At 53.5% G+C, this 49,623-nt stretch carries 42 protein-coding genes, 1 other RNA gene and 2 pseudogenes; 4 read left to right on the forward strand and 41 right to left on the reverse strand.

Annotation, left to right across the window (positions count from 1 at the left end):
• Positions 1-202 (reverse strand): hypothetical protein (locus HPY81_07215; GenBank protein ID NPV27222.1); only part of this gene is annotated, 202 nt, incomplete at its 3' end.
• Entirely contained in the window at positions 171-533 is a 363-nt protein-coding gene (locus HPY81_07220; GenBank protein ID NPV27223.1) for a hypothetical protein, read from the reverse strand. The genes HPY81_07220 and HPY81_07215, both read right to left, overlap by 32 nt.
• 147 nt (positions 534-680) lie before the next feature.
• Here HPY81_07220 and HPY81_07225 point away from each other — a divergent pair, with 147 nt between their 5' ends.
• From HPY81_07225 to HPY81_07235, 3 genes are all read left to right on the forward strand, one after another.
• Complete coding sequence (locus HPY81_07225) at positions 681-938, forward strand: type II toxin-antitoxin system HicA family toxin (GenBank protein ID NPV27224.1); 258 nt, start codon at positions 681-683, stop codon at positions 936-938.
• Positions 935-1,306 carry a type II toxin-antitoxin system HicB family antitoxin gene (locus HPY81_07230; protein NPV27225.1) on the forward strand — a complete coding sequence of 124 codons (372 nt, stop codon included), beginning with the start codon at positions 935-937 and terminating at the stop codon, positions 1,304-1,306. The genes HPY81_07225 and HPY81_07230 overlap by 4 nt, the downstream gene beginning before the upstream one ends.
• Before the next feature lie 224 nt (positions 1,307-1,530).
• Positions 1,531-1,800: a hypothetical protein gene (locus tag HPY81_07235; protein NPV27226.1), complete on the forward strand. Its 270-nt coding sequence runs from the start codon at positions 1,531-1,533 to the stop codon at positions 1,798-1,800.
• Between the two features lie 68 nt (positions 1,801-1,868).
• Here the strand turns inward: HPY81_07235 and HPY81_07240 are convergent, their stop codons facing one another.
• The 4 genes from HPY81_07240 to HPY81_07255 form a co-directional block, all read right to left on the reverse strand.
• On the reverse strand, positions 1,869-3,230 hold the full coding sequence (locus tag HPY81_07240; protein ID NPV27227.1) for an SH3 domain-containing protein: 1,362 nt from the start codon (positions 3,228-3,230) through the stop codon (positions 1,869-1,871).
• Positions 3,231-3,342: 112 nt separating this feature from the next.
• Positions 3,343-4,599 carry an AAA family ATPase gene (locus HPY81_07245; GenBank protein ID NPV27228.1) on the reverse strand — a complete coding sequence of 419 codons (1,257 nt, stop codon included), beginning with the start codon at positions 4,597-4,599 and terminating at the stop codon, positions 3,343-3,345.
• Positions 4,592-4,885: a hypothetical protein gene (locus HPY81_07250; GenBank protein NPV27229.1), complete on the reverse strand. Its 294-nt coding sequence runs from the start codon at positions 4,883-4,885 to the stop codon at positions 4,592-4,594. Before HPY81_07250 ends, HPY81_07245 begins: the two co-directional genes overlap by 8 nt.
• Positions 4,886-4,903: 18 nt before the next feature.
• Positions 4,904-5,992 (reverse strand): GGDEF domain-containing protein, encoded by a 1,089-nt coding sequence (locus HPY81_07255; GenBank protein ID NPV27230.1) that lies wholly within the window; start codon positions 5,990-5,992, stop codon positions 4,904-4,906.
• Between the two features lie 196 nt (positions 5,993-6,188).
• Here HPY81_07255 and HPY81_07260 point away from each other — a divergent pair.
• A pseudogene (locus HPY81_07260) lies at positions 6,189-6,464 on the forward strand (ISLre2 family transposase).
• Positions 6,465-6,671: 207 nt separating this feature from the next.
• Here HPY81_07260 and ssrA read toward each other — a convergent pair.
• From ssrA to HPY81_07435, 35 genes and pseudogenes are all read right to left on the reverse strand, one after another.
• Positions 6,672-7,022: a transfer-messenger RNA gene (gene ssrA, locus HPY81_07265) on the reverse strand.
• A 19-nt stretch (positions 7,023-7,041) separates the two neighbouring features.
• On the reverse strand, positions 7,042-7,521 hold the full coding sequence (smpB, locus tag HPY81_07270) for an SsrA-binding protein SmpB (protein ID NPV27231.1): 480 nt from the start codon (positions 7,519-7,521) through the stop codon (positions 7,042-7,044).
• Between the two features lie 160 nt (positions 7,522-7,681).
• Positions 7,682-10,021, reverse strand: a complete 2,340-nt coding sequence (gene rnr / locus HPY81_07275; protein NPV27232.1) for a ribonuclease R — start codon at positions 10,019-10,021, stop codon at positions 7,682-7,684.
• Positions 10,022-10,278: 257 nt separating this feature from the next.
• Positions 10,279-10,500, reverse strand: coding sequence for a preprotein translocase subunit SecG (gene secG, locus HPY81_07280; GenBank protein ID NPV27233.1), 222 nt, complete (start codon positions 10,498-10,500; stop codon positions 10,279-10,281).
• A gap of 118 nt (positions 10,501-10,618) precedes the next feature.
• Positions 10,619-11,170, reverse strand: coding sequence for an HDIG domain-containing protein (locus tag HPY81_07285; GenBank protein NPV27234.1), 552 nt, complete (start codon positions 11,168-11,170; stop codon positions 10,619-10,621).
• Positions 11,171-11,282: 112 nt separating this feature from the next.
• Positions 11,283-13,237, reverse strand: a pseudogene (locus HPY81_07290) (sodium-translocating pyrophosphatase).
• A 79-nt stretch (positions 13,238-13,316) separates the two neighbouring features.
• Positions 13,317-14,600 carry a phosphopyruvate hydratase gene (eno, locus tag HPY81_07295; protein ID NPV27235.1) on the reverse strand — a complete coding sequence of 428 codons (1,284 nt, stop codon included), beginning with the start codon at positions 14,598-14,600 and terminating at the stop codon, positions 13,317-13,319.
• A 60-nt stretch (positions 14,601-14,660) separates the two neighbouring features.
• Positions 14,661-16,205: a 2,3-bisphosphoglycerate-independent phosphoglycerate mutase gene (locus HPY81_07300; GenBank protein NPV27236.1), complete on the reverse strand. Its 1,545-nt coding sequence runs from the start codon at positions 16,203-16,205 to the stop codon at positions 14,661-14,663.
• A 42-nt stretch (positions 16,206-16,247) separates the two neighbouring features.
• Positions 16,248-17,006, reverse strand: coding sequence for a triose-phosphate isomerase (locus HPY81_07305; protein ID NPV27237.1), 759 nt, complete (start codon positions 17,004-17,006; stop codon positions 16,248-16,250).
• A gap of 90 nt (positions 17,007-17,096) precedes the next feature.
• Positions 17,097-18,281 (reverse strand): phosphoglycerate kinase, encoded by a 1,185-nt coding sequence (locus tag HPY81_07310; GenBank protein ID NPV27238.1) that lies wholly within the window; start codon positions 18,279-18,281, stop codon positions 17,097-17,099.
• Positions 18,282-18,305: 24 nt separating this feature from the next.
• Positions 18,306-19,313 carry an ArsJ-associated glyceraldehyde-3-phosphate dehydrogenase gene (locus HPY81_07315; protein ID NPV27239.1) on the reverse strand — a complete coding sequence of 336 codons (1,008 nt, stop codon included), beginning with the start codon at positions 19,311-19,313 and terminating at the stop codon, positions 18,306-18,308.
• Positions 19,314-19,636: 323 nt separating this feature from the next.
• The gene (gene rpoN / locus HPY81_07320; GenBank protein NPV27240.1) at positions 19,637-21,052 is read right to left on the reverse strand and encodes an RNA polymerase factor sigma-54; all 1,416 of its coding nucleotides are present in this window, start codon (positions 21,050-21,052) and stop codon (positions 19,637-19,639) included.
• A 168-nt stretch (positions 21,053-21,220) separates the two neighbouring features.
• Positions 21,221-22,168, reverse strand: coding sequence for a DNA-binding protein WhiA (whiA, locus tag HPY81_07325; GenBank protein NPV27241.1), 948 nt, complete (start codon positions 22,166-22,168; stop codon positions 21,221-21,223).
• 20 nt (positions 22,169-22,188) lie between these two features.
• The gene (locus HPY81_07330; protein ID NPV27242.1) at positions 22,189-23,544 is read right to left on the reverse strand and encodes a YvcK family protein; all 1,356 of its coding nucleotides are present in this window, start codon (positions 23,542-23,544) and stop codon (positions 22,189-22,191) included.
• Positions 23,541-24,434 carry an RNase adapter RapZ gene (gene rapZ / locus HPY81_07335; protein NPV27243.1) on the reverse strand — a complete coding sequence of 298 codons (894 nt, stop codon included), beginning with the start codon at positions 24,432-24,434 and terminating at the stop codon, positions 23,541-23,543. The genes HPY81_07330 and rapZ overlap by 4 nt, the downstream gene beginning before the upstream one ends.
• A gap of 90 nt (positions 24,435-24,524) precedes the next feature.
• Entirely contained in the window at positions 24,525-25,268 is a 744-nt protein-coding gene (locus HPY81_07340; GenBank protein NPV27244.1) for a PHP domain-containing protein, read from the reverse strand.
• Positions 25,269-25,274: 6 nt separating this feature from the next.
• The gene (locus HPY81_07345; GenBank protein ID NPV27245.1) at positions 25,275-26,288 is read right to left on the reverse strand and encodes a bifunctional phosphoglucose/phosphomannose isomerase; all 1,014 of its coding nucleotides are present in this window, start codon (positions 26,286-26,288) and stop codon (positions 25,275-25,277) included.
• Between the two features lie 108 nt (positions 26,289-26,396).
• Positions 26,397-27,362, reverse strand: a complete 966-nt coding sequence (locus HPY81_07350) for an ROK family glucokinase (GenBank protein NPV27246.1) — start codon at positions 27,360-27,362, stop codon at positions 26,397-26,399.
• An 11-nt stretch (positions 27,363-27,373) separates the two neighbouring features.
• The gene (locus tag HPY81_07355) at positions 27,374-28,477 is read right to left on the reverse strand and encodes a DUF362 domain-containing protein (protein ID NPV27247.1); all 1,104 of its coding nucleotides are present in this window, start codon (positions 28,475-28,477) and stop codon (positions 27,374-27,376) included.
• Positions 28,477-29,289 carry an HAD family phosphatase gene (locus HPY81_07360; GenBank protein NPV27248.1) on the reverse strand — a complete coding sequence of 271 codons (813 nt, stop codon included), beginning with the start codon at positions 29,287-29,289 and terminating at the stop codon, positions 28,477-28,479. The genes HPY81_07355 and HPY81_07360 overlap by 1 nt, the downstream gene beginning before the upstream one ends.
• A gap of 344 nt (positions 29,290-29,633) precedes the next feature.
• On the reverse strand, positions 29,634-29,975 hold the full coding sequence (locus HPY81_07365) for a phage holin family protein (GenBank protein NPV27249.1): 342 nt from the start codon (positions 29,973-29,975) through the stop codon (positions 29,634-29,636).
• A 61-nt stretch (positions 29,976-30,036) separates the two neighbouring features.
• Complete coding sequence (uvrC, locus tag HPY81_07370) at positions 30,037-31,929, reverse strand: excinuclease ABC subunit UvrC (protein NPV27250.1); 1,893 nt, start codon at positions 31,927-31,929, stop codon at positions 30,037-30,039.
• Entirely contained in the window at positions 31,859-34,858 is a 3,000-nt protein-coding gene (gene uvrA, locus HPY81_07375) for an excinuclease ABC subunit UvrA (GenBank protein NPV27251.1), read from the reverse strand. Before uvrA ends, uvrC begins: the two co-directional genes overlap by 71 nt.
• On the reverse strand, positions 34,848-36,902 hold the full coding sequence (gene uvrB, locus HPY81_07380) for an excinuclease ABC subunit UvrB (GenBank protein ID NPV27252.1): 2,055 nt from the start codon (positions 36,900-36,902) through the stop codon (positions 34,848-34,850). The genes uvrA and uvrB overlap by 11 nt, the downstream gene beginning before the upstream one ends.
• A 90-nt stretch (positions 36,903-36,992) precedes the next feature.
• A complete protein-coding gene (gene ytaF, locus HPY81_07385) occupies positions 36,993-37,613 on the reverse strand; it encodes a sporulation membrane protein YtaF (GenBank protein NPV27253.1) in 621 nt (206 codons plus the stop codon).
• A gap of 155 nt (positions 37,614-37,768) precedes the next feature.
• Positions 37,769-39,184 carry a sigma 54-interacting transcriptional regulator gene (locus HPY81_07390; protein NPV27254.1) on the reverse strand — a complete coding sequence of 472 codons (1,416 nt, stop codon included), beginning with the start codon at positions 39,182-39,184 and terminating at the stop codon, positions 37,769-37,771.
• Positions 39,185-39,337: 153 nt separating this feature from the next.
• Positions 39,338-40,960, reverse strand: coding sequence for an FAD-dependent oxidoreductase (locus HPY81_07395; protein NPV27255.1), 1,623 nt, complete (start codon positions 40,958-40,960; stop codon positions 39,338-39,340).
• Positions 40,961-40,976: 16 nt separating this feature from the next.
• On the reverse strand, positions 40,977-41,501 hold the full coding sequence (locus HPY81_07400; protein NPV27256.1) for a 2-oxoacid:ferredoxin oxidoreductase subunit gamma: 525 nt from the start codon (positions 41,499-41,501) through the stop codon (positions 40,977-40,979).
• An 18-nt stretch (positions 41,502-41,519) separates the two neighbouring features.
• Positions 41,520-42,287, reverse strand: coding sequence for a 2-oxoacid:ferredoxin oxidoreductase subunit beta (locus HPY81_07405; GenBank protein ID NPV27257.1), 768 nt, complete (start codon positions 42,285-42,287; stop codon positions 41,520-41,522).
• A 67-nt stretch (positions 42,288-42,354) separates the two neighbouring features.
• On the reverse strand, positions 42,355-43,503 hold the full coding sequence (locus HPY81_07410; protein ID NPV27258.1) for a 2-oxoacid:acceptor oxidoreductase subunit alpha: 1,149 nt from the start codon (positions 43,501-43,503) through the stop codon (positions 42,355-42,357).
• Positions 43,504-43,588: 85 nt separating this feature from the next.
• The gene (locus tag HPY81_07415) at positions 43,589-44,851 is read right to left on the reverse strand and encodes a (Fe-S)-binding protein (protein ID NPV27259.1); all 1,263 of its coding nucleotides are present in this window, start codon (positions 44,849-44,851) and stop codon (positions 43,589-43,591) included.
• Positions 44,845-46,191: an FAD-binding protein gene (locus HPY81_07420; protein ID NPV27260.1), complete on the reverse strand. Its 1,347-nt coding sequence runs from the start codon at positions 46,189-46,191 to the stop codon at positions 44,845-44,847. Before HPY81_07420 ends, HPY81_07415 begins: the two co-directional genes overlap by 7 nt.
• 107 nt (positions 46,192-46,298) lie before the next feature.
• Positions 46,299-47,555, reverse strand: coding sequence for a DUF2088 domain-containing protein (locus HPY81_07425; GenBank protein NPV27261.1), 1,257 nt, complete (start codon positions 47,553-47,555; stop codon positions 46,299-46,301).
• Positions 47,556-47,588: 33 nt separating this feature from the next.
• Positions 47,589-48,890: an SLC13/DASS family transporter gene (locus HPY81_07430; GenBank protein ID NPV27262.1), complete on the reverse strand. Its 1,302-nt coding sequence runs from the start codon at positions 48,888-48,890 to the stop codon at positions 47,589-47,591.
• 575 nt (positions 48,891-49,465) lie between these two features.
• Positions 49,466-49,623 (reverse strand): dihydropyrimidine dehydrogenase (locus HPY81_07435; GenBank protein NPV27263.1); only part of this gene is annotated, 158 nt, incomplete at its 5' end.

The following is a 49,623-nucleotide window of genomic DNA, read 5'->3' on the forward strand; positions in this document are numbered from 1 at the left end:
CGTCATCCCCCGGAGTGTCCTGGGGTATGTCCACCTGCGCCACCCTGTTTTTGTACGCGCACAGCCCGACCTGGATTTCCCGTTCCGGGTCAGAGTTTGATTCCCACACGACCAGAAACAGTTCCGGATCATGCTTGAGGCTGAAGTACCGCCGAAGGGTTATTGCTCCGTCAGACAGCAGGTACTGCTTCTTCTCCGACACGGTTGGTTCTCCTTTCTTTCCTGTTTCTCATGCGGCACCTGTCCAAACAATCCGGACAGATTTTACGGGCATAATCGACCCCCAGCGCCCTGCCGCATTTGACGCATTTCTTCGCTGCGACCAGTTTTTCCTTCCGCTTGATGTACTGAAAGCGGCTGTCCAGATCGGGTATCCAGTATTCACCTGTTTTCTGGCTTATATTGGCCCAGAGCAGCGCCCTGCTCAGCGCTTCGTTCAGGCTGATACCGTAAATTCTGTTCGCGCTTACCGCGGCGTTCAGCACGAACACCAGGGCTTCCTGCGGGCGGTTAAATGGTTTTTCTGCATTCATTCGCCACCACCTCCATTATACCGCCGCCAGGAATTTCTGGCGGCTGAATTAACCAACAGACAACCGAATAGGCACAGCAGAATTATCTGTTGTTCTTGACCTATGGTTCCATATTTGATACCATATAACCAGGACGGTGGTCAACCCATGACAAAGTTTGATAAACTATACGCCAAAATTGTCCGCAACCCCAAAAAAGTTAACTTTGACGAACTGGACAAACTTCTCAGACGCTACGGCTTTGAATGCAGGCAACCCAGCAAAGGCTCCAGCCATTACAACTACTACCATCCAGATCTGCCTGAACTTATTACCATTCCTTACGACCGGCCAATTAAAGCCGTATATGTCAAAGAAGCGATAAAAGCCTTGAAGAAACTCCAGGAAGGAAGTGAATCAGAATGAAAGATTTGAATTACTACTTAAACCTGAACTATGAAATAAAACTCAGACAGCTTACCGAAGAAGAAGGCGGCGGTTGGTTTGCTGAAATTCCGCTTCTCCCCGGATGTATGTCCGATGGTGAAACAGCCGAGGAAGCAATTAAGAACCTAATCGACGCGAAAAATTGTTGGATCGAGACCGCCCTTGAACTGGGACGGCCTATACCAGAACCGTTTGCAGACGATGATTATTCCGGTCAATTGCGAGTCAGAATGCCCAAATCCCTCCACCGCGTTCTGGCCGAAAAAGCTCGAGAAGAAAAGGTAAGTTTGAATCAGTTTATTGTCTATCAGTTAGCCAAGGGAGTGGGACACTCTACAAAACCATAGTTTTAGGTATTGGGAGCGGTCAATCTGGTCGGTCAGGTATCCAGTACGTACCTGTTTTCTGACCACCTGTACTTCATATGTTTACCGTAAAGTGGCCCTGGCGCAGCCGTGGATAATCCCTGCTGGATATGCCGCAGGTTCTCCTACACTGGTGAGAAAAAAGGTCTGGTTGGGAGGCACATATCCCTATCTTCCTGCAAAAGAAACAGGATTTGCGTCCGACAATGGAGTTGATGCAAGACCCGTACACCCATATCTGTGCTGTTGACCTCGGGCTTAAGCACCATGCTGTGATGACCGTCCAGGATGCCGAAGGCAGGGTCCAGGCCACAGAGTTTATCTCGGGGGCCAAGGACAACCACTTTAGGAAGCGGTACCTGGAGAAGATTGTCCGGCTGCAAAAGAAAACCCGGATCATCCCTGAAGGGGAACGGTTTGCTGTGAACATTTGGGACAAGACTAAAAACCTGGATAAGAAAAACAGAGAAAATTAACCCACCTTAAACTGTTAGGTTTCCAGCCAAACAGTTTAAGGTGGGTTTTTATGCCGACTCCATACGAACTACTTTGAGCTTCTGGATTCTGAAAAATACTCGATCAACCCCGTCATGATCCCTTCCGCGACTTTTTCCCGAAAATCATCTTTTTTCAACAAGGCTTCATCAGACTTATTGGACAAAAATGCTGCTTCAATTAAGATTGCCGGCACCTGGCTTTCCCTGAGGACTACAAATCCTTTCCCCGGGTCAGTTTTGCTTCCTTGATCATTTAATTGAAGTGTCTGCACCAGGGCCTGTTGAACGCATTCAGCCAGTTGAGCACTTGCTTTGCTTAGTGATGCCGGTAATGAATCGGTGGTATTGACATGGTAGTAAGTAGTTGTGCCGTTAGCTTGCGGGTTGGTGCTGGCATTCGCGTGAATACTCACGAAAACGTCAGCTCCCAGCTTATTAGCCACAGCCGGCCGTTCTTCTAACGGGATATAGACATCCTCGGTTCTGGTCATAACCACTTTTGCTCCCAATCTGTTCAATAGCTGGGAAAGCCGTAAGGCGACATCAAGATTAAAATCTTTTTCTTTCAGCCCAGTAACACCAATTGCGCCGGGGTCAGTGCCTCCGTGGCCGGGGTCAATGACAATTAATTTCCCTTTAATGGCAGATGTTGAGGTTCCATTATCACTGCCCGAACTGCCCCGCGACGGTTGAACTGGTTTTTGGATAGAAACCAGGGAGGCGGCGATATAGCCTTTTTTCCCTGAATAAATTATCTGGTACCAGTCGCCTTCCTGACCACAAATGGTTAAGGTGGTACCCTGTTTCACGGTGGTTATGATGTCAGCTGTGAGATCTGGCCCGCTACGGATGTTCACCACTGAGCCTGTAACCACGGCCAGGAGTTGTGGATTGGAAACATCGGATGACTCGTCCGGCAAAGTAGAAAGATAAACGGTACTGGTGCTGGCTTCCCAGTCGACTTGAACACCAAACACCTCAGCAATCCAGCGTAATGGCAGCATTGTTCGATCATTGGTAATCTCAGGCGATACATCCATGGTAACAACAGAAAAACTCCCTGACTGGGTGGCTTGACTTTTCTTCAGGAGCATCTCTTTTTTCCCTATGAAGAGAGTTGCTTCTAACTCAGACGTAACCAGTTTAACAGCCCGCTCCTTATTGTCCCAGATAATCCCAGATTCAGGGATGCCCAGGGCTGTGGCCACATACCTGACTGGTAGGAAAGTGCGTCCATTTTTAATATAGGGAGCCACATCCATGTTGAAACGCTGCCCATTTACTGTATACTGCCGGGAACCGATAGTGAAGTTCACTTGATTGGCGGCTAATGCTGTGATCGGCTTCGTTACGATCAGAAAACAGGTCAAAAGGATGAATAACATTAATTGAACAGTTAGTTTTGGCATATAACGGCTTCGTGTCTTGGCCATAATATTCTCCTTCGGCTAAATGTAATGTTTTGACATTCTGATCATAACAAAAATGTTTGGCAAAAATTTGGTAAAGTAAACTTGAGAATCATACTTTTCCTTCCTCTCCGCGCAGCACTTCTTCCACATGCCGTCGTGTCACCGGCTGATTTTCCCTGTACGCAAGCCTGGCGGCTTCGGTAACGGCAGCGGCAATTTCAGCCGGCGACCTGCCTTCGGTTATCTTTGCAAGGCAGTCAACATCTTCCTGGGCCATTTGGACCGGGCGTCGGGATAAATACATCCTGAACAGTTTCTGTCTGGCCGGATAATCAGGCAGGTCGACGTAGATGTGCCGGTCAAACCTTCCCGGGCGCAGCAGGGCCTGGTCCAGAATATCCCGGCGGTTGGTCGCGGCGATGAAGACGACTCTGTTCAACGGTTGGAAGCCGTCCAGTTCAGTCAGCAGAACGTTTAGCGCCAGCTGGGAAGGTGTGTTGCTGTCTCCCCCGGTCCTCATCTTACCCACCGCGTCGATCTCGTCCCAGAAGACTATGCAGGGAGCGATTTGTTTCGCCAGGTTGAATACCGTCCGGACGTTATGCTCTGTCTGCCCGACCAAACTGCCGCAGACCGCTGAAGCGTTGACCACGATGAACGGCAAACCGAAGTACGCGGCGGTCGCCCTGGCAAACGACGTCTTCCCGGTCCCCGGCGGGCCGTAGAGAAGAATCCCTTTCGGCGGGGTCAGTCCGTAGGCTTTCATCTTCTGGCCTTCTTCGGTGTTTAAAATCAAATGCACCGCTTCCACCATCAGCGTTTTGGCTTCGTCTAAACCAACCACCTGGTTTAAAGCGTTCGGATCGCGGGGCGGGCGGTACACTTCGCAAAAAGTCGGTTTCTGCAAAGCCGGTTTTTGCTGGTTTTGGTTCTGATGGGCCATTAATATGCGCTGCCCGATCTCCTGGCGCTTCTTCTGCCACCAGAAGATGTCGGCGCAGATACCGGCCCCTGTTAAAAAGCCGATCAGCATCATGCCCGTGTCCGGGTCGCGCACGATATGCAAACCATCAGTAAAGAGATAGGCGATGGTGATGGACAACGGTATCAGCCAGTGGCGGCAAATGGACGCGATGATATAATCAACCGCAAATGCCTGCGGGCCGAGTTCCGCGCGGCCGGTGATGTAACCCCAGTATTTAAATGTGTACCCGCCGATTATGCTTATCCACAGCAGCGTCCAGCCCAGAGTGCTTGCTTTAGTTATACCGAGCAAAAACACGCCCAACCCGACCGGCCAGCCAGTGGTGAACATCCATATCAGCATACTCATGACAGGGTTGCCGGTTTTTTGCTGCTCATACATCATGAATCAACTCCTTCAGTTTTTCTGCAGGCAGGACAATCAGCCAGGGTTTGCGGTCTGCCCTTAATGCCAGAAAGTCCCGGCCTTCCAGCCACTTGTATAACTCTTTGAAACTATCTTTGCGTCGTTTCACTTCCCTCAGCCCCAGGCCGGGCACGGTTAAGTCGCCTTTTAGTTCGCCAGCGGAACCGCTTAACGGTATTCGCTGACCGCCGAGTATTTTCGCGATTTCCCGCTCGGCGCAGGTGCCTTTTGTTTTTGGGCTTCTGCCGTCTTTTTTCTGCACCGCAAACACCTTCCTCTCTCAACAATCGTTACAGATCAGCGCATCCTGGCTGACCACCGCGACCCGGGCCTCCGCCGCCGGCTGCCCGCCGTGCTTTACGCGGTACATCTCCCGGTCGGCTGCCGCTGCCGCTTCCAGCGGGCCCGGCCCTTCTCCCAAACCAATGCTCACCGAAACATTGTACTGCCTGGCGACCATATTGTTTTCCCAGGTGCTTTTGACCCTCCCGGCCGTGCGCTCGGCTTCTTCCAATGTCGAAAACAGCACGACAAACTCGTCCCCGCCCCAGCGGACCACCGGGTCGTCTGCCCTGACGCACTTTTTCAACGTACGGGCAAATTCAGCCAGCACCCGGTCGCCGACGGCGTGGCCGTAGGTGTCGTTCACTTTTTTGAAGCCGTCCAGGTCGCAGAACATGGCCGCCTGGCAGTCCGGGTACTGCGCGGCCGCTTCGCGTTTGAGCAAACCAGTCAGCGCGTCCTGTTCTCCTAACAGCATCCATTTAACTTCTACGGGATCTTCCCTGCTTCTGCGGAACAGGTTTTTCAGATGAAAGGTTGATTTCTTTGTTTTTGCCCGGTTTTTCTTTTCGGGTTTTGCCGGCCTGTTGAAAATTTTGCCTTTCAGCCTGCCCAGCATGCTCTGCCTTTCATCCTGCGGACGCGCGTCCGCTTTCTGAAATGTGACCTGCGGCTCAACGTCCAGGTCGCCGAACCGCCTCGGGTTGTCGATGACTTCTTTCAGTTCATACAGGTCAACGCTGCTGCCGCCTAGGATGTCGTACACACCGAACGCCACGCACTTCGCGGCCAACTCTTCGTCGCCGCCTGTCAGCAGGATGACCCGGACGTTTTTCTTCCGCACCGTATATATCACCTGTACTAAGTCCCGGTCTTCTCCCTGGAGCCGTGGGGAAATTATCGCGATGTCGCCGTCTTTGCCGATTTCGGGTTCCATAAATGCCTGGCGGTAGTAGATTATTTTTGCCCCGTACATGCGTTCCAATTCTTCGTCCAGTTCTTTGATGCCTGTCGCTGCGTAGATCAAAAAATCACCCCTGAAAAAACAAAAGCGCCAGGTAAATCCCGGCGCCGGAGTTTTGAACATTTTTTTGCAGTTGGGAAGTTATTTCTTCTCCTGGTTGTATTATATGCAAAACAGAAAATTTTGCAAGCAGTTTTTATGCGTGACCGTGTAAAATTTCAGTAGGTACTGGGAAGGAATCAGCCTCCTGAAAAAAGAAATGAGACCTCGCACACAAGAAAACACCCCCAACAAAATGTAAGGAGCGTGAGGTCTCATCATGTTAAATATTCGCCACATAGTAGGGGCAGTCCTTCTTTTTGTTAGCGGTTTGGTTAAAATAATTAGTGAGTGCAAAAAATTTTATGAGCTTGAAAAAGGCACCCACGAACTGTGCCAGCAAGTCTGCAAACAGATATTCACCTGGGCGCTGGAACAAATCGATAATCAGCTGAAAGATGAACGTGACCGGAACACCTGGGAGGTAGTTGGATTTCGAACTAAAACAGCCATCAGCACCTTTGGTGAGTTTAATTTCAGAAGGCGCCTGTACAGGAAAAAAGCCAGGCAACTCTTATCCTGCCTGGCCGTGATTTTCGCACTGAAAAATTCGCACCGGCACTGAAAAATTCGCACCGACTTCGCACTGGGCTTACAAGGAACTCCAGTTACTTCAAGGGATTTAGGGAGCCTGTTCTGCTTCTACCTGATTTTCTCAAAGTCTCCAAACCCCTTGATTCTCAAGGCTTCACGGTTATTTCAATGGTGGAGGCGAGGGGAGTCGAACCCCTGTCCGAAAGAATGGCCACAAGAGCTTCTCCGAGTGCAGTCAGGTGTTTTGGCTTTCGCCCCAGACGGCGCCCACCGACAGGCTTCGCTGGCGCTATCTCGATGCGTTTCCCGTCAGAACCTCCGAGAATTGGCCCTGCGGTATCCTGCTAGTCGACGCCCTATCCCAAGCCGCAGGAGGAACTCAGGTAGAACGTGGCTGCATTAAGCAGCCAGAGCTAAATCTTGTTTGGCAGTTATAACTTTTTCCACCGTATTACGGGCAGATGGAACCCCGACTCGCTACTCTTGCCACCACTTCCCCCGTCGAAACCAGTACGCCCCCATGATTAAATTCATTTTAATTAGGCCCTTTCGCGATCTCGTATTGCGCGCTGGATCTCCCGGCGGGCATCACGTTCAGCAATATCCTCACGTTTATCGTGCAGTTTTTTCCCGCGGGCCAGGGCTAATTCCAGCTTCGCCCGTCCCCGCTTGAAATATAGTTTCAGGGGGACCAAAGTTAACCCCTGCTGCTGAGTCTTTCCGAAAAGCCGGTTGATCTCCGACTTGTTTAGCAGGAGCTTGCGCGTTCGCAGCGGGTCATGGTTAAACCGATTTCCCTGTTCATAGGGACTGATATGCAGATTATACAGAAACGCTTCCCCATCTTCCACTTTCGCGTAACTGTCTTTGAGATTCGCTTTTCCAGCCCGGAGAGATTTGACCTCCGTCCCGGTCAAGACCAGGCCAGCTTCATAAGTTTCCTCGATAAAATAGTCGTGTCTAGCCCGGCGGTTCTCGGCCACGACCTTCACCCCGTCTTTTTTGGGAACTGCCTGCATAGAACTCACCTCGAAAAATAAACCCTCTTGTCTGCGGCCCTTGAACACTTATGCCCAAACAACCAGGGTTTATTCACATAAGACGTTGTCGGGAAAGCTTTTCCGTGTACTCAGAGTTTGCTATTTTATTATAGCATAATTATCAGTCACGTCAAGCCAGTCAGCTGCGGCGGCGTGTTCCCTTACGACCACGGCGCATCTTTCCTGCTGTAGAGCTCTCGGGGCTTGATTGCTCATGGAGGGGCACACTCTCCTTCTTACCTCTTCCGCGCCCCTTATTTACTCCCATGGCCTGACTCGTTTTTTTCTGTCCCGTTTTTTTCGTCTTCTTTCGTTCTGGGCCCAGTTCAACCACCGTCTCACGCGGCCAAACCCTCTCGGTACCCTCTTCAGTCACCAACTCAAAATCAATCTGTCTTTGTTCAACATCAACGCGGACCAGTTTCACCTTGACCAGGTCCCCGATCTTATATGTCTTTTTGGTGTGTTCGCCGAGCAAAGCCGGCGGTTTCTCAATAAACTGGTAATAATCATCGGCCATGGTGGAAACGTGGACCAGCCCCTCGACCAGATTTTCCAATTCCACAAACATGCCGAAGGGCACGACACTGGAGACGATCCCTTCCATAACCTCTCCCACAAAGCCCTGCATGTACTCGACCTTCTTAAGTTCGATCGTTTCCCGCTCCACCTCTTCCGCCACTAATTCTCGAGCCGAAGTCTGTTCCGCATAAGCCGGCATCAATTTGGCCAGGGCCGCCTTCTTCCTGGCGCTTATCTTTCCAGTCGGCAATACTTCCTTTAAGACTCGGTGGACGATCAGGTCAGGATAGCGCCGGATCGGAGAGGTGAAGTGGGTGTAATCACCAACCGCCAGGCCGAAGTGACCTAACGGTTCAGCAGCATAACGGGCGTGCTTCATCGAGCGCAGGGTCAGGGTCTGCACTACCCGCTGTTCCGGGCGTCCCTCCACTTTCTGGATGATCTCCTGGATCGTCCGGGGATGCACTTCATTGTTAATGATCTTGATATGATATCCAAAGGCGTGCAGGGTCTCGTTTAATTCAACGATCTTATCCAACGCCGGTGGCTCGTGGACGCGGTAAAGCGCCGGTACCCCGAGCCGATGGAGGTGCTGGGCTACCACTTCATTGGCCATCAACATGAATTCTTCAATGATCTGGTCCGCAATTGACCGCGGATACCGAACTATCTCCAGGGTTTTTCCATATTCATCCAGGATCGCTTTGCTCTCGGGAAAATCAAAATCAATCGAGCCTCGGGCTACTCGCCTCCGTTGCAGGAGACGGCATAATTCCTCCATATGCCGGAAGTCATCTACCAGATAATCGTAACGCTGGAGAAGTTCCGGGTCCTGATCAACCAGGATCCGCTTAACATTGGTGTAGGTCATCCGCTCATTGATGTGGATGACGGAAGGGACGATCTCATATTTAACTACTTGTGGGGTGTGGTCGATCTCCATGAACACTGACATGGCCAGTCGGTCGACCTGTGGGTTGAGGCTGCAGATTCCATTGGATAATTTAGGCGGCAGCATCGGCACCACCCGGTCGACCAGATAGACGCTCGTTCCTCGCCGTAGGGCCTCCTTATCCAGGGCGCTTCCTGGCTTGACATAGTAGCTGACGTCAGCGATGTGCACGCCCAGATGATAATTGCCGTTAGGCAACATCTCCAGCGAGACAGCATCATCCAGGTCCTTGGCGTCTTCTCCATCAATGGTCACCATCTTCAACCCCCGCAGGTCGCGCCGCCCGATCATTTCTTCGGCTCGAACGTGGTCAGGAATCCTGGCCGCTTCCCGCTCAACTTCCGGCGGGAAAGCCTCCGGCAAATCATACTTGCGGATAATCGACAGGATGTCGACCCCCGGCGCGCCCTTCGGTCCGAGGACCTCGCATATTTTCCCTTCCGGCAGGCGGCGCTTCCCCGGCCACTGGGTGATTTCTACTACTACCTTGTCACCGCTTTTCGCCTGCTGTTTATTACCTGGCTGAATAAAAATGTCATGAGCGATCCGGGGATCATCGGGCACCACAAAGCCGACGTATTTACCTGCGTCAAACGTGCCAACAATTTTGGTGTTGGCCCGTTCCAGGATACGAATTACTTCTCCTTCCGGCCGCCGGACCTCGCGAAGGCCAGTATATAAACGCACCACCACCCGGTCGTTATGCATCGCCCCGTTCAAATCTTCTCCTTTAATGTAGACATCGCTTAGACCCGGTTGGTCTGGCAGCAGGAAAGCAAATCCCTTCGCGTGGCCCTGCAGCCGACCGACCACCAGGTTCATTCGTTCTGGGAGGCCGTACTTGCCGGTTCTGGTTAGCACCACGTCCCCCGCCACTTCCATCTCAGCCAAGAGCTTTAGAAACTTCTTAGTGTCTCTTATAGGCAGCACTTCGAGCAATTCTTCTATTGTCATCGGTTTGTACGTACTTTTCCGCATATAGGCCAGGATCTCTTCTCTGGTCACATCTCCGTACCTCTCTCCCGGCTAATTCCCTCAGCTAGAGGGAATTAGTTTTTATTTTTATATCAATAATCTTCCCTTAATACCTACTGTGTAAGCATCACACAGCAGGTTAAAATTGGCTATTTAAAAGGTGCTGGACAAGGCTCCAGCACCTTTCATCGCGATCACGTTTCTTTCGGTTAACCAGACACCCAGAACACTAAACAAACACATCCCTGAACGACCGTCCACCGTTCGCTTCAGCAAGAATTAATCAACTAGAGCAACGAAACAGCCAGTGTTAGAACCAAGAAAACCACCGCCAGCACAGTGGATATCTTGTTGAGCAGGTCATCGATCCCTTTCTTCTTGCCAAAAATCGTTTCGGCCCCACCAGCAATCGTGCCGGAAAGCCCAGCACTCTTACCAGATTGAAGCAGCACCGTAGCGATCAATCCCAATGAGGACACAACCTGCAAAACCAAGAACAAGGTTTTCATCAAATAAATCCTCCCACCGAATGTGTCATTATTTTTGACTTTATTTAAATATTAATATTTTAGCACAAATCAAATATAGACACAACTGACAAAAAATGTTGTGTCAGGCCGGTGTATCTCACAGGCCCAGTTCGGTGGCGATACCCTGCATCGCCTCTAGAGCTAAACCCAAAAACTCCTCTAGAGAAAGGCCGAGCTCGCTGCATGATTTGATCTGTTCGCGGTTAGCCCCTCGAGCGAAAGACTTCTCTGCCATCCGGTTGAGCAAGAACGGCACATCAATCGCCGCCAGTTTCTTCTCCGGACGGATTAACGCCCCGGCCACAATCAGACCCGTTACAGGGTCAGTCGCGTATAGAGCCTTGTCAATTAAACTTTTCCGCACCAGCCCATGCCGATCGTTATGGGTTTTGACAGCATAAGTCAGGACCTCGGGAAAGCCGTGCTCAGCTAGAATCGCTGCGCCTTGCAAACTATGTCGCTCGGGGTCGTCCTTAGTCCGGTCATAATCAATATCGTGGAGGAGCCCCGCCAGTCCCCACAGTTCCTCATCTTCCCCAAAATGACGGGCCAAACGACGCATTACCGCCTCACATGCATACATGTGCTTTAATAAATTCTGGTTGTGCACATGCTCCATTAAGAGCTGTAGTGCTTCTTCCCGCATCATCATCAGCTAATAACCTCCCGTTATTGTAATATCAAAGAGCCAGCGTAAATCGCTGGCTACTTTAAGCTTAAACTAATATACATTTTACCACAATTCGTCATAATTTAACATTTCAAAATAAAGGAGCGGCGACCAAGGAAACAATACTCATCAGTTTGATCAAGATATTAAGAGAAGGGCCCGAGGTATCCTTAAATGGGTCACCAACGGTATCCCCAACCACCGCCGCCGCATGGGCTGGGGTGCCCTTGCCCCCATAGTTACCGTTTTCGATAAACTTCTTGGCGTTATCCCAGGCACCGCCAGAATTAGCCATCTGGATCGCTACCAAAACGCCTGTCACCAGAGTCCCCACGATCAACCCGCCCAGAGCTTCCTTACCAATCATAAAGCCAACCACCAGCGGGACCACAACAGCCATGACCCCGGGGACAAGCATTTCCCGCAGAGCGGCCGCCGTACTGATATCAACACAGCGGGCATAATCAGGCCTGGCTTCACCTTCCACCAGGCCGGGGATGGTCTTAAACTGCCGCCGTACTTCTCCGATCATCTTGAAGGCCGCTCTACCGACGGCACTCATGGTCATGGCAGAAAAAAATAGGGAAGCATACCGCCAATCAGCAATCCGATGATGACCCGATAATCCATCACGTTAATGGCACTCAGCCCGGCTACCGCAGTGTAGGCCGAGAACAAAGCCAAAGCGGTCAGAGCAGCCGAACCGATAGCAAACCCCTTACCAATGGCTGCTGTAGTGTTCCCCACCGAATCCAGCCGATCGGTAATTTCCCGCACATGCGGATCAAGCTCAGCCATTTCCGCGATCCCACCGGCGTTATCCGCAATTGGTCCGTAGGCATCAACCGCCACCACCATACCCGTGGTTGACAGCATTCCGACCGCCGCCAGGGCAATACCGTACAAACCCGCGAACTGATAGGCCACAAAAATTGCTGCTGCGATAACTAAGATCGGCAGAGCAGTACTCATCATCCCTACAGCGATACCGGTAATGATCGTCGTTGCCGGGCCGGTTTGTGAGGCCATGGCGATTTCTTTCACCGGCCCGTAGTCGCCAGAAGTATAGTACTCGGTCAATAGCCCAACCGCAGTCCCGGCCAGCAGGCCAGCGGTTGTAGCCCAGAAAACACCCAGGTCGCCAAGTAGCTGGGTGGACGCAAAATAAGTAAAAATGATTACCAGAATCGAACTGCCAAAAGTCCCATTGCGCAGGGCTTTTTGTGGGCTGGCTTTTTCGTCACCACGCACCAGGAAAGTAGCCAAGATCGAGGCTACAATTCCAGCCGAAGCTAAAACCAGGGGCAGAATAACCGCCTTTAATCCATAAACAGTAGTCACCCCAATTGCCATCGCGGCAATGATTGAGCCGACATACGATTCAAACAGGTCAGCACCCATGCCAGCCACATCACCCACGTTATCACCAACGTTGTCCGCAATAACCGCGGGATTACGCGGGTCGTCCTCCGGAATGCCGGCTTCAACCTTACCGACCAGATCCGCCCCCACGTCAGCCGCCTTGGTATAAATTCCGCCTCCGGTTCGCGCGAAGAGAGCAATTGAACTACCGCCCATCGCAAAGGCATTCACAATCATGGTATCCTGAAAGATTAACCAGAGTACGCCAATACCCAAGAGACCGAGGCCAACAACGGACATCCCCATCACCGTGCCACCGGAAAAAGCAATACTCAGAGCACGATTCTGTGAATGCTGGGCCGCGTTAGCGGTTCGTACATTGGCCCGGGTAGCGACGCTCATCCCAATAAACCCCGCCAACATTGAGCAGATAGCCCCCGCCAGAAAACAGATCGCGGTTTGGATATTGAGAAACAACGCCAGAGCTACAAAAACGATAAAGACAAAAATACTTAAGGTACGATATTGCCGTTTGAGGAAGGCCATTGCTCCCTCATAAATAGCGTCGGCGATCTCCCGCATCCGCGCATTGCCCGGGTCCTGTATAACAATACGTCGCGTCAAATAGGCAGCGAATATTAAGGCCAGCAACCCCACTACCGGCGCCCATATGCTGAGATCCATCTGTCTTATCCACTCCCTTACATTTCTGTCAATCGACCCGCCATGAATTCATGGCGGGTCTGAAGTTAAAACTTTAATCCTACCTGTGTCCATGGATAACCTTCCGCCCTCTAAACCGGGCGATCATATCGAGTTCTTCCTCGATTCGCAGCAACTGATTGTACTTGGCCACCCGGTCTGTTCGCGACGGTGCGCCGGTTTTAATCTGCCCGGCATTGGTAGCCACCGCGATGTCTGCAATGGTAGAGTCTTCCGTTTCCCCGGAGCGGTGGGAAATAATGGTGGTATAGCCGGCGCGTTTGGCCATCTCAATGCAGTCCAGGGTTTCGGTCAGGGTGCCAATCTGGTTGACTTTAATCAGGATACTGTTGGCAACACCCAGTTCGATTCCCTTACCCAGCCGTTCCATATTGGTCACGAAAATATCATCACCGACCAGTTGAATCTTCTTGCCGAGGCGTTCAGTAAGCTTCTTCCACCCCTCCCAGTCGTCTTCCGCCAGCCCATCCTCAATGGTGACGATCGGGAACTGGTCAACCAAACGGGCGTAGAATTCAATCATTTCGTCCGCAGTACGGGTGATCCCTGCCCCAGCCAGAACATATTTACCTTCTTTGTACAATTCGTTCGCCGCAACGTCTATCGCCAGATAAATATCTTCCCCTGGCTTGTAACCCGCTTTAGTAATCGCTTCAACGATAACTTCCAGGGCCTCTTCGTTCGATTTAAGATTAGGAGCAAACCCACCTTCATCCCCCACTGAGGTGCTCAAACCTTTCTTTTTCAAAACACTCTTCAGGTGGTGGTAGACCTCCACCCCCATCCGCAGGGATTCGGCAAACGTCGTCGCGCCGGCTGGGACCACCATAAACTCTTGCAGGTCAACGTTGTTGTCAGCGTGTTTCCCCCCATTGAGGATGTTCATCATCGGCACAGGCAATTCCTTGGCGTTAACCCCCCCAATGTACTGGTACAAGGGCAAGCCCACGAAGTTCGCGCCGGCTTTGGCCACCGCCAGCGAAACCCCCAGGATAGCGTTGGCTCCCAGCTTGCCTTTGTTGGGGGTCCCATCCAGTTCAATCAAGAGTTGGTCAATTCCCACCTGGTCCAGCGCATCCAATCCCACCAACTCCGGCGCAATAACGGTGTTCACGTTATCCACGGCCTTGGTTACTCCCTTGCCCAGATATCGCCCGGCATCATCGTCACGCAGTTCGACAGCTTCATAAGCGCCGGTCGAAGCACCAGATGGGATCGCGGCCCGACCCAGTGTCCCGTCCTCCAGGTAAACATCCACCTCAATTGTTGGATTGCCGCGCGAATCCAGAATCTCCCGCGCATAAACATCTGCGATTGTACTCATCTGCGTCACTCCATTTCCATGTAATTTTATAATTAACTGGTTTACTACAAAAAATTTTCACTATTTTGCCGCCGGCTGTTCGGTCAAACCCGCGATGATCAGCGACTCACCCGTCATCTCGGCTGGTTTGGGGATCCCCAGCAGCTGGAGGATTGTTGGTGCAATGTCCTCCAGAGCGCCGCTCCTAAGTTTAACTTGACGACGTTCAGGATCAACCAGAATAAATGGCACCCGCCCCAGGGTATGGGCCGTATGAGGCTGCCCTGTTTTTGGGTCAATCATTTCCTCAACATTACCGTGGTCAGCCGTAATCATTACCTTGCCTCCCCTGGCCAGCACCGCTTCGACAACCTGGCCAAGACACTGGTCGACCACCGTAATCGCCTGTACCGCGGCGTCTAATATCCCGGTGTGTCCCACCATGTCGGGATTGGCGTAATTTAAAATGATAACATCATAGCGGTCAGCCTCGATTTCTCGAATGACCCGTTCAGTAACCTCAAGGGCACTCATCTCAGGCTTAAGATTATATGTGGCTACTTTTGGTGAGGGAATGAGGATGCGGTCTTCGCCCGGGTTTGGCTCTTCCACCCCGCCGTTGAAAAAGAACGTGACGTGGGCATATTTTTCGGTTTCCGCGATCCGCAGTTGTTTCAGCCCGTGCTTGGCCAAAACCTCGCCCAGGGTGTTTTCCAGGTTCTGCGGAGGAAAAGCCACCGGGGCCTGGATCTGCACATCGTACTGGGTCATACACACATAGTGGGTCCGCGGCCATTTTTGGCGCTTAAACCCGTCAAAATCCCGGTCAACAAACGCCCGCGTGATTTCCCTGGCCCGGTCGGCCCGAAAGTTAAAAAAGATAATCGCATCACCGTCCTGCACCGTCGCCCGTGGCTTACCTTGCTCATCAACAATCACTGTTGGTTCCACAAACTCGTCGGTCACCCGTCGCTCGTACGATTGCTGGACGGCGACCTGGGCAAAAGTCGCCTGATGAACACCCTGCCCCCGGACCATCGCGTCGTAAGCTTTTTCCACCCGTTCCCACCGTTTGTCCCGGTCCATGGCGTAGAAGCGACCCATCACCGTGGCGATCGCTCCCACACCAAGTGTGCGCATTCTTGCCTCTAAAGCATCAATATATTCCTGGGCGTTAGCGGGGGGCACATCCCGTCCATCCAGGAAGGTGTGTACCCAAACCCGGGTTAAACCGCGTTCTTTCGCCATTTTCAGCAGCGCGAAGAGGTGTTCAATATGGCTGTGGACACCACCATCCGAGAGTAATCCCATTAAATGCAAAGCCGTTTTTTTCTGGGCTACCTGATCCATCGCCGCGATCAAGACCGGGTTGGCAAAAAACTCACCGCTTTTAATCGCCCGGTCGATGCGGGTCAACTCCTGGTAGACCACCCGGCCGGCCCCGATGTTTAAATGACCAACTTCCGAGTTGCCCATTTGACCGCCGGGCAAGCCAACCGCTTCGCCCGAGGCCTCTAAGGTGGTATAAGGATACTCTTGTTTCAAGCGGTGGTAATTAGGGATCTGGGCCAGCGTAATGGCATTTCCTTGATGGGAAGAACTTTCTCCCCACCCGTCTAAAATCATTAGCAGCAGCGGTCTTCCCGTTTTATTCACACCAGCAGCCTCCTAGTTACGCTTATAGTTAACAATCGACCCAAAAGAATCTGGTTTAAGGCTGGCTCCCCCCACCAGCACGCCATCAATATCGGCTTGCGCCATTAGCTCGTCAATATTATCCGGTCTGACACTGCCTCCGTACTGAATCCGTACTGCTTCTGCGGCCACGGATCCAGCCACATCCGCAACGACCTGGCGGATGTACGCGATTACATCCTGGGCGTCAGCCGCAGTAGCCGTCCGCCCGGTCCCAATCGCCCACACCGGTTCATAAGCAATCACCAGGCTGGCCACCTGCTCTGGTTTTAGATCAACCAGCGCCCGTCTGACCTGACGGTCACAGATCGTCCTGGTCACCCCCGCTTCTCGCTGCTCCAGCGTTTCGCCGACGCACACGATGGGCACCAGTTGATGTAAAAGAGCAGCTTTGATCTTCTTATTAACCAGGGCATCGGTCTCCCCAAAATACTGGCGCCGTTCAGAGTGACCGATGATCACGTAGCCGCAGCCAGCATCAACCAGCATCGCTGCTGAGATCTCACCGGTGTAGGCCCCTTCCTTTTCCCAGTGAAGGTTCTGCCCCCCCAACTTGATCTGGCTATCAGCAATGGCCCGCTTCACCGAACTCAAGGCAGTAAAAGGAGGACAAACGACGATATCCACATCGTAAACATCCCGCACCCACGGCTTCAACTCTTCAACAAAAGCCACGGCTTCCTCGATTGTTTTGTGCATCTTCCAGTTACCAGCGATAACTGGCCTCCTCATTCTTTTCACCCCATCTACCCATCCAATCAAAGGCATGGGTAGTACCGACCAGTACCACCCATGTACTCAAAAAAGACTGCTGTCGGTTGTTCACTTGGCCGCCAGAGCAGCTACGCCCGGCAGCTCGCGTCCCTCCAGGAACTCCAGGGAAGCGCCGCCACCCGTCGAGATGTGGGTAATCTGGTCGGCCACGCCTACCTTCTCCACGGCAGCTACCGAGTCTCCGCCGCCGACCACCGTGGTGGCCTTAGCTGCCGCCAGGGCTTTTGCCACCCCTTCCGTTCCCTTAGCAAACGGCTCCAGTTCAAACACACCCATCGGACCATTCCAGATGATGGTGCGCGCACGATTGATCTGCTGGGTGAATTCCCTGACCGACTGCGGCCCAATGTCCAGGATCAGCCAATCAGCTGGCACCTCGTCAACGGAAACGGTCCGCGTTAATGCATCCTCCGCCATTCGGTCAGCGATCACCACATCAACGGGCAACACCAGGTCAACTCCCCGCTGCCTGGCCTGTTCCATCAGCCGCTGAGCAAAGTCTAACTGCTCATCTTCCACCAGGGATTTGCCAACTTCCCGACCCTGGGCTTTCAGGAAGGTATTCGCCATCCCGCCCCCGATGATCAGGCCATCAACTTTAGTCAGGAAGTTTTCTAACAGCTTAATCTTATCGGAGACTTTAGCGCCCCCGATGATCGCCAACAGTGGCCGTTCCGGATGAGACATCACCCGACTCAAGGCTTCCACTTCTTTTTCCATCAGAAACCCTGCTGCCGCAGGAAGCAATTCCGCCACCCCCGCCGTCGAGGCGTGGGCCCGGTGGGCAGCACCAAAAGCATCGTTGACATAGACATCGGCCAGTTCAGCTAATTGACGCGCAAACTCTGGATCGTTTTTTTCCTCGCCAGGATGAAACCGCACATTTTCCAACAGGAGCACATCGCCCGGCTTCATCTCGGCGATCATTCGCTTCGGCTCTTCGCCGATGCAGTCGTTGGCCTTCCGCACCGGCTTGCCCAATAGCTCGGACAACCGCCGGGCCACGGGGTCAAGGCGATATTTCTCCTTGACCTCGCCTTTGGGCCGGCCGAAGTGGCTGGCCAGGATGACTTTCGCTCCTTTTTCCATAAGGTAGATGATCGTGGGTAAGGCGGCCCTTATTCGGGTATCATCGGTTATAACGTTCTGATCATCAACCGGCACGTTAAAATCAACACGCACAAATACTCTTTTGCCGGCGACGTCAAGGTCTCGTATACTGGTTGTCTGCACCAGGCACACCTCCAATTAATATCTTTACCACCCTTGCTTGGCGATATAGATCGCTAGATCCCGGACGCGGCAGGAATAGCCCCATTCATTATCGTACCAGGCCACCGCCTTAACCAGGGTCCCGTCAATAACCATCGTCGATAGGGCATCCACAATACCCGAATGGGAATCACCATTAAAGTCGCGCGATACCAAAGGTTCTTCCGTATAACCCAGAATGCCCTTGAGCGGCCCTTCTGAAGCAGCTTTCAGTGCTGCGTTGACTTCTTCCACCGAAGTCGATTTACTGACATCACAGACCAGGTCGACCAGGGAAACGTTCGGCGTCGGGACGCGCATCGCCAGACCATTCAGCTTGCCCTTCAGCTCAGGTAAAACCAGTCCGACCGCTTTGGCCGCGCCGGTGGTGGTAGGGATGATCGACAGAGCGGCTGCTCTAGCTCGGCGCAAATCCTTGTGGGCCAGATCCAGAACCCGCTGATCATTAGTGTAAGAATGAATCGTCGTCATCAGGCCCCGGGTAATGGTAAACTGTTCGTGGATGACCTTGGCCACCGGGGCTAAACAGTTAGTCGTACAGGAGGCATTGGAAATGATGTGGTGCTGCTTGGGATCATATTTCCCTTCGTTCACCCCGAGGACCACCGTAATGTCCTCATTTTTGGCTGGAGCAGTGATAATTACCTTACGGGCACCCGCCGCCAGGTGCTTCGCGGCATCTTCCCGGCTGGTAAATTTTCCCGTTGACTCGACAACAATATCCACCCCCAGATCTTTCCAGGGAAGAGTCGCGGGATCCTTAGCCGCAAAAACCTTGATTTCCTGTCCGTTAATGACCATGGCATCCGGCCTGGTTTGGATATCCGCCTGGAAGATGCCGTGGACTGAGTCATATTTCAACAGGTGAGCATTGGTTTCCACATCTGTAAGATCGTTAAGCGCGACAATCTGCAAGTCGGGGTTACTCAACGACGACCGGAGGACCAACCGACCAATTCGACCAAACCCGTTAATGCCAACTTTAACTGCCATTCTCAAGCCCCCTCGCTAATAGTAAGGCAAAACCACATCATTACGATACAGCTTATTAGAATTAACTCCTGGTAACCACCTCCGGTTCGGGAGTTTGGCACTACACTCAGCAACAAAAAATAACAGACAATTATTCTTTAATATTATTTCTAGTTGAGGCTATTTTTATTTAGAACCCTATCGCTCCAACATGTGCCAAGAGCGGTTATATTTACATCAACCTTCTACAATTTGCTTCGAAAATCCTGCCGCGTAGATCGGGTTTTTCAATTCAGAAAAAGAAAAAGAGTCCCCTTCTAGGTAGGACTCGTCTGACCTAACCACTAGTAACGCTTTCGCTTCGGAGTCGTGAAAATCCCCAGTTCAGTCCGATATTTGGCCACCGTCCGTCGCGAAATCTGAATACCTTTTTCATTGAGAATTTCCGCAATGCGCTGATCGCTTAAAGGCATACTAGGATCCTCGGCCTCAATCAATTCCCGAATCATTTTCTTGATACTCTGCGCAGAAGTCTTACTGCTGCCGGTGTTGTCTTTAACCCCACTGCCAAAAAAGTACTTGAGTTCGAACACCCCCTGGGGGGTCTGAATATACTTATTGGCTGTCGCTCGACTGACTGTCGATTCGTGCAAGCCAACCATCTCCGCCACTTGCCGTAAGTTTAAAGGTTTTAAGTATTTAATACCCTTCTCCAGAAACTCCCGTTGAATCTCAACAATACAACTGGCCACTTTATAAAGGGTCAAACGGCGCTGCTCAATACTGCGAATTAACCAGACAGCCGAATTGAGCTTACCCTCCAAAAACTTGCGTGAATCGACATCAAAACCCTCACCCTTACGCAAGAGGGTTGAGTATGTGCTGTTGATTCCCAAGCGTGGCACATTGACGTCGTTGACTAAAACGACATACTCTCCGTTTACGCGCTCCACGACCACATCTGGAACCAGATAACGTACATCGTCCAGACTCCCATATTTGAGGCCCGGTTTAGGGTCCAGGGATTTGATCAAATCCGCGATCCCTTGAACTTCCCGAATGGAAAGCCCCAGGGTAGCGGCAATTTTCGCCAGTCGTCCCCGCGCCAGATCCTCCAGGTGCCCCTGAATCACCAGCTCATTAGCTGGGTTAAGCTTCCCCAGTTGCTGCAGTTGGATCAGGAGACATTCTGCCAGGCTGCGGGCTCCCACCCCGGCGGGATCAAAAGTCTGAATAATCTTGAGGACCCGGACCACATCTTCCTCAGGTAGTTGAAAATGCTTCGCCACTTCCTCGACCGTCGTCTGAAGGTAACCGTGGTCATCGATACTCCCGATCAAAAATTCTCCCACCGCCCGATCCAGGTCGCTGGATACCGCCAGGTTCAATTGGAAATGCAGATGCTCGTGGAGTGTCGGTGCCTCGGTGACAAAATTCTCAAAGGAATGCTCGGGTAGTTCCTCCCTCGGCTGGCGAATATAGCCCAGATCACTGCGATCGGAAAAATATTCTTGCCAGTCAATGTCAAATTTTTCCTCAAATTTTTCCGAGACCTTTGACGGGTCAAGCTCGCCTGAATCGTTCTCACCAGATTCGATTTCATCTTTCACTTCTAGCAACGGATTCTCCAACAATTCCTGCTCGATATATTCTGTTAATTCAACTGCAGATAATTGTAGAATGGTGATGGCCTGGCGTAATTCTGGCGTTATGATCAGTTTTTGGGTCTGTTCCATGCTCAAACCGTAACCGATCTTCACCACATCAATCCTCCAATCATCCGCTGGGCTTTCCAACAGTTAACTTATTCGTGATTTAATCATCTGTACCTGCTAATTTTTGTTTTAATTGTTAGTAAATGGCTTCCTTGTTCTATTTTATTCGGCTCGCATCTTAAAGATGCTCTATATACACTATTCTTCAAATTTCTAAAGCCCGGGTAAACCAGCTCTTAGTCGGTCAGCGATCTCCTCAATTCTTCGCATCCGGTGGTTGACTCCCGACTTACCGACCCGGGGTTCGAGGAGTTCGCCCAACTCCTTCAGACTGGAGTCGGGGTACTGCAAGCGTAATTCAGCCAATTCGCGTAACTGGGGCGGTAGTTTCTCCAGACCAAGCTGGTCCTTAATCACCAGTATATTCCCCACCTGGCGTACAGCCGCGGTGATTGTCTTATCCAGATTGGCGGTCTCGCAATTGACCAACCGATTAACCTGGTTGCGCATGTCCTTCACAATGCGCGTATTTTCAAATTTGAGCAGGGCCGAATGAGCGCCAATTAAATTCAGAAATTCAACAATCTGATCGCTTTCTTTTAGATAGATCACATACCAGTTTTTGCGCATGCTGACCTTCGCACCCAAACCGGTTTTCCGTATTAGCTGGCAGACCTGCTGGGCATAGGTCTCATTACCCGTGATGATCTCCAGGTGGTAGGTCCCCTCCGGGTTATTGACCGAACCACTGGCCAGAAATGCCCCCCGCAGATATGCCCGGCGACAGCACTGCCGCCCAACCAGGGAGTTCTTCAGCCGGTAACTGACCCGCCGTGAAGCGTCAATGATTCCCAGGGCCTGTAAGACCTCGGTGGGAGCAGCCAGGGGAATGCGCACCCGGTAGATGCTTTGCTTTTTCAGCCTGGTTTGCCGCCGCGTCATGATCTCTACTGGCAGGTCGAACAGCGATTTGATCAGGCGAAAAGTCTTTCTGGCCACGGCCGCGTTATCCGTAGTCACGTAGAAAGCGACCTGCTGGTTGGCGCTGATCTGGATGGTTCCATCCATCCTGAGCAAAGCCGATAACTCAGCCAGCTGGCAACAACGTTTATCAGGAATGATCCGGGCCAATTCGTTCTTGGTCATTACTGAAAAAGTCACCGAACTGCCCCCTTTGACTGCTACTTATGAAATTTCCCTGGTTCGTCAACTAGGTATAAATCATCAAAATAGTGGCGATCAACCCCAAGCTTGAACTTGATGACCTGCTTGATAATGGTTTGCGCCAATCTGACCGGGTCGTGTCTGACCAGATCGGTTTCGTCCAGCAGGTGTTCACTGACCACTTTCACCTTCAATTCCCGCAGGTGCTTCGGATCAACCCGGACCGGGTAGGCCCCCTTTTCCCGGTATTTCCGCAGGAGGCTCCGATTAACCTCCTGATCATTAACGATAATGTAATCAACGATGCCTGGTCCACAGTGTTTCTGGATCGCCCGTAAATGATCAGCCGCCGAGTAGCCTTCGGTTTCCCCGGGTTGGGTCATAACATTGCAAACATAGAATTTGCCAGCCCTGGACCGCCGAACGGCCTCCTGAATGCCTTGCACCAACAAATTTGGCAAAACTGAGGTGTACAGGCTCCCCGGGCCCAGGATAATGGCGTCGGCCTCTTCAATAGCCGTGATCGCCTGAGGGACTGGCTGGCAATCAGCCGGTTTTAAGAAAACCCGTTTTATCCCGCCGCTCCCCGGGGGTTGGGCGCGGGTGATCCTGGTTTCCCCTTCAATTATTGTCCCGTCACCCAATTCCGCGCATAAAACCACCTGGTTCAAGGTCGACGGCAGGACCCGGCCCCGGACCGCCAGCACCTTGCTGACCTCCTGGATCGCTTTGACAAAATCGCCCGTGATTTCCGACATCCCCACCAGGAGCAGATTGCCCAGATTATGACCGGCTAAACCCTTTCCCTGCCTGAACCGATAGCTCAAGACCTCATCCATCAGGGTTTCCGTATCAGCCAGCGCCACCAAGCAACTCCTGATGTCACCCGGCGGAAGCACCCCCAGTTCTCCCCGTAGCCGGCCGGAACTACCCCCATCGTCACTAACCGTGACGATGGCCGTCAGGTTGCTGGTGTAATTCTTCAACCCCCGGAGCAAAACAGAAAGCCCGGTTCCTCCACCGATCACTACGATTTTGGGCCCTTTTTTTAAGGAGCGCCGCTGATAAATCAAGTCGACCAGTTCACTCTCCGTCCCTGGCATAAGGACCCCGAGCAGCGACTGGAGCATCCTTTTCATGCCGAACATCACCATGAGCAGACCAACAACTACGATGAGCAGACCACCCAACCAGGATGACCGCTGACCAATCAAGCTAAAGGTAAACTCACGAATCCGCCCCTCAATCCAGCCCAGGAAAGCCACCTGGTTGGTGATAGAAAGTCCAGCGCTCACCAGCAGTGTTCCCAGAAAGGCCAGGAAGAGCCACCGTTTCACTTTGAGGCCGGGATAAAACCACTTCACCCATTTCATAGGCGTCCCTCTCCTGGGACACTACGCGCGATATCCCGGTGCTTGACAATCACCTCGTAACCATATTTTTGCAACAGCCGGGCAATTTCGTTCACCAGGACCACTGACCGGTGCTGCCCGCCTGTGCAACCAATCGCCACCACCAGGTGAGTTTTGCCTTCTGTAATGTAATGGGGGAGCAGAAATTTCAGCAAACCACCATAACGACGCAGAAAGTGCCGCGTAACTGGATTATTAAGGACATAATCGCGAATCTGGGGATCGTGCCCGGTCAGCGGCTTGAGGTGTGGAACATAATACGGATTGGGTAGGAACCGAACATCGGTGACCAGGTCAGCGTCCAGCGGAATCCCATACTTGTAACCGAAAGACATCAAGGTAACCATAAATTTCCCGGTTTCTGTGGCAAACAGGTCAATGATCCGGTCTTTGAGCTCCTGAACGGTCAGGTCAGAAGTATCAATGATTTTGTTGGCCCGGCCGCGCAGTTCTTCCAACCGATGTCTTTCAGCCGTGATCCCTTCCAGGATTCGCCCCAGCGGAGAAAGCGGGTGCCGACGGCGCGATTCCTTAAAACGCCGGACTAAAACTTCGTCAGAGGCCTCTAAAAAGAGAATCTCGTAAGAAAAGCCCTGCGTCTTAAGATTCTCCAGAGCATCGAAAAGGGTATCAAAGAATTTCCCGCCGCGAATATCGATAACTAAGGCAACCTTATTTATCTTCCCTTCTGACTGGGCACAAAGTTCAGCAAACTTTGGAATCAAGGTCGGCGGAAGATTATCGATGCAGAAGAATCCTAAATCCTCAAGACACTGAACAGTCTGAGTCTTGCCGGCGCCGGACAACCCCGTGATGATCACCATCTGGATATCACGCTTGGGTTCGGTCATGGGCTTTCTCCTCTCCCTTCAGTCTCCGCGCCCTTTAACAGAAATGCCGGCATATCCTTTATGTCAGAATAATTCGAGAGAAGAAGCCGGTTATCCTCCCTTTTCCCGAAAGTTTATTACCCGTTCTACCGGTAACCGGGCCTGGGCGATCACCGACCGACCGTAATCCAGTTCACCAACCGAGGCAGGATAATGCGCATCGCTGTTGACAATAAAGTCCACGCCCTCATCGGCCGCCGTCAGAACCGCCCCGAGACTGGGAAACTGGTGGCCAGCATTGATTTCAAAAGCGGTGTTGTTCTGTACACAGGCGCAAGCCACTTCCTGGTAGTCGACTCCCATGAACAGACCGGGATGAGAAACAATGTCAACATCATACCGGTGAAGAGCATTAACAACTGCTTTGGTATTGCTGTTATAGACCTTTTTCCTTATCCCCCGGGAAAGCTTACCCAATTGGTTGTTCAAGACCAGCTCAACTCCATCGTTCCAACTGGCCGGGCGGATATAGGGATGGAGTCCTACAATCAAAACATCCAATTCCTGAATGATCGCTTCTGGGAGATCAATCTCACCATCAATCCCGATAATATTAGCCTCAGCCCCAACCAGAACGTGAATATCGTCGTATTCCTGGTTCAGGGCCGCCACTTCCCGCTTTATGTCTAGAAAGGTTGTTACACTGTCCACACCCCAGGTGAGATTCTGCGGTCCATGATCGGTGATGGCAATCTCCTGAAGTCCCCGCGCTCGAGCCGCTTCGACCAGCTGAAGGATAGTGGCGTGACCATCACTATAGCGCGAATGGGTATGGTAATCACCAATAAACTCCAGTTCCCCTCACCTCACTTCGGCCAATTTCCGCTTCAGGGCATCGATCAGTTTAACTGGCGAAGGATCAATTCCGTAAAGAAGAGCTAGATACACGCTGGTATAATCACCAACGTAAATCAACGAATACATCCGGGCCAGGGTAGAATCGCCCTGGGCGTAGACTTCAGTAATCCTACCGACCCGCTCGCCAATCAACTCAGTGGTAATACCGTAACGGGCCTGCACCCGCGGGTGATCGGCCGGGTCACGCAGATAGACCAGTTCCACCTGGGCCAGAAGAGGCTGAGGCCGCTCCGTCCCCACAATCTCGTTGTGATTCAGCTCAGGCATGACGTTAAAGTAGGCCATCGCTTTACTGTTCTCATTGATCTGGCCCTTCCAGCGCATCGCCACCGTCTCCGTATTACCAGCCGAGCCGTAAATCACCGGGATCCGCCCATAGAACAGCCGGGCCAACTGTTTGGCCAGATTGCCAGCCGTCGGCTGGTCTGGTCCTAAACTCTCGCGCTGCACGGTCAGTATCTGAACCAGTTCGGTAATTTCGGCAGTCGCATCGGGTAGCAGTCCCAGGCGCTGCATGACGGCAACAGTTGGAATAAACAGATAGCCGGTAGCCGCCCGCGGTGAAATCCCGCCCGGGATCACCATGACCGGCACCCCATCTCGCTCGGCTTTCTCCTTCAACTTCCCGCCCGTAGTCAAGACGATGATCTTCGCCCCCCGGGCTCTGGCCTCATCATACGCGCTTAAAGTTTCTTCCGTGTTACCCGAGTAGCTGGTGGCAAAAACCAGGGTTTGCTCCCCCACAAAGGCTGGCATCCGGTAGTCCCGGTTGACGATCACCGGAATCTGCGCCCGGTCGGCCGCATAAACCCGCAGGAGGTCCCCCCCAATCGCCGAACCGCCCAGCCCGGTCACCACCACCTGGGCAAAGTTCCCCGCTGGGAGACTGGACAATCTCTGGCCAATTTCCCAGGCTTCAGCACACTGTTCAGGTAACCGCCACAGTACCTCCAGCATCCCGCCGGGGTCAGCGGCCTTCAGTTGTCCGACATCATCCAGATCAACCGCCGGCGTTCGTTCTGCGTTTTCCACTATCCACAATCACCTCATTTCATTTTATTGCCTCTACTGCTCCAGGACCAGAGCAACCGCCCCCAGAGCGCCGGCCCGTTCCCCCAACTGGGCCGGCACAATCTTGACTGCCTGCCGCAGGTGGCCAAAAGCCCGTCGTTCCACCTCCCTTTCCATCGCCGCAAACAACAACGGGCCGCTCTGCACCAAACCGCCCCCCAGCACGATCATCGCCGGGTTGAACAGGTTGATCAGGTTGGCCACCCCGATTCCCAGATAGCGGCCAGCCCGTTCAACAATCGACCTGGCTTCCTCATCTCCATCAGTCGCAGCGTGCACAACCACCCGGGCAGTTATTTTCCCCGGATCGCCACCAGCCCGGGTCAGAATCCCGCGCGCTCTTCCCTGAGCGACAGCCTCTCTCGCCAGACGGGCAATCGCTGACCCGGAGGCCATAACCTCCAAACAACCGTAATTACCACAATTACACAGGGGACCATCTGGTTCAACCGTCATATGACCAACCTCACCGGCTCCATCAGACACTCCCCGGTACAACTGGTGGTCGATAATAATCCCACCACCAATGCCAGTGCCCAGGGTCAAGCAAATCAGTGGGCTGACCCGTTGACCCGCGCCGAACCGCTGCTCTCCTAAAGCCGCCAAATTAGCGTCGTTATCAATCAGAACCGGCAGTTGCAGCGCTGCTTCCAACCGGCTCTTTAAGGGAACATTACGCCAGCCCAAATTGGGGGCGACATACACCACCCCTGTCCGCGTATCCAGAGGACCTGGCGCCCCGACGCCGACCCCACGGATATCACGTTTGTGCAGAGCCAACCCCGCCGCATGGGTCAGGCTGGTAATACTCTGAATCAGGGTGTTGAGCACCACATCAACCCCTTCTTCGGCTTTGGTCGGCACCACGATTTCGGCTTTGACCTGCCCGCGGCCGTCAGCCAGCACAGTGTGGATTTTGGTACCGCCCAGGTCAACACCCACGACAAAGGGCTGTGCCACATCGATTCCTCCTATACCCTAATCAAATTATACTGTCTCGTGCCAAGACCTATGCGTTCACCGTAAGCTAATTGAACGCTCCAATCAATCCCCTGGTGGATGGCTTTAAATATATCAGGACAGTTTTCCCGACCGGCCAGCACTGAGCCCGGCAGGACGGGCTGCTGGTTAACCAGATCGACCGCGGCCTGGTCGATCGCCACCGGGTCCCGGGAAGCCAGGATCCCGATGTCTCCAACGACCGCCGCATCATTCCAGCCGCAACAGTCACAGTCGGGGCTGATGTTGGTCAGAAAACTGATGTACCCAACTTTACCAGCCTTATCTTTAATCGCGCCAAGAGCGTATTCAGTCATTTTCTCCTGCATCGCTTCGGGCGTAGTTTTCCAACTGATTTTGATGGCCCCTACCAGGCAGGTCACCGTGCACTCACCACAGCCGATACACTTGCTCTCATCAATCCCTGCCTTTTTATCGACCACCGTAATAGCTTGGGTCGGACACCACCGGGTACACAGGGCGCAGCCCGTACATTTTTCCTGGTTGACCCGGGGCAAAACATCGGAGTGCATCATCTGTTTACCTGCCCGCGAGCCTGAACCCATCCCCAGGTTCTTGATCGCCCCGCCAAAGCCAGACAGTTCGTGCCCTTTAAAGTGCGAAACAACCAGCAGAGCATTGGCATGGTAGATAGCGCTGCCGATTTTCACCGTCTGAAAATGCGGCTGATTGATCTCTACACTCACATAGTCTTTCCCATTCAGTCCATCGGCAATCACCAGCGGCGCGCCCACGACCGCATAGGCAAAACCATTTTCAATCGCGGTTTGCAGGTGATCCACCGCATTCGCGCGGCTCCCGACATACAGGGTGTTGGCGTCAGTTAAAAACGGCTTGCCACCACGCGCTTTAACTTTCTCGACGATCCGCCGCAAGTACTGTGGACGAATATGGGCCAGGTTACCTCTTTCGCCAAAATGCAGCTTGATCGCTACCAGATCATTGGGGGCGATCAGTTCCCCAAACCCCGCCCGTTCAAACAAACGGTCCAATTTTTCCAGCAGTCCTTGTCCCCTCCGCGCCCGCAGGTCAGTCATAAAAACATCAGCTGGCATTATATTCCCACTCCTTTCAAAACAAATTTCTCCAGCACCTCGGCCACTCCGTCATCCTCGTTGGAAACAGTGACATAATCAGCATATTGTTTAATTTCCTCCCGGGCGTTACCCATCACCACACCCAGGCCGGCATATTGAATCATGTCGATGTCATTGAAGCTGTCTCCAATAGCGATGACTTCCTCCCGGCGGATCTCCAAGCGGCTGGCCAAAGCTTGTAAGGCTTTCCCTTTAGTGGCTTCCGGGTGCAACACCTCCAGATAGTACGGTTTTGATTTCGTGATATAGAGGTGTTCACCGAAACGATGGTTTAAGTCTTCGGCCATCGCATTTAACTTGGGCTCATCGAAATTAATCACCAGGATCTTGGTTGGTTCCTGGCTCAAAAAACTGAGCAGGTCAGGCACAAGTTTGACTGGAACTCTGGATTGATCCACATAGGCTTGCGCCTCAGCGGTATACTTTTCCATCACCAGTTCATCATCAACATACGCCTGAACGTGGTAGCCATAGGTATTAATCAGCTCCAGCACCGGCCTGACGTATATACGTGGCAGCGGGGTATGATACAGGACTTCCCCCGACTGCGAATTCTTCACCAGGGCCCCCTGATAAGTGATGAGCGGGATGTTTAGCCCCATCTGCTGGGCAAAGGGATACGCAGAACGGAACATCCGGCCAGTGGCCAGCGTCACCTGCACCCCCTGTTCAATGGTACGCTGGATCGCGGCTTGTACGCGGGGGCTAATCTGTAGATCGTTGTTTAGCAAAGTATCGTCCAGGTCAATCGCTACTAATCGGTACGGCATACGAACCTCCAGAATTAATTATGTTCCCTTAAATTAACTTGCGCCAGCCGCTTCTTTCGGGTCAGGGGCTCGGGGGGGGGGTTCGACTGCTTCTTCGCCAGACTTTCCGTTTCTCAGACCTGCTGCGTTTTCTCCCGCGCCACCCAAAAGCTGACTGCTCCTCTGGCGCTCATCGGGCATTCCTTCCAGGCTTATTCGCGCCGTTTCTACGCACCCGAATGGCTCAGGGCGCTTGTCGAATCCCCCTCGCCCTCTTTTTAGCTCATGAGCGGCTGGCTCCTTAGAAAGAGGTGGCCATGTCTAGCGCCGCGACCTCTGTGACCGAGCCAGGCCGATCCCCTCTATTAATCGCGGACCAGGGCATTGAGAATGGCACTGACGATGGATAAAACCAGGGCACCAACCACAGCTGCCCAGAACCCGTGCACCTTAAAGCCATTCACCACTGAAGAGACAATCATGAGCATCGACCCATTAACCACCAGGGTAAACAACCCCAGAGTCAGCATATTGATCGGTAAAGTCAGGACCAGAATGATCGGTCGAATCACCGCATTGACGATCCCCAGCACCAGGGCCGCCACTAGAGCGGACAGGAAGCCACTGATCTCAATCCCGTTGATCACCTGGGCGGTCAGCAATAAAGCCACCGCATTCAGCACCCACCGGACAATCAGTCCGCGCACAATTACCCACCCCCAAAACTTATCCTCCATGCGAGAATTCCCCTTCATTTATTATACTCGATTATTCCCCACCCGGGTGGAAAAATTCGTACACTTCCCGGGCCGCTCCGGCGGACAGCCCTTTCACCTGGCCCAGTTGCTCCAGACTGGCTTCCTTAATTTTCTGAACCGAACCAAAGTGCTTGAGTAAAGCCCGCCGCCGCGCTGGGCCAATTCCCGGAATATCATCCAAAGCCGACCGAATGGTCCGCTGGCTACGCCGCTGCTGGTGGTAGCTCAGGGCAAACCGGTGGGCCTCATCACGCAAATGCTGCAGCAGGTGGAGCGCTGGCGAACTGCGCGGAAGAATGATTGGGTCAGGCCGTCCTTCCCCAAACAGGTGCTCAAACTCTTTCGCCAGGCCGAAGGTCGGGATGTCGTCCACTCCCAGCCGGGTCATGACTTCACGCACCGCCGTTAATTGGCCCTTTCCGCCATCGATGATCAACAGGTCGGGAAACCGGGCAAACTTGGCCTGATGCGGGGATAGTTCTCCACGCGCGATTAATTCCCGCTCCGCTAACCCCCGCTGGAAACGCCGGCCCACTACCTCCTGCAGGGAAGCAAAATCATTGGGGCCAGTCACCGTTTTTACCTGGAACCGCCGGTATTCCTTATTTTTTAGCTCACCGTTAACCGCTACGGCCATTGAGGCCACGGATTCGCTGCCCTGCAGATTCGAGATGTCAAAGCACTCGATCCGGCGTGGCAGGTCGGGCAGACCCAGTTCATCCCGCAAAGCCACCAGGGCTCCTTCCAGTCCCCGCCGCTGAACATCCTTTTCCTGCCGCCGTTGTTCCAGCGCTTCTTTCGCGTTCCGCATCGCCATTTCGACCAGTTGCCGCTTTTCTCCTCGCATCGGCACCTTCAGCTCCACCCGACCGCCCCGCTTTTCGCGCAGCCACTGGGAGATCAGCTGGTGTTCGCTGAGCTCAAACGGCAGCAGCACCATTGGTGGGATAACCTCCGCCGCTGTATAGTACTGTTTGAGGAATTCATTCAGTAGTTCGTCCGCGGGCAGTTCCTGAGGGTTCTTGACCACAAAGTTTTCGCGACCGACCAGTTTACCGGCCCGGATAAAGAAAACCTGGACCACCGCTTCCAGTTGAGCCAGGGCGATGGCCAGTATGTCTGCATCTTCCCGATCATCGGAAACAATCTTCTGCCGGGCAGCCACCTGCTCAATCGCCCGCAACCGGTCACGCAACTGGGCTGCCCGCTCGAACTCCAGGTTCTCTGCCGCCTGCTCCATCTCTGCCCTGACCGACCGCACCAGATCGTCCTGGCGGCCTTCCAGGAAAAGGAGTACCTGCTGGATCATTTCCCGGTAGGTTTGCGGATCAACCTGGCCACTGCACGGGGCCAGGCACCGCTTAATATGGGCGTTCAGGCACGGGCGCCCCCCGGGAGTAAAGGCTTTTTTGTGGCAGCTCCGCAGGGGAAACACCGATTGCAACACCTCCAGGGTTTCGCGCACTGCCCCCACATTGGTGTATGGTCCAAAGTACCGGCTGCCATCCCTGACCCGGGAGCGGGTAATGAAGACACGGGGGAAATCTTCATGCAGTGTCACTTTGAGATAGGGATAACTCTTGTCATCCCGCAAACTGATGTTGTACTTAGGCCGGTACTCCTTAATCAGGTTGCACTCGAGGATTAGGGCTTCGATCTCGGAATCAGTCAGGATATAATCCAGGTCGGCGATATTGGCGACCAGGGCCCGTGTCTTTGCCGATTGGTGCCGTGCGGCCTGGAAATAGGAACGGACCCGCTGCTTGAGCGAGCGGGCCTTCCCAACGTAAATAATGCGCTGCCACTGATCCTTCATCAGGTACACACCTGGTTTATCCGGTAACTGCTTGAGTCGCTGATAAATCCGCTCGGGAATTGCTTCGCCGTCGGCCCGTAGTTCCATTTCGGCCGGCGGTACCAGTTCCTTTTGCTTTTCCACTCAGATCCCTTCCTTCCCGCTCCAGGATCGGCCGCAAGTACTGTCCGGTGTAAGAGGCCGGGTTCAAGGCCACGTCCTCCGGGGTCCCTTCAGCAACCACCTGGCCCCCCAGTTCGCCTCCCTCGGGGCCCAGGTCAATCAACCAGTCGGCCTGTTTGACCACATCCAGGTTGTGTTCAATCACCACCACGGTGTCACCCGCGTCAGTCAGTTGTTGGAGCACGCCCAGCAGCCGGTGCACATCCGCCTTATGCAGACCGGTCGTCGGCTCGTCAAGGATGTACAGAGTCTTACCATTGCTCCGGCGGCTGAGCTCGGTGGCCAGCTTCACCCGCTGCGCTTCTCCACCCGACAGGGTAGTGGCCGGCTGTCCCAGCCGGATATATCCCAGGCCTACCTCCTGGAGGGTTTTCAGCTTGCGGTGGATTTTTGGCAGGTTCTGGAAGAATTCCACCGCCTCATCAACCGTCATGTCCAGGATTTCCGCGATGTTCTTCCCTTTGTACCTCACTTCCAGCGTCTCCCGATTGTAGCGCTTCCCCTTGCAGACCTCACAGGGAATGTACACATCGGGCAAGAAGTGCATTTCGATCTTGATGATCCCGTCGCCCCGGCAGGCCTCACAGCGTCCGCCCTTGACGTTAAAACTGAAACGGCCGGGCTGATACCCCCGGACCCTGGCCTCGGTGGTCTGGGCGAAAATATCCCTGATCCCGTCAAACACGCCCGTATATGTGGCCGGGTTCGACCGCGGGGTCCGCCCGATGGGGCTCTGGTCGATGTCAATTACCTTGTCCAGGTGCTCCAAACCCCGAATGGTATCGTGGTCGCCGGGTTTAGTTTTCGCCCCGTGGAAGTACTGGGCCAACCGCTTGTACAGGATCTCGTTAACCAGCGTGCTCTTCCCCGAACCGGAGACCCCGGTCACACAGGTGAATACCCCCAGGGGAATCCGGACCGTGATGTTCTTCAGATTGTTCTCCCGGGCCCCGACGATCTCGAGCCATTTGCCGTTTAAGGGACGGCGCACCACTGGTAAAGGAATCCGGCGCTTGCCGCTCAAATACTGGCCGGTAATCGATTCTTCTACCTGCATGATCTCCGTCAGCGTCCCCTGGGCCACCACCCGGCCCCCGTGGGCCCCGGCCCCCGGGCCGATATCGATGATGTGGTCTGCAGCCAGCATGGTGTCCTCATCGTGTTCCACCACGATCAGGGTGTTCCCCAGGTCGCGCAGCCGCTTCAGGGTAGCAATCAGCCGGGCGTTATCGCGCTGGTGGAGCCCGATGCTGGGTTCGTCCAGGATGTAGAGCACCCCCATCAGGCTGGACCCGATCTGGGTCGCCAGCCGGATCCGCTGCGCTTCGCCCCCGGACAGCGTCCCCGCCGCCCGGTTCAAGGTCAGGTAATCCAGCCCGACGTTCACCAGAAATCCCAAACGCTCTTGAATCTCCTTCAAGACCTGATAAGCAATCGTCTGCTCCCGCGGCGTCAGTTCCAACTCCCGGAAGAATTTTTGCGCTTCCACAACCGACAGTTGCGTGACTTCATAAATCGACTTGCCGCCTACCTTCACCGCCAGGCTTTCCGGCCGCAACCGGGCCCCGCCGCACTGCGGGCAAGGTTTGGCGCTCATGTACTGCTCGATTTCTTCCCGCACATGGTCCGACTGGGTCTCTTTGTACCGGCGGGCCAGGTTGGGGATGACCCCTTCAAACGTGGAAGTGAAGACCCGCACCTCATCCAGCAGATTGTGGTAGTGAAATCGAATCTTTTCCTGACCAGAGCCATAGAGGATGATGTTGAGATCCCGTTCGCTCAGCTGGCATACGGGCGTGCGTAAACTGAACCCATAGTGTTTGGCTACCGACTCCAGAAACGAGAAATAGTACATCGACGTACTGTTCCAGGCCACAATTGCCCCTTCAGCAATCGACTTGCTCTTGTCGGGAATCACCAGGTCAGGGTCGATCTCCATCATCGTCCCGAGGCCGGTACAGGCTGGGCAGGCCCCGTAGGGGTTATTAAACGAAAACATCCGGGGTGTGATCTCCTCCAGGCTGATGCCACACTCCGGGCAGGCGAAGTTCTGGCTGAATACCAGTTCCTGCCGGTCGGCCCGCGGCACCAGTAATTCGCTGCCGGCTTCTCCAGCCACCAGTTTTTCCGGCGAGGGTAGCTGAACATCAACAATGACTACCCCCTCGGCCAGCTTCAGGGCCGTTTCTAACGAATCAGCCAGGCGCTTCTCGATTTCCGGCCGGATGATCAGTCGGTCAACCACCACTTCGATGGTGTGCTTTTTATTCTTGTCCAGGTGGATTTCCTCCGTTACCTCCCGAATTTCTCCATTCACCCGGACGCGGACAAACCCCTTCTTCTTCACCTCTTCTAAGACGCGCTGGTGTTCACCCTTCCGTCCCCGCACGATCGGTGCCAGCACCTGAAGCCTGGTCTGCGGCGGGTAGGTGATTAACTGATCGACAATCTGGTCAATAGTCTGCTGGGCGATCGGTCGGCCACACTGCGGGCAGTGCGGGCGGCCCACCCGGGCAAACAACAGCCGCAGGTAATCATAGATTTCCGTGACCGTGCCCACGGTGGACCGGGGATTGCGGCTGGTCGTTTTCTGATCAATCGAGATCGCGGGGGATAAACCCTCAATACTGTCCACATCTGGCTTGTCCATCTGGCCCAGGAATTGGCGGGCGTAAGCCGATAAAGACTCCACATAACGTCGCTGCCCCTCGGCGTAGATGGTGTCAAAAGCCAGCGATGACTTGCCCGAACCGCTCAGCCCCGTGATCACCACCAGCTTATCCCGCGGAATCTCGACATCGATGTTCTTCAAGTTGTGCTGACGGGCGCCTTTCACGATAATTTTATCCGGCATGTATTTTGTCCCTACCCCTTCTCCGTCCTGAGTGCGGACCAACAACCGGCTGGACGCTGGCCGCCCGACTGAGTTTACCTCTTAACTCGATGATCAGATCCCGCAGGTCGGCCGCCCGCTCAAATTCGAGCTGTTTGGCCGCTTCTTTCATTTCCTTCTCCAGCTCGGCGATCAGTTTATGCAACTCTGATACGGTCAGACGATCACTCTGTAAGGCGGCTGAATACGTCGGTGTTGGCTCGGCAACCTGCGTCGCCTCCAAAACATCGCGCACGGCCTTCTTGATGGTTTCGGGAGTAATCCCGTGTTGCTGGTTGAACTCCATCTGGAGCTGGCGCCGCCGGTTGGTCTCATCAATGGCAACGCGCATGGACTGGGTGATGGTATCAGCGTACATGATCACCTTGCCCTCGACATTCCGGGCCGCCCGACCAATGGTTTGAATCAGTGACCGCTCGGAGCGCAAGAAACCTTCCTTGTCCGCATCCAGGATGGCCACCAGGGATACTTCCGGGAGGTCCAGGCCCTCCCGCAGGAGGTTAATCCCGACCAGGACGTCAAACACTCCCAGCCGCAGGTCCCGCAGGATTTCCATACGCTCCAGGGTATTAATCTCCGAATGCAGGTAACGGACTCTAATGTCCAGTTCCCGCAAGTAAGTGGTTAAGTCCTCCGCCATCTTTTTGGTCAGGGTGGTCACCAGGACCCGCTCGTTCCGGGCTACCCGCTCTCTGATTTCTCCGATCAGGTCATCGATCTGCCCCACCACCGGCCGCACGTGGACCTCAGGATCAACCAGGCCGGTTGGCCGGATCACCTGCTCAACCACCTGCTGGCTGTGCTCCAGTTCGTAGGGGCCGGGAGTGGCGCTGACGTAGATGGCCTGCTTAATCTTCCGCTCAAACTCCGCAAACTTCAGGGGACGGTTATCGATCGCCGAAGGCAGCCGAAAACCGTACTCGACCAGGGTCGTTTTCCGGGAAAAGTCGCCCTCGAACATCCCCCGGATCTGGGGAATAGTCATGTGCGACTCGTCAATGAACAAAAGAAAATCGTCGGGGAAAAAGTCCAGCAAAGTAAAGGGCGGCTGGCCTGGCTGGCGGCCCGTCAGGTGACGGGAGTAGTTCTCAATCCCCGTACAGAAGCCGATCTCCCGCATCATCTCCATGTCGTAACGGGTCCGCTGCTCCAGCCGCTGGGCCTCCAAGAGCTTCCCCTGTCCGCGCAGTTCCGCCAGCCGCTCCTCTAATTCCGCTTCAATACCGGCCAGGGCCCGTTCCAGTTTCTCCGGGGTGGTTACGTAGTGGCTGGCCGGGAAAATGGAGACGTGCTTGCGCAAACCGAGAACCTCACCCGTCAGGGTATCGATTTCCACAATCCGTTCAATCTCATCACCAAACATCTCCACCCGGATCGCCCGCTCCCCGTAAGAGGCCGGAAAGATTTCGATCACATCCCCACGCACCCGAAACTTGCCGCGGGTAAAGTTGATGTCATTGCGCTCGTAGTGGATGTCGACCAGTTTCCGCAGGATTTCATCCCGGTCGAAGGTCATTCCCGGCCGCAACGATAACATCAAAAAATGGTAATCTTCCGGGGAACCCAAACCGTAGATGCAGGACACGCTGGCCACAATGATCACGTCCCGCCGCTCCAGGAGCGACGCCGTGGCCGAGTGCCGCAGCTTATCGATTTCGTCATTGATGGACGAGTCTTTCTCGATATACGTATCCGTCTGGGGGACATAAGCCTCCGGCTGGTAATAGTCGTAGTAGCTCACGAAGTACTCCACCGCATTGTCGGGAAAAAACTCCTTGAACTCACTACATAGTTGCGCCGCCAGGGTCTTGTTGTGGGCGATCACCAGGGTTGGCTTCTGCACCTGCTGAATCACCTGGGCCATGGTGTAGGTTTTCCCGGAACCGGTCACCCCCAGCAGGGTCTGGTGCCGCATCCCCTGTCGCACTCCTTCCACCAGCTTGGCGATCGCCTGCGGTTGATCCCCACGCGGCGTATATTCTGATTTGAGCCGGAATTCGCCCATTTGGATCACCACCAAGATAATTTGCCTAACATGAATTATACCATATGTGTCTTAGTTTTACCCGTTGCCAACATTAATTAGATTCACAGGCTAGCAAAGTCGTGCGATGGCAATTCCCACCAGGATTAAGCCTGGGAGCAGCGCTGTTTTTCTCCCTTTTTTGGCCCAAATTGTACTTTTCTCACCAATCAATACACCGGTCCTGACTAATAACATCTGAATAATACCTACCGCCAACGAAGTTATCCCGGCAGGAAGACCAGCAGCAGCGGCACCGAACCCAACTCCCAAGGCATCCATTGACAGAGCAAGCCCCAGTACAAGCGATTCCTGTAAGTCAATATGACCGGATTGGTCAACATCGGCGCTGGAAGGTTCCCGTAATATCTGCGAAAAATTCAAAAGCAGGTTATTCTCTGGCTCTCGAGACGATCCTTTGGGCGGTTCGTCCAGCCAGGATTGGATTAACATTTTCCCGCCCAGGCACAGTAGAATCGCACAGCCGACCAAATTGGCAATCCGGGGGGATAATAAGGTCACTAAAAGTTTACCACATAACATAGATACAAAAACGACAAAGGTAGAGACAGCGGTTAATATCCCTAAGGAAGCGAAGGGGAGCCGAATTCGTCTCATCCCATAAGATATGCCAACCCCAAATCCATCTAAACTAACGGTTAACGCTACCAGTAAAACGTTCAGTAAAGTCACGGCGAACGACCTCCTAAATTCGTTTTCACCGTATAGGATATTCACTTTCAACCGGAAAGGGCACAAAAAAGAACCCTCCCTGGGTTCAAGTGTTAACAGAAAAAAACCGCGGGCGGCCATTCTTCCGCCTGCGGTTCCAGAAACCACGAGAGAATTTATTTGATTAATCCGTACTTACTGGCTTTTCTTACCACCGTCGAATGGGCAACCTCTAACACTTTCGCCGCCTGCCGGGCGCTGTGCCCGACTTCCAGGGCCTTTTTCAGCAGCGCCCGCTCCAGAAGTTCTTCCGCCACCCGCCAGGGCAAAACCTGATTAACCACGATCGGCGTGGGTGGCTCAAATTTACCGGCAGAAATCATTTCCAGAGCCCGTTCATCCACCACATCGCTGTCAGACATGATGACCAGCCGTTCCACCACGTTTTTTAATTCCCGAATGTTTCCCGGCCAATCTGATCTTGTCATATACTGTAAGAGAGAATCCGCAAAACGTTTTTTCAACGAATATTCTTTATTGTACAGATTCAAGTAATACTCTGCCAGCCAAACGATGTCCTCCCTGCGTTCCCGCAGTGGCGGTAACGACAGGGGAATAACACTTAAGCGGTGGTAAAGATCCAGACGAAAACGCCCTTCCCTGGTCATGGCCAACAAATCCTGATTGGTGATGGCAATCACCCGGACATCGACATTGATTGGCTTGCAGCCACCCACTCGATAAAACTGACGTTCCTGAAGAACTCGCAAAAGCTTGGTCTGCAGGTGTAGCGGCAGTTCCCCTACTTCATCCAAGATGATCGTCCCATGATTGGCCAGCTCAAAAAGTCCTGGTTTTCCTTCCGCAAGTGCACCAGTAAAAGCTCCGCGTTCATAACCAAAAAAATGAGCTTCGCAAAGTGTTTCAGGAATAGCGGCACAGTTGACTACAATGATCGGTCCCGTCCTCCGCTCGCTGACCCGATGGATATACTTGGCGAGTTCTTCCTTTCCGACCCCAGTCTCACCCGTGATCAGTAAAGTTGAATTGGCTTTCGCCACTTTGGCAGCCATCCTCAACAATTCCTTCATCTGGGGATTGGCGCTATACGCGAACGGATCCACCGGTCCATCTGGTAACGGGACATCCTCTTTTGGCCGCAATATCTTTTTATTTTGATACTCAGCAAACAATTGTCGCAGAATGGAATCAGTTAAACTTTCGGAGAGGACAAAAGCACCAATCGGATTTTCATGCTTATCTCGGATCGGAATACCCACCGCGCGATAGGGAAAACCAAAAACCGAGTTGTCTCGCGAAAACTCGACGGCGACGGGTTCATTCCGCAAGAGACACATCCAACTCGCCGACCCCTCCAACACGGGATCGCCCAGCTTCCGGTTTTCTCCCACAAAGCTGACCGTGTTCGATTCGTAGAAGTCCAACAAATTTTTTGCACTCAAAATAGAAATCGCCAGCTGTTTTTTGGTAACTTCGGATAAATATGGCGCGATTTCCAGGAAGCACTCTAAAAGTGCCTCACCTTGCTTCCCCTTACGTCGCAGCAGAATAGATGGGCGCTTAGCAGACATTCCACTCCCTCCCCTTGACATCATACCACTGCTCTCCTCGAAAGCAATTAATATGACTCCTCATCGTTGGACATAATCGTCTCCGAATATTTTCACGTTTCTTAAACAGGAGCGACCTTGGAGCCGGAGAAATCGGGCACCAAGGTCGTGGAACTACTGCGTCACCCTGACAGCGAAATCAGGGCAGATCATCAGACACCTTAAACAGCCCACACACTGTTCGGGGTGGGCCGCCACCATCGGCCGGTAGCCGCTGGCATTATAGGAAGGCGAGTTTTCATAGACCCCCATATCACAAATTTCCTGGCAATAGCCGCAGTCTTTACACAGAGCAAAATCAACTTCCACCTGGTAGCTACGGAGATCACAATCCAGGCAGCGTACCGCCTCCGCCATGGCAGTAGCAACATCATATCCCTGCTCCACAGGGGCAAACCCGCCCCGCCGTTCCGCCAGCGGCAGGGTCTCCACCGGGGGTCGGGTTGAACCCATGGGGGCCGTTTCTACCGCGGCCACTTCAGGTTCATCAACGAATTTTTCGGCAATCACCCCGTCGCCACCCAGGAACCGGTCAATCGACACCGCCGCCTGGCGGCCCTGGGCGATCGCCTGGATAATAGAAGACGGGCCAGTCACGGCATCACCAGCGGCAAAAATGCCCGGCTGACTGGTAGCTAGGGTTATGGGATCAACCGCGATGGTACCATCGGGCCGGCCAGCCAGGCCCACAGCGCTGGCCTCCGCCACTTGCCCCACCGCCTCGATCAACAGATCACAAGCCAGGGTAAACTCACTTCCCGGCACTGGTACCGGGCGTGGTCGGCCGCTGCTGTCTTTTTCCCCTAACCGCATTCTTCGCGCCACCAACAGGTTATCCGCAAGCTCGACTGGTGCTGCCAACGACACCAGTTGGATACCTTCTGCCAGGGCGTCCTCGATCTCTTCTTGGCTCGCAGGCATCTCCAGACGGGTGCGGCGGTAAAGCAGGGTGACATGCTGTGCCCCCAGACGAAGCGCAGTACGGGCAGCATCAATCGCTGTGTTGCCTCCCCCGACCACTACCACCTTCTGCCCGATGGCTGGTAATCGGCCGGTATTGGCTTGTTCCAGGAAGGAAACCCCATCGATGACCCGGGCTGAACCGACCACCTTCACGCCCGTGCTGGTAGCCGCCCAGGCCCCCGTAGACACAAAGACCGCATCGAAACCGGCCGTCAGCAGTTGTTGCGCCGAGGCCACCCGGCTGTTGGTTTTAATTTCTACCCCCCGCGCGGTGATCACCGCGATTTCTCGCTCGATCACTTCATTGGGCAGACGATACGCGGGAATACAGTAACGCATCATTCCGCCAGGTAAAGCCCGAGCCTCAAAAATCGTCACCCTGTGCCCCTTACCGGCTAGGTAATAGGCCACAGTCAAACCACAGGGCCCCGCCCCAACCACCGCCACCTTTTTGCCTGTTGAGGTGACCTTCGGCAAACGATCCGACCAAGAACCGGTACTGTTTTCAGCGGCTGCCCTTTTCAACAGCCGAATTGCTACCGGCTCGTCCCACTGGCGCCGGGTGCACTTCAGTTCGCAAGGATGTATACAGGCGTAACCACAGACCGAGGGGAATGGTATACTTTCGCGGATCACAGCCAGGGCCTCGTCAAACTTGCCTTCTCTGATGTACCTGATGTAGCGCGGTACGTCAACGCCAGCCGGACACGCGGCCCGGCATGGGGCGGTCTTACCTTTCTTTCCCGTTGCTTCTCCCATGATCTCCTTCTTCAACTCCTTCCCACCGAATCTATTTGGTTACCAGGGTAACGCCGCGGTGCAGCGCCTGAACGTTCATTTCCGCTACTGGCCCGGTGAAGCGGGCTCTAATCACTGTTTCCAGGCTTTCGGGCCGGACCACCCCGGTCAACGCACTCATGGCCCCCAAAGCAATCATATTGGCTGTCCCGGGATGGCCCAGCTCCTGCGCCATCTCGGTAAAAGGGAAACCGTACAAGTTCTGGCCAGTGCGGCCGGATAAGAGCGTCGTATCGTAAAAAATCGGCACTCCTGACGCATTGGCGGAGTACTTCGACATCGCCTCTTCGGTCAGCGCCAGAATCAAGTCAGGTTTCTCGACCTGCTGAAAAATGATTTCCTCCCGGTCAATAATAACCTCGGCTATGGATAAGCCACCCCGGCTGGCGATTCCATAAGACTGGGTTTGCACCACGTTTTTCCCTTCCAGGATGGCTGCCTCGCCCAGCATGATCCCGCACACAATCAACCCCTGACCGCCAGAACCCGCCAGGATAACTTCGTAGCGCTCCTTCACGCCAAAATCCCACCTTTCTTACGAATTCAGCGCCTTCGCGCGGATCTCCTCATACCTGGTGTTAAAGTCAGGGACATCCCGGTCAACCAACTTACCGATGACAAAGTAGCCATCCCGCATCTCCTCCGGTAACTGTTCGTACTCGGCTGGTGTCACTCCTTTTTCTTTCAGCCAGTGCAGCATGGCGATCGGCACCTTCATTTGATTGTTGGGTCCATAGTGCGTAGAACAAGGACTCACTACCTCAACCAACGAAAACCCTTTCTTGTTCAGGGCCTCTTTTATGAGGTGTTGCAACATGGGTCCGTGGTAGACCGTCCCCCGGGCCACATAATTGGCGCCCGCCGCGGCGGCCAGAGCACACACGTCCAACTCGCGCTCCGGGTTGCCATAGACAGTTGTACTGGTATAACGGTCGGCCGGGGTGGTCGCGGAAAACTGTCCACCGGTCATCCCATAATTGAAATTGTTCACCACGATGGCAGTCACATCAATATTGCGCCGGGCGGCGTGGATGAAATGGTTACCCCCGATGGTCACCCCGTCGCCATCACCCATTAATACCACCACGTGCAGTTCAGGTCTGACTGCTTTAATCCCCGTGGCAAAGGCCAAAGCGCGTCCGTGGGTGGTGTGCAGGGCGTTAGTCGTCACGTAGTCGTCGGCTTTCCCCCAGCAGCCAATTCCGGTCACCACCACCGTGTCTTCATTCGCATAGCCCAGTTCTTCAAAAGCACGTAACAAAGCGCTGAGGACAATGCCATTACCACAGCCCGAGCACCACATCAAGGGGAGACTTCCTGGTCGCAAAAATTTTCTTCCCGTCACGTAGGACACGATGACACCTCCTCCTTCAATTCTGCCTTATTACTTTCAGAATGTCTTGTGGCGTAATGATCTGGCCGTTAAACTGATTGACTCGTCTGATATCTACATCTGGCCCCAGGACCCGCTGCACTTCGCCGGCCACTTGACCAGCGTAGTTCATCTCCGGGACCACGATCATTCTGGCCCGGGCGGCCAGCGTAGCCAGTTCACGATCTGGGAAAGGCCAGATGGTGATGAGTTGCAACACTCCGGCTTTGATCCCTTCTTGTCGGGCGTGCCGGGCTGCGGCCCGTGCCGCTCTGGTGGTAGCACCGAACGTGACCATCAGCACTTCCGCATCATCGACTTCAAAACCTCTGGTCCTGACAATTTCGTCTCGGTAACGGTCGATTTTTTGGTGGAGTTGGGCAATTTTCCAGGCGGCGTTAGCCGGGTTATTATTGCTGACTCCTTCGGCGCCATGCATGGAACTGGTTACATGAAAAACGTACTCACTGCCATAGGCAGCCAGCGGGGCAATGCCGTCCTCCTCGGGAGCAAAGGGCCGGTACTGTTCTGGTGGACCCGTTGGTTTTTTGCGGTCAATTACCGCGATCTCGCCTGGAGCAGGGATAGCAAAGTTTTCTCGCATGTGGGCCACGATTTCATCAGCTGCCAGCACTACAGGCACCCGGTATTTTTCCGCCAGATTGAACGCCTGGACCGTCAAGGTAAAACATTCTTGTACCGAGGCCGGCGATAAAGCAATCAAGGTCTGATCACCGTGACGCCCCCACCGGATCTGCATAATGTCTGCTTGCGCGGGTTTGGTGGCTAACCCGGTACTGGGGCCAACCCGCTGAACATTAACGATCACGCAGGGCACCTCGGCTGCAATCGCCAGTCCCAGGTTCTCCTGCATCAAAGAAAACCCTGGGCCACTGGTGGCAGTGAACGATTTCACACCGGCCAGGGAAGCGCCCACGATGGCTCCCATGCTGGCGATTTCGTCCTCCATCTGCATATACACCCCACCTAATTTAGGCAACTGCCGCGCGCACTCTTCCGCGATCTCTGAAGATGGAGTAATCGGATAACCAGCAAAAAACCTGGCCCCCGCGTAAAGCGCACCTTCAGCAATAGCCTGGTTACCCTGGAGCAGTCTTACTGTTCCTGGCAATATTAACCCCTCCATTTCCATTATCTTCTTCTATTAAATTTTACCATGAGCCAGATATTACTGCATTAAAACCACCTAATTTTTTAATCAACTCACAATATTAGTTGTTATCTAGCCCTTGATAAGCTTGATAAAGCAGTTCCATAGGGTGCATGACCTTGATCGGCCAACCTTTTTGGTTGATTCCATAACTGATTTGGGTCAGACAACTCGGGCAAGCCGCCGCAACCACCTGGGCACCAGTCTGGTTAATGTTCGCCAGTTTGCGTTCGAGAATTTTCATCGCCAGATCATAATGGGTCAGGGCAAAAGTCCCCGAGCCACCACAACAGGCATCAGCACCAGTCATTTCCACCAATTCTACCCCGGGAATTTGCTTAAGCAACCGGCGGGGTTCCTGCGTTATCCCCTGCGCCCTGGCCAGGTGACAGGCATCGTGATAGGTCACCCGCCATTTTCCTGGTGAGTGGGGTGGAGCAATATTGCCAATCGCTCGCTCAATAAACACCTGAACGTCCGCGATGTTTTGATCCCATTCCCCGTTGAACAGATCACGGTAAAGCGGACCCCGCAGGGTGGAGGTACACGAGGCGCAATCGCTGATCACAGCGTCAACATCCAGGGCCTGCAGAACCGCGGCATTTTGGGCCGCCAGTTGCTTCGCCGTTTCCGCTTCTCCATTCGCCAGGGAAGGCAGGCCACAACACTTAATGTCCCGCGGGATTACCACCTCACAGCCCATTCTGGTCAAGACGCCTACCGTGGCCACCGCTACCCGGGGATAAAGCAAGTCAGTCGCACACCCCAAAAAGTAGGCTACACGGTACTTTCTCGCCCCAACTGCCGGGCTAACCGGTGGAAGTTGCTCCCGGGCCGCTCTGTCCGGAATCTTTCCCAGAATTCGTTCCGCCTTCGGCAGATCGCCGGGCAGCAACCGGGTCAACCCCAGGGCACGCCCCAAACTGACCATTCCCAGTTTCTGACCGTAACGAAGACTAGCCACCGTTAGCCGCAGTTTTTTCGGGTTAGCCCAAAGGTTCTGAAAAACCCAGCGTTTGGTCCTGGAAGAATTATATCTGGCGGTTTCCGCCCGGGCTGCCGTGATCATCTCAGCCACGGGAATGGCCGAAGGGCAGATCTGCCGGCAAGACTCGCAGAGCAGACAATTAAACATTTTCTCATGGATAGTCTTATTATTCGGCTCCAGTTCGCCGTTCCGCAACATTTCCACATAAAAGACCCGACCTCGGGGACTTTCGTCTTCTCGCCTGATTTCCTGAAACACCGGGCAAACAATCTTGCACAGTCCACAGCGCAAGCACCTTTTGATCAGGTCGCGGACCACTGGCACCTCCCTTAGCAAGGCGCATCCTCTCCTTCCATTGGAAACACTTTGCCAGGATTCATAATCCCCTTCGGGTCAAACACCCTCTTAATCGCCCGCATGATTTTCACCGCTGCGCCATGTTCGTCTTCCGCGTACATCACGCGCACCGCCCCAACCCCGTGCTCGCCGGTGGTACTACCTTCCAACTGGATCGCCATACGATGAATGTCGTCGACCAACTTCTCCACCCGGGCCACCTCTTCCGGCCGGTCGATGTCCAGCACCGGGGCTGTGTGGATGTTCCCATCGCCAATGTGCCCGTAGTTGACCACCCGCAGGCCGTGTTTATCACCCAGGGCCTTGATCGTTCTGAGAGCCTCAGGAACACGTGAGATGGGCACACTCACGTCATCAGCGGCCATGATCCGCGTGCCATCGGGGCGTAAGCGCGTCGCCGCCACCTCCACCAAGCTGCGCCCTTCCCACAACTCCGCCATCCGCTTCGGGTCAGTGGTAAACTCAACCTGTGACGTCCGCTTTTTCAATACCTCTTCGATCTTCGCTCCTTCCCACTCGACACTGGCCGGACTGCCATCGACTTCAAAGAGGAGCACCGCCTCCGCATTGGGGAGAACCCCGGGTTTGTACAGGTTGACCGCCTCAATGGAGGAGTCGTCTAAAATCTCCACCCCGGACGGGAGAATACCGGACTGGTAGACATCCAACACCGCCTGCGGTGCCTCGTCCTTTTTCGGGAAGACTGCCATGACGATCCCCCGCCCCTTGGGCTTAGGCCAGACCCGCAGCCGGATTCGGGTAATTACCCCCAGGATCCCCTCCGAGCCAACGAATAGTTTAGTTAAATTCATCCCGGACACACTCTTGACCGCCCGGGACCGCAAACCGCCGGTCACGATCACATCCCCGTTAGGTAAAACAACCTCCAAGCCCAGGATATAGTTTTCCGTGGTGCCGTACTTGACCGCCCGCAGCCCCCCGGCGTTGTTGGCCACCATACCGCCAATGGTACACATCCGGCTGCTACCGGGGTCGACCGGGAAAAACAGGCCATACTCAGCTAACCGTTCGTTGAGTTTGGCATGAATCACGCCCGGCCGGACAAACACCTGCATATTCGGCACATCAATTTCCTCAATCACATCCCAGGTAGAGAGGTCGATGACAATTCCCCCCCGAATGGCGACACTCCCGCAGGTCTCTCCCGTACCGGCGCCACGCGGGGTCACTGGTATCCCGTGCGCGTATGCCAGTTTCATTACCTGGGATACTTCTTCCGTCGCCCGGGGCAAAACCACCACGTCGGGGACAAACCGGTTTTGCCTGGCCATGAATGAACTGTCGTACGAGTAGGCCATCAGCCCGACCTCGTCGGTAACCACCTTGTCTGGCCCTAACAATTCGATGAGTTGCTTTCTCAGTTCCTTAACCTCCACAGTAGTGACACCATCCTTTCATTATTGAATTAAGTGGACTCGAAGCCAAAAGGAGGGCGAAGCAAATTCCCCTGCTCGTCAAATTCAACCTGGAACGGCTCACCCACAATTCCACCTGGGTCTAAATTGTATCTATCGATTAAACTTGGGGACAACAAGATCTCCGAAATTTCCAGGGTATTCTTAATCCAAACCACGGTTAAATTTTCCACTTCAACACTCCCCAAACTTTGCAAAACGGCTTCCAGCACTTCTTTATCCGTTTCAAAATGGATCGGGATCCTGGCGCTTACCGGATTTCCTGAAGTAATCGAGTTCGCATAAGTAGCTTGATAATCGATGTTGCTGACCAGCCGGTTGGTGGTAAAATCGGCACGGCCGATTCCAATCGCATTGCCATGGGTTTTTTCCGACAAAGCACGGACAAAAATTCTACCGATATTCGGCTCACTCACGGGCTGATCCCAATAGCGTCCAACAATATTGGGATCCATCCCTGACCCGCTGATGTCTTTGCCCATTTCATCAACAATCAGCAGATCAAATTCCGGGCAGGGCAATCTGGGCATGAGCCGCTTGGCTTCTTCTAGCAGGACTTTTTCCTGCGCGAAAATCTCAGTCACTGGCATGACTTGTATCCTGGCTGTCTGGTCATAAGCGTTTTCTACCAGTCCAATGCCAAACAGAACCCGGCAGTGTTGAAAAACTGTCCGGGCCATTTCTTCAATGGCCATACTGGGGTGTTGTTTTTTCATTTCGCTATGGTAGGCAAGCGCCCCCTGGTGTTTGCCCAGACCAACTACCGCCATTTTCAGCAAGCCGCTTTCAATAGGACCGGAGAATAAAGTATGCGGCTTAATCCGGTTGATCAGGATGATGTGATCGGCGGTAAGAGCGGTCTGGCTCAAAAAAACTGGCGTTCCGCGCTCAGTCCGTCCAACTTCCACGACCTCCATAGAAGAAACCACCGGGCAACCCATTTTTTCTTCAGAAATGCCATAACCGGCCAGAAGTGTGGTCTGCCCTTCGGCCGTTGCCCCGCCATGACTGCCCATGGCGGGGAGAATAAAAGGCTCCAGGCCCCAACTTCTAGTCGTCCGTACGACCATACTGACAATCCGGTCAAGATTAGCGATCCCTCTGCTCCCGACGGCGATGCCGACATTTTGGCCGGCCTGGAAAGTCAGGGAGGAACGTATAGCGGCGAGCTGTTTTTCCAACTCGGCCTCGACATCCGCTAATTTTGTCTGATCCAGGTTCTGTCTGTATTTGACCAGTGCAAACAACGTCCTCACCCCCTCACAGTGCAAAGTGGAAGACTACATCGGATAGAACATGGGGATCAAAATAATGCTTAACACGTATAGCACGATTGTAATAGGTGTCCCAGTCTTAACATAATCCATAAAATGGTATTTCCCCGGTCCCAACACCATGGCCGTAGGCGCACTGCCAATTGGTGTCATAATCGCGATCGATGATCCGATGATTACCCCCATGATCACCCCGTGAGGATCAATCCCCATACTTTTGCACATAAACAGGGCAATCGGGGTCAACATCGCAGATACCCCAGTACACGACATAACCTGGGTGAGGGCCGCCGCCAAAGCAGTCATCACCGCAAAAATGGTGAATGGAGTCGCCGCGGTACCCAGCCAGCTTAACACTGTATCAGCGATGATTTTGCCGGCGCCAGTTTTTTCTAGGGCAGTAGCCAATCCCATCGCTCCAGCCATAACGCAGATGGTTGACCAGGATACAGAGCGGTAAGCTTGTTCCTCGGTAAGACATCCCGTAGCCACAACAATGAAGGCACCCAACATCGCCAGTAACCCAACCGGGAACTTGTGAAACGGCTGGGTAACGAATAGAACCACCATTAAAAGCATCGTGCCGCCGGCGATCCAGGCCTTACTATCGATCGCCTTGCTCTGCGCGCTCACAACCTCTGTGGTCACCGCCGCCTCTTCCTCGGCCATAAATGCTTCGATTTCTTTGGCAAAAATCTTCTGGGCAATTTTATAGCCGATCGTGCACGCGTAAAGCAAAGTCGCAATCGTTAACGGCAAACCAATCGGCACAAATTCAAACATGCTGTATGGCGCCACGCCGGCCTTGGTTATAACCCCTTGTGCCACCAATTGGGGAGTAGAACCAACCAGGGTGATCATCCCGCCGACATTGGCGGCCCAGGATAACGGCATGTACACATACTTGCCACTGAACTTGCGCGCCGAGGTTGCCGCGATCCCCGCTATCACCGGGATAAACATCGCCGTACACGCGGTATTGCTTAAAAAAGCTGATAAACCCGCCGTGGTGCACAAAATCGCCGCCATCACCGTGAGCTGTTTATCACCGGCCAACCGGACAATCGTCCGCCCAATGGCCGGGGCTACACCGGTTTGAAACATGGCCCCTCCAACCACCATCATGCCGGCGACCAGCAAAACCACGTCGGAAGAAAAGCCGCTGAAAGCATCAGTAACCGAGATTGTTTTGGTCAATGCTAAAACAACACAGATTCCCACCGAGGTTACGCCAATAGGAAAAATTTCCAGGGCATAAAAGATAAGAGCAACCACAAGAACAATGATCGTCATCGTTGAAGCAGCCATTAATTTACCCTCCTTAATCTTTAATTTTTGAGGATAGCACAGACTAATGACTTTATAAGCATGATAGCGCCCCGTTTAATTCTTTTAATTCTACTGACCATCACCCCCAATCATGGGGTTAAGGTTTTCGAACCGGCTGTTTCGGAAGCTCTATCCGTTATCACCTGATCACACTATTTTCCGTCTACATCCGCTGCTTTCAACAATGCTACAAGTCCTAATCAGCTTGTTCAGTTACACAAACCTTAACCAGCTATCTCCCTTATCCCGCTAAACTCCTGACACACTTACCGCGGTTACAACTAAAATCACGGTAATGCTGTGGAATTATCGGTCTCCTGTTATTAGTAGATATTGCAATATCTATGCCACAGCCAGCTAGAAGTTAAATTAACTGATTTTTATGAATATAAAAGGCACCATACAAATTTCACCAATGCTTCAATAAATGTGGTGGTAGCTCTATGCACCATTAATCAGCAGTTAGATTGTATTTGAGATTTCCCTATTTATGGGTGCTTCAGTAATCCACCAGCCGGGGCATTCTTGCACATAGCCGGTCGAAAAATGCAACCTTATTCAGTGTGACCATCGCCCATCAGGTACTGGTGAATCGACCGCGCCGCCACTTTTCCAGCCCCCATCGCCAGGATCACGGTGGCCGCCCCCGTAACGATGTCGCCGCCAGCAAAAACGCCAGGGATGGATGTAGCCCCATTCTTGTCGGCCACGA

This window comes from Bacillota bacterium (assembly GCA_013178045.1).
GTDB lineage: Bacteria > Bacillota > Ch66 > Ch66 > Ch66 > Ch66.

Bases quoted from the DNA above. Each gene is read 5' to 3' on its own strand.
- HPY81_07220 (NPV27223.1), bottom strand. From the start codon at position 533: ATGAATGCAGAAAAACCATTTAACCGCCCGCAGGAAGCCCTGGTGTTC.
- HPY81_07225 (NPV27224.1), top strand. From the start codon at position 681: ATGACAAAGTTTGATAAACTATACGCCAAAATTGTCCGCAACCCCAAA.
- HPY81_07230 (NPV27225.1), top strand. From the start codon at position 935: ATGAAAGATTTGAATTACTACTTAAACCTGAACTATGAAATAAAACTC.
- HPY81_07235 (NPV27226.1), top strand. From the start codon at position 1,531: ATGGAGTTGATGCAAGACCCGTACACCCATATCTGTGCTGTTGACCTC.
- HPY81_07240 (NPV27227.1), bottom strand. From the start codon at position 3,230: ATGCCAAAACTAACTGTTCAATTAATGTTATTCATCCTTTTGACCTGT.
- HPY81_07245 (NPV27228.1), bottom strand. From the start codon at position 4,599: ATGTATGAGCAGCAAAAAACCGGCAACCCTGTCATGAGTATGCTGATA.
- HPY81_07255 (NPV27230.1), bottom strand. From the start codon at position 5,992: ATGTTCAAAACTCCGGCGCCGGGATTTACCTGGCGCTTTTGTTTTTTC.
- smpB (NPV27231.1), bottom strand. From the start codon at position 7,521: ATGCAGGCAGTTCCCAAAAAAGACGGGGTGAAGGTCGTGGCCGAGAAC.
- secG (NPV27233.1), bottom strand. From the start codon at position 10,500: ATGAAAACCTTGTTCTTGGTTTTGCAGGTTGTGTCCTCATTGGGATTG.
- HPY81_07285 (NPV27234.1), bottom strand. From the start codon at position 11,170: ATGATGCGGGAAGAAGCACTACAGCTCTTAATGGAGCATGTGCACAAC.
- eno (NPV27235.1), bottom strand. From the start codon at position 14,600: ATGAGTACAATCGCAGATGTTTATGCGCGGGAGATTCTGGATTCGCGC.
- HPY81_07300 (NPV27236.1), bottom strand. From the start codon at position 16,205: ATGATTTTAGACGGGTGGGGAGAAAGTTCTTCCCATCAAGGAAATGCC.
- HPY81_07305 (NPV27237.1), bottom strand. From the start codon at position 17,006: ATGAGGAGGCCAGTTATCGCTGGTAACTGGAAGATGCACAAAACAATC.
- HPY81_07315 (NPV27239.1), bottom strand. From the start codon at position 19,313: ATGGCAGTTAAAGTTGGCATTAACGGGTTTGGTCGAATTGGTCGGTTG.
- HPY81_07330 (NPV27242.1), bottom strand. From the start codon at position 23,544: ATGAAATGGGTGAAGTGGTTTTATCCCGGCCTCAAAGTGAAACGGTGG.
- rapZ (NPV27243.1), bottom strand. From the start codon at position 24,434: ATGACCGAACCCAAGCGTGATATCCAGATGGTGATCATCACGGGGTTG.
- HPY81_07345 (NPV27245.1), bottom strand. From the start codon at position 26,288: ATGCTGGAGGTACTGTGGCGGTTACCTGAACAGTGTGCTGAAGCCTGG.
- HPY81_07355 (NPV27247.1), bottom strand. From the start codon at position 28,477: ATGCCAGCTGATGTTTTTATGACTGACCTGCGGGCGCGGAGGGGACAA.
- HPY81_07360 (NPV27248.1), bottom strand. From the start codon at position 29,289: ATGCCGTACCGATTAGTAGCGATTGACCTGGACGATACTTTGCTAAAC.
- uvrC (NPV27250.1), bottom strand. From the start codon at position 31,929: ATGGAACTACGGGCCGACGGCGAAGCAATTCCCGAGCGGATTTATCAG.
- uvrA (NPV27251.1), bottom strand. From the start codon at position 34,858: ATGCCGGATAAAATTATCGTGAAAGGCGCCCGTCAGCACAACTTGAAG.
- uvrB (NPV27252.1), bottom strand. From the start codon at position 36,902: ATGGGCGAATTCCGGCTCAAATCAGAATATACGCCGCGTGGGGATCAA.
- HPY81_07390 (NPV27254.1), bottom strand. From the start codon at position 39,184: ATGTCTGCTAAGCGCCCATCTATTCTGCTGCGACGTAAGGGGAAGCAA.
- HPY81_07405 (NPV27257.1), bottom strand. From the start codon at position 42,287: ATGTGGTGCTCGGGCTGTGGTAATGGCATTGTCCTCAGCGCTTTGTTA.
- HPY81_07410 (NPV27258.1), bottom strand. From the start codon at position 43,503: ATGGAGGGGTTAATATTGCCAGGAACAGTAAGACTGCTCCAGGGTAAC.
- HPY81_07420 (NPV27260.1), bottom strand. From the start codon at position 46,191: ATGGCCTACTCGTACGACAGTTCATTCATGGCCAGGCAAAACCGGTTT.
- HPY81_07430 (NPV27262.1), bottom strand. From the start codon at position 48,890: ATGGCTGCTTCAACGATGACGATCATTGTTCTTGTGGTTGCTCTTATC.